Origin of the sequence: Streptomyces sp. NPDC059142 (assembly GCF_042755665.1) — a bacterium.
Lineage (GTDB): Bacteria > Actinomycetota > Actinomycetes > Streptomycetales > Streptomycetaceae > Streptomyces.
In genome coordinates this window covers 31,800-89,470 of sequence record NZ_JBHZDA010000008.1, presented here as the reverse complement: position 1 = coordinate 89,470, position 57,671 = coordinate 31,800, and the positions used below count along the sequence as shown (strand labels likewise).

3 protein-coding genes and 1 pseudogene (1 of these 4 only partly in view) are annotated in these 57,671 nt (G+C 75.2%); all 4 read right to left on the bottom strand.

The window, feature by feature from the left end; all coding sequences use genetic code 11:
- Positions 1–5,366: the 5' portion of an SDR family NAD(P)-dependent oxidoreductase gene (locus ACFXPK_RS05505; protein ID WP_385071936.1), read on the bottom strand. It extends 784 nt beyond the left edge of the window; 5,366 of the gene's 6,150 nt are visible here — the first part of the coding sequence; its start codon is at positions 5,364–5,366; its stop codon lies off the left edge, out of view.
- Between the two features lie 7 nt (positions 5,367–5,373).
- A complete protein-coding gene (locus ACFXPK_RS05500; protein WP_385071933.1) occupies positions 5,374–28,491 on the bottom strand; it encodes a type I polyketide synthase in 23,118 nt (7,705 codons plus the stop codon).
- A 10-nt stretch (positions 28,492–28,501) separates the two neighbouring features.
- Positions 28,502–43,852, bottom strand: coding sequence for a type I polyketide synthase (locus tag ACFXPK_RS05495; RefSeq protein WP_385071931.1), 15,351 nt, complete (start codon positions 43,850–43,852; stop codon positions 28,502–28,504).
- Positions 43,812–57,191, bottom strand: a pseudogene (locus tag ACFXPK_RS05490) (type I polyketide synthase); the annotation flags it as partial. The pseudogene ACFXPK_RS05490 and the gene ACFXPK_RS05495, both read right to left, overlap by 41 nt.
- Between the last annotated feature and the right edge of the window lie 480 nt (positions 57,192–57,671).

Sequence of the window (57,671 nt, the reverse complement as noted above, 5' to 3'; positions counted from 1 at the left end):
GACGGGCGGAGCGCGGCGACGGTGGCGAGCATCCGCTGCGCCTCGCGGAGCTTGCCCTGGGCGAGACCGTCGAGGAACAGACGCTCCATGGAGTCGTTCTCGGTGGGGCCGCCGGCGGCGCCGGTCTGCGGGGCCGCGCCGCCCTGGGCACCGAGTTCGGTGCGCAGCCAGGCGGTGAGGCCGTTCGGGGAGCCGCTGTCGTAGACGATGCTGGCGGGGAGCTGGAGGCCGGTGACGTCGCTGAGCTTGCGCCGCAGCTCGATGCCGATCAGCGAGTCGAAGCCGAGTTCGAGGAAGTCGCGGTCGGGGTCGATGTCGGACGGGTCGGTGTGGCCGAGGAGTTCGGCGGAGCTGTCGATGACCAGGTTCCGCAGCGCCGTCTCCTGTTCGGCCGCGCCGAGGGAGCCGAAGCTCTCACGGAACGAGGCCGCGTCGAGGACCCGGGCGGGGGCCGCGGCGGTGGCGGAGGCGGTGCGGCGCGGGGTGGCGACCAGGCCGCGCATGAGGGGCGGCACCTCGTCGGCGTGGACTGCCGCGGGGGGTGTGCCCAGCGTGGTGGCGACCATGAAGGGTTCACGGCGCGCGAGGGCCGCGTCGAGGAGGTCGAGGGCGCGGTCGCTGGGCAGCGTGTCGATGCCGCGGGAGCGGATCCGCTGCCGGCCGGCCTCGGTGAGGAGGTCACCGGCCATGCCGTCGTCGAGGTCCCAGGCGCCCCAAGCGACGGACAGGCCGGAGAGTCCCTGGGCGACGCGGTGCTGGGCGAGGGTGTCGAGGAACAGGTTGGCGGCGACGTAGTTGGCCTGTCCCGCGCGGGCGGTGACGCCCGAGATCGAGGAGTACAGGACGAAGGCGTCGAGGCCGAGGCCGCAGGTGAGGTCGTGCAGATGCCAGGCGGCGTCCGCCTTGGGCCGCAGGACGTCGGCGAGGCGGTCGGGGGTGAGCGAGGTGATGACGGCGTCGTCGAGGACGCCCGCGGCGTGTACGACGCCGGTGAGGGGGTGCTCGGCGGGAACGGTGTCCAGAAGGGCGGCCAGGGCCTCGCGGTCGGCGACGTCGCAGGCGGCGACGGTGACGTGGGCGCCGGATTCCTCCAGCTCGGCGCGGAGGGCCTCGGCGCCGGGCGCGTCGGGTCCGCGGCGGCCGACCAGCAGGAGCCGGGTGACGCGGTGCCGGGCGACGAGGTGACGGGCGGTGAGGGCGCCGAGGGTGCCGGTGCCGCCGGTGATCAGTACGGTGCCGCCGCGGGCGCCGCCGAACAGGTCGGGCTCCTCGGGTCCGTCCTGCGCGACGGGCTGCGGCAGTTGGGCGAGACGGCCGGCGAGGACGCGTCCGGCGCGTACGGCGGTCTGCGGTTCACCGGTGGCGAGGACGTCGTCCAGGGGCAGCGGGGCGCCGGGTTCGAGGTCGACGAGGTGGAGGGTGCCGGGGTGTTCGCCCTGGGCGGTACGGACCATGCCCCAGACGGCGGCGCCGGCGAGGTTGCCCGCCGGGTCGCCGGGCACGGCGCCGACGACGCCCCGGGCGACGAAGACGAGACGGGCCCCGGCGGGCCGGGGTACGGCCAGCCACTCCTGGAGGAGGGCGAGGGTGGCGCGGGTGGCCTCGTGGGTGGCGGCGGCCTGGTCGTCGCCGCCGTCGGTGACGGGCACGAGGACCGTGGTGCCGTCCTCGGTGACCTCGTCGAGCGAGGTGAGCGTGGTGCCGGTGGAGAAGGGGTCGCTGCCGAGGGCGACGCGCGGGCCGCCGGCGGGCGCGGGGCCCGGCTCGGCGGGGACCCAGTCGAGGCGCAGGAGGCAGGCGCGGTCGGCGGCGCCGGGCCCGAGGAGCCGGGCGGCGGACGAGGGCCGCAGGGCCAGGGACTCGACGGAGAGGACCGGGCGTCCCGCGGTGTCGACGGCGGCGATGGACACGGTGTCCTCGCCGTCCTTGCCGATACGGGCCCGCAGCCGGGTCGCGCCGGAGGCGTGCAGGGTGACACCGGCCCAGGAGAACGGCAGCAGGCCCTGATCGGCGTCCTTGAGGTCGACGTACTCCACGGCGTGGAGGGCGGCGGTCAGCAGCGCGGGGTGCATCCCGAAGAGCGCGGCGTCATCGGCGCGCGCGGGCAGCTCCAGCTCGGCGAAGACGTCGTCGCCCCGGGTCCAGGCGGCGCGCAGGCCCTGGAAGACAGGCCCGTACTCGGTGCGTTCGTAGAAGCCGGCGAGGTCGACGGGGGTGGCGTCGGCGGGCGGCCAGGCCGCCTCGTCGAAGGGGAGATGGTGTCCGCCCGGCACCAGGACTCCGGTGGCGTGCGGGGTCCAGGGCTCGTCGGCGGCGGCGTCGGCGGGCCGGGAGTGGATGTCGAGCGGGCGGCCCCCCGAGGCGTCGGGGGCGCCCACGGCGACCTGGACGGCGACGGCGCCCGCCGGGTCGAGGGCGAGGGGGGTGGTGAGGACGAGTTCCTGCACCCGGCCGCAGCCGACCTGGTCGCCCGCGCGGACGGCCAGCTCCAGGAAGCCGGTGGCGGGGAAGAGCACCATGCCGCCCATGGTGTGGTCCGCGAGCCAGGGGTGGGTGCGCAGACCGACCCGCCCGGTGAGCAGGACTCCGTCGGACCCGGCGAGCGAGACGGCGGCGCCCAGCAGCGGGTGTTCGGTGGGGGTGAGCCCGGCGCCGGGGATGTCGGCGGCGTGGGCGAGCGGGCGGGGCCAGTAACGGCGGTGCTGCCAGGCGTAGGTGGGCACGTCCGTACGGCGGGCGCCGGTGCCGGAGAACCAGGCCGGCCAGTCGACCCGTACACCGGAGACATGCAGTGCGGCGAGCGCGGTGAGCAGGGCGTCCTGCTCGGGACGCTGGGCGCGCAGCGCCGGTACGGCGACACTGTCGTCGCTGTCGAGGGCGCCCCGGGTGAGGGCGGTGAGGACTCCGCCGGGCCCGATCTCCAGGAAGGCGTCGGCGCCCGCCCCGGCGAGGGCGCGGATCCCGTCGGCGAAGCGGACGGTGCCCCGGACATGGCGTACCCAGTACTCGGGGTCGGTGAGCAGACCCGGCTCCGCCAGGGCGCCGGTGACGTTGGAGACGACCGGGATACGGGGCTCCGCGTACGTCAGTCCCTCGGCGACGGCGCGGAAGGCGTCGAGCATCGGCTCCATCAGCGCCGAGTGGAACGCGTGACTGACCGCGAGCCGCTGCGTCTTACGGCCCTCGGCGGCGAACTCGGCCGCCAGGGCGAGGACTTCCTCCTCACCACCGGCGAGGACGACCGACCGGGGACCGTTGACGGCGGCCAGCGCCACCCCGTCGGTGAGCCGGCCGACCATCTCGTCCTCGGTGGCCTGGACGGCCACCATCGCGCCACCGGAAGGCAGTTCCTGCATCAGCCGGGCACGAGCCGACACCAGCGCACAGGCGTCCTCCAGGGAGAACACCCCCGCGACATGCGCGGCAGCGATCTCGCCGATGGAGTGACCGGCCACGAACTCCGGGGTCACACCCCACGACTCGACCAGCCGGTAAAGAGCGACCTCCACGGCGAACAGCGCGGGCTGCGTGTAACCGGTGGTGTCGAGCAGAGGGCTCTCCTCCGCGAACAGCACCTCCCGCAGATCCGCGACCTCCAGACGCTCCAAGACCTCGTCCAGCGCCGCCGCGAACACCGGGAAACGACCGTACAGTTCACGACCCATGCCAGCACGCTGCGAACCCTGACCCGAGAACAGCACCGCCAGCGACCGCTCCACGGCACGCCCCCGCGCCACCTCCACCGGCTCACCCCCGGCACCCGCCAGCAACACCGCACGGTGCTCGAAGGAGGAGCGGCCGGTGGCCAGGGAGTAGCCCAGGTCCAGAGGGTCGGAGCCGGTGGTGGAGGTGATCCGGGCGAGCTGCGCGTCCAGGGCGTCCCGGGTCTTGGCGGACACCGTCCAGGGGACGACGGTGGGGGTGGCGGTGGGCTTCTCCGCCTCGTCCGCCGCGGCCTCCTCCTCCGGTGCCTGCTCGATGACGACATGGGCGTTGGTGCCGCTGATGCCGAAGGAGGAGACACCGGCGCGGCGCGGGCGGCCCGTCTCGGGCCAGGCGGTGCGCTCGGTGAGCAGGCGGACGTTGCCCGCGGTCCAGTCGACGTGGGTCGACGCCTCGTCGATGTGGAGGGACTTGGGCAGGACGCCGCGCCGGATGGCGAGGATGGTCTTGATGACGCCGGCGACACCGGCGGCGGCCTGGGAGTGCCCGATGTTCGACTTCACGGAGCCCAGCAGCAGCGGCCGGTCCTCGGGCCGGTCCTGACCGTACGTGGCGAGCAGCGCCTGCGCCTCGATCGGGTCACCGAGCGGGGTACCGGTGCCGTGCGCCTCGACGGCGTCCACATCGGCCGCGGAGAGTCCGGCACCGGCGAGGGCCTGCCGGATCACACGCTGCTGGGAGGGTCCGTTGGGCGCGGTCAGACCGTTGGACGCGCCGTCCTGGTTGATGGCGGAGCCCCGCAGCACGGCGAGGACCTGGTGGCCGTTGCGGCGCGCGTCGGACAGCCGCTCCAGGACGAGGACGCCCGCGCCCTCGGACCAGCCGGTGCCGTCGGCGGAGTCCGCGAACGCCTTGCAGCGTCCGCTGGTGGAGATGCCGCCCTGGCGGGTGAAGCCGGAGAAGCCCATGGGGGTGGACATCACGGTGACACCGCCCGCGAGGGCGAGGCCGCACTCGCCGCCCCGCAGGGCCTGGGCGGCGAGGTGGATGGCGACGAGCGAGGCCGAGCAGGCGGTGTCGACGGTGACGGCCGGGCCCGCGAGGTCGAAGGCGTACGAGAGGCGTCCGGAGACGACGCTCGCGGTGAGGCCGGTGGTGGCGTGGCCCTCGGCGTCCTCGCGGGAGTTCATGACGACGCCGACGTAGTCGACGCCCGCGGTGCCGACGAAGACGCCCGTCCGGCTGCCGCGCAGCGACACCGGGTCGATGCCGGCCCGCTCCACGGCCTCCCAGGAGGTCTCCAGCAGGATCCGCTGCTGCGGGTCCATGGCGACGGCCTCGCGGGGCGAGATCCCGAAGAAGCCCGCGTCGAAGGCGGCGGCGTCGACGAAGCCGCCCTCGCCGGCGGCGCTGCTGCCGGCGCCCTCGCCGTTCAGGGCGTCGAGGTCCCAGCCCCGGTCGGCGGGGAAGGGCGCGATGCCGTCACGGCCCTCGTCGAGGAGGCGCCAGTAGTCCTCCGGGGAGTCGACCCCGCCGGGCAGCCGGCAGGCCATGCCGACGACGGCGATGGGCTCACGCCGGTGGGCCTCGGCCTCCTCCAGCCGCTTGCGGGTCTTGTGCAGATCGGCCGTGACCCACTTGAGGTAGTCGACGAGCTTCTTGTCATCGGGCATGACGGGGGGAACCTTCCTGTGGTGGATCAAGCTCGTCTCAGCGGTCGCCCAGGCGGCCGAGCTCGTTGTCGATGAACGCGAACACGTCGTCGGCGCTGGCCGATTCGAAGTCGTCGTCGACGGTGGAGGGGGCGGGCTCCTGGGCTGCGCCGCGCACCTTGTCGAGCATCTGGCCGAGGCGGAGGGCGAGGCCCGCGCGGGTGATCTCGTCCGGGTCGTCGGCCGCGAGCAGCGCTTCGAGCCGGTCGAGTTCGGCGAGGAGCGAGGGTCCTTGCGGGGCGTCGTCGCCGGTGAGTTCGGAGACGATGTGTTCGGCGAGTGCCGTGGGGGTCGGGTAGTCGAAGACCAGGGTGGCCGGCAGGCGCAGTCCGGTCGCGGTGGACAGGTGGTTGCGCAGTTCCAGCGCGGTCAGGGAGTCGAGTCCGAGGTCGCGGAACTCCTGGGAGATGTCGACGGACTTCGCGGAGGCGTGGCCGAGGACCCGGGCGGCCTGTTCGCGGACCAGGTCGGTGACGTACCGGACGCGGTCGGCCGCGCCGAGTTCGGCGAGTGTGGCGCCGAGCGCGGCGGAGGCACCCGCCGCGTCGGTGGCGGCGGCGGTGCGCCGGCCGCTGCGGACCATGGAGCGGAACAGCGGCGGCAGGTCCTCGGGGGCGGCGCCGCGCATGGCGCCGGGGGCGAGGCCGACCAGGACGAGGAAGGTCTCGTCCGAGCCGCGTGCGACGTCGAACAGCTCCAGGCCCTGCTCGACGGGGAGCGGGGGCAGGCCGCCGGACTGCATGCGCCGCATGTCGGTGTCGGACAGGGTGCTGGTCATGCCGCCGTCGTGGGCCCACGGGCCCCAGGCCAACGAGGTCGCGTTCAGGCCGAGTTCGCGGCGGTGGCGGGTGAGGGCGTCCAGGAAGGAGTTGGCCGCGGCGTAGTTGCCCTGGCCGGGGCTGCCCATGACGCCCGCGATGGACGAGAACGGCAGGAACGCGGCCAGGTCGAGGTCGCGGGTCAGCTCGTGCAGGTGCCAGGCGGCGTCCACCTTGGGCCGCAGGACGTCGGCGAGACGCTCGGGGGTGAGCGAGGCGATGACACCGTCGTCGAGAACACCGGCCGTGTGGACGATCGCGGTGAGCGGGTGCTCGGCGGGTACCGCGCCGATGAGGGCGGCGGCGGCGTCGCGGTCGCTGGTGTCGCAGGCGGCGACGGTGACCTCGGTGCCCATCTCACGCAGTTCGGCGGCGAGTTCGGCGGCGCCGGGGGCGTCGGCGCCGCGCCTGCTGGTGAGCAGGAGGTGGCGCATGCCCGCGGCGGCGAAGCGGCGGGCGAGATGTCCGCCGAGGGCGCCGGTACCGCCGGTGATGAGGACGGTGCCCTCGGGGTTCCAGCGCGGCGGCATGGTGAGCACGATCTTGCCGATGTGCTTGGCCTGGCTCATGAAGCGGAACGCCTCGCGGGCCCGCCGTACGTCCCAGGTACGCACCGGGAGCGGCCGGAGGGCGCCTTCGGCGAACAGGTCGAGGAGTTCGCCGAGGAGCGCCTTGTTGCGCTCGGGTCCGGCCTCGCCGAGGTCGAACGCCCGGTAGCGGACGTCGCCGGTGGACCGGGGGTCGCGGATGTCGGTCTTGCCCATCTCCAGGAAGCGCCCGCCGGGAGCGGTGATCCGCAGCGACGCGTCCACGAAGTCACCCGCGAGGGCGTTCAGGACGACGTCCATGCCACGGCCGCCGGTGACCGTACGGAACTTCTCCTCGAAGCCCAGGTCACGCGAGGAGGCGAGGTGGTCGTCGTCCAGGCCCATGTCGCGCAGGGCGTCCCACTTGCCCTCGCTCGCCGTGGCGAACACCTCGGCGCCGAGGTGCCGGGCGAGCTGGATCGCGGCCATGCCGACACCACCCGCTCCGGCGTGGATCAGCACCCGCTCCCCCGCCGCCAACGCGGCCAGGTCGCGGAAGGCGTACAGGGCGGTGAGGAACACCAGGGGTACGGAGGCCGCTTCCTGCTGGGTCCAGCCCTCGGGGGCGCGGGTGACGTAGTGCTGGTCGGCGACGACGACGGGGCCGAAGCCGCCGGGCACGGTGCCCAGGACGCGGTCGCCGGGGGCGAGACCGGTGACGGCCTCGCCGACGGCGGTGACCACACCGGCGGCCTCGGTGCCCATCGGCCCGGACTCGCCGGGGTACATGCCGAGGGCGTTGAGGACGTCACGGAAGTTGAGGCCCGTGGCGTCCACGTCGATCCGTACCTCGTGGGCGTCCAGCGGCTTCAGCACCTCGGGGCAGGGGGCGAGGACGAGGTTGTCCAGGCTGCCCTTCCCCGTGGTGTCGAGGCGCCACGGGACACCGGCCGGCGCGAGCAGACCGGGTGCGGAGGTGAGCCGTTCGAGACGGCCGACGAGCGGGGTGGACTCGCGGACGGCGAACTGGGCGTCGCCGGTGCCGAGCAGCCCCGGCAGTACCGGCAGCAGCCCGGTCAGGGCGTCCGGGGTGTCCAGGTCGAGCAGGACGAACCGGTCGGGGTTCTCGGACTGCGCGGAGCGCACCAGGCCCCAGGCGGCGCCGGCCGCCAGGTCATGGACGGTCTCGGTGTCTGCGGCGGCGATCGCGCCACCGGTGACGAACACCATCCGGGAGTGGTCGAGTCCGTCGGCCGCCAGCCACCGCTGGACCAGGTCCAGGGTGCGGACGGTCAGCGCGTGCACCGCGCCGGGCACGTCGCTGCCGGGCCCGTACAGGTCGCCGGTGGTCGCCCCGGTGAGCGGGACGAGGACGAAGTCGGGTGCGGGCGGGGTGTCCCCGCCGGATCCCGTCAGGTCGTCGAGGGACGCCAGGGTGGTGCCGGTGCCGAGGAGGTCGCCGCCGAGGGTCACGGCGGTCAGGCCCTCGGTGGGCTTGACCTCGGGGGCGGGCGTCCAGTCGAGGCGGAACACCGGCTCCTGGCCGCCGGTGGTGACCGGGGCGCTCGGCACGCTGGGGGCGCGCAGCACCAGCGACTCGGCGGAGAGCACCGGGGCTCCCTCGGCGTCGGACGCGGTGATCCGCACGGACTCGTCGCCGAGCCGCAGGATCCGCACCCTGAGGGTGGTGGCGCCGCGGGCGTGCAGGGAGACACCGTTCCAGGCGAACGGCAGCAGCGGGTTCTCCGCGCTGCCGACGCCCAGGTAGCCGTTGGCGTGCTGGACGGCGTCCAGGAGCGCCGGGTGCATCCCGAAGTACTGGGCGTCTCCGGCGACGTCCTCGGGGAGCGCGACCTCCGCGAAGGCCTCCTCGCCGCGGACCCACACCTGGCGCAGGCCGTGGAAGGACGGCCCGTACTCGGTGCGGCTGTAGTCGCCGTCGAACCGTACGGACACGGCGTCGGCGGGGGGCCAGACCGCAGCCTCGAAGGAGTCGGTGCGTTCCTCGACGGCGAGGATGCCGTCGGCATGGCGCGACCAGGGGCTTTCGACGGCGTCGGAGGGCCGGGAGTAGAAGGTGATGGAGCGGGAGCCGTCCTCGGCGGGGGCGCCGATGGCGACCTGGACCGAGGTGGGCACCTTCGCGTCGAGGACCATCGGGGCGGCGAGGACCAGTTCCTCCACCCGGCCGCAGCCGACCTGGTCGGCGGCGCGGACGGCCATCTCCAGATAGCCGGTGCCGGGCATGATGACGGTACCGCCGACCTTGTGGTCCCCCAGCCAGGGGTGGACCTGGAGGGAGATCTGGCTGGTGAACAGGGCGGCCTCGGAGTCCGCGAGCGGCACGGCCGCGCCGAGGAGCGGGTGTTCGGCGGAGATCAGGCCGGCCGTGCTGATGTCGCCGGTGAGGGCGGCGGGGCGCGGCCAGTACCGCTCGCGCTGGAAGGCGTACGTCGGCAGGTCGAGGCGGCCTGCGCCGGTGCCGGAGAACCAGGCGGTCCAGTCGACCCGTACGCCGGAGACGTGCAGTCCGGCGAGCGCGCTGAGCAGCGCGGTCTCCTCGTCCCGGTCCTTGCGCAGGGCCGGGACGGTGACGGCCTCGTCGCGTCCGTCGGCGTCGAGGACGCGCTGGGCGAGCGCGGTGAGGACTCCGCCGGGCCCGATCTCCAGGAAGGCGTTGGCGCCGGCGCCGGTGAGGGCGCGGACCCCGTCGGCGAAGCGGACGGTGCCGCGTACGTGCCGTACCCAGTATTCGGGATCGGTGAGGAGACCCGGCTCGGCGAGAGCCCCGGTGACGTTGGAGACGACCGGGATACGGGGCTCCGCGTACGTCAGTCCTTCGGCGACCCGGCGGAACCCGGCGAGCATCGGCTCCATCAGCGCCGAGTGGAACGCGTGACTCACGGCGAGCCGCTGCGTCTTGCGGCCCTCGGCGGTGAACTCGGCCGCCAGGGCGAGGACTTCCTCCTCACCACCGGCGAGGACGACGGATTCGGGTGCGTTGACGGCGGCCAGCGCCACCCCGTCGGTGAGCCGGCCGACCGTCTCGGCCTCGGTGGCCTGGACGGCCACCATCGCGCCGCCCGAGGGCAGTTCCTGCATCAGCCGGGCGCGGGCGGCGACCAGCGTGCAGGCGTCCTCCAGGGAGAACACCCCGGCCACATGGGCCGCGGCGATCTCGCCGATGGAGTGACCGGCGACCTGATCGGGCCGGATGCCCCACGACTCGACCAGCCGGTACAGCGCCACCTCGACCGCGAACAGCGCGGGCTGGGTGTAGCCGGTGGTGTCGAGAAGGGGACTCTCGTCGGCGAACAGCACCTCCCGCAGCGACGCCACGTCGAGACGGGCGAGCACCGCGTCCAGCGCCTCCGCGAACACCGGGAAGCGACCGTACAGTTCACGGCCCATCGCGGCCCGCTGCGAACCCTGCCCGGAGAACAGGACGGCGAGGGAGCGGTGGGCGGCCCGGCCTCGGGCGACCTCCGTGGGCACGCCGCCGGGTCCGGCGAGGAGCACCGCGCGGTGGTCGAACAGGGCGCGGCCGGTGGCGAGGGAGAAGCCCACGTCGAGGGGGTCGGCCGGGGTGAGCGCGGTGAGGGCGGGGAGCTGTCCGTCGAGGGCCTGTTCGGACTTGGCGGACACCGGCCACGGTACGACGGTGGGGGTGACCGTCGGTGCGACGGCCGCCTCCGGTGCGTCCAGGGACTCGGGCGCCTGCTCGATGATGGTGTGGGCGTTGGTGCCGCTGATGCCGAAGGACGAGATGCCCGCGCGCCAGGGGCGCCCGGTCTCGGGCCAGGCGGACTCCTCGGTGAGGAGCTTGATCGCCCCGGCCTCCCAGTCGACGTGGGTCGACGGGCGGTCCACGTGGAGGGTGCGCGGCAGGACGCCGTTGCGCATCGCCATGACGGTCTTGATGATGCCGGCGACACCGGCGGCGGCCTGCGTGTGCCCGATGTTCGACTTGATGGAGCCGAGCAGCAGCGGCCGGTCCTCGGGCCGGTCCTGACCGTACGTGGCGAGGAGGGCCTGCGCCTCGATCGGGTCGCCGAGCGGGGTGCCGGTGCCATGGCCCTCGACGGCGTCGATGTCGGAGGTGGTGAGTCCGGCGCTCGCCAGGGCCTGGCGGATGACGCGCTGCTGGGAGGGGCCGTTGGGCGCGGTCAGACCGTTGGACGCGCCGTCCTGGTTGATGGCGGAACCGCGCACCACGGCGAGGACCTGGTGGCCGTTGCGGCGGGCGTCGGAGAGCCGTTCGACGACGATCAGGCCGACGCCCTCGGACCAGCCGGTGCCGTCCGCGGCATCGGCGTACGCCTTGCAGCGGCCGTCGGTGGACAGCCCGTTCTGGAGGGTGAAGCCGGAGAAGCTGGACGGCGTGCTCATCATGGTGATGCCGCCCGCGACCGCGAGATCGCACTCGCCGGCGCGCAGGGCCTGCATCGCCCAGTGGAGGGCGACCAGCGAGGAGGAGCAGGCCGTGTCGACGGTGACCGCCGGGCCTTCCAGGCCGAAGGTGTAGGCGAGGCGGCCGGAGACGACGCTCGCGGCGAGACCGGTGCCCGCGTGGCCTTCCAGATCCTCGCGGGAGTTCATGACGAGGGTGGAGTAGTCCTGGCCGTTGGTGCCGACGAAGACACCGGTCCGGCTGCCGCGCAGTCCGTCGGCGTCGATGCCGGACCGCTCGAACGCCTCCCAGGTGGTCTCCAGGAGGAGTCGCTGCTGCGGGTCCATCGCGAGGGCTTCGCGCGGGGAGATCCCGAAGAAGGCGGCGTCGAAGTCGGCGGCGTTGGAGAGGAATCCGCCGCGCAGGGTGGCGCTGCGGCCCCGGCCGTCGGCGCCTCCCGTCGTGAGGGTGGCGAGGTCCCAGCCCCGGTCCTCGGGGAACGCCTCGACCCCGTCGCGGCCCTCGCTGAGCATCGCCCACAGGTCCTGCGGGGAGCGGACCCCGCCGGGCAGCCGGCAGGCCATGCCGACGATCACGACCGGGTCCTCGGCCAGGGCGGCCACGGCGGCCGGGTCGGGGCCGCGCGTGTCCGGCTCGCCGAGCAGCGCGGTGACGAGGTGCTGGGCGAGCGCCTGGGCGCTCGGGTAGTCGTACACGGTGGTGGCGGGCATCCGCAGACCGGTGGCGACGGCGAGCCGGTTGGGCAGCTCGATCGCGGTGAGCGAGTCGAAGCCGAGGTCGCGGAAGTTCCGGTCGGGGGCGACGGCCTCGGGTCCGGGATGGCCGAGGACGGCCGCCGCATGGGTGCGCACCAGGTCCGTGAGGAGTCCGGACCGCTCGTCGGCGGGCAGTCCGCGCAGCCGCTCGGCGAGCCCGGACGCGGCGGTCCGGGTCCGGTCGCGGGTGTTCTCGGCGTCCGCGAGCGCCTGGCGGGCGTCCGGCAGGTCGCGCAGCAGGGCGTTGCCGCGCATCCCGATCAGGGCGTCCAGGACCTGCGGCTGGCGCGGGTCGAAGAGCACCGGCGCGGCTTCGGGCCGGGTGACGGCCTGCCGGAGCGCGGCGAGCGCCAGATCGGGGTGGACGGCCGGATGTCCGGCTCCGGTGGGCTGCGGGCGCGGCGCTTCGGCGTCGTCACCGATCCAGGCACCCCAGGCGATCGAGGTGGCGGGCAGGCCCTCGGCGCGGCGGTTCCTGGCGAGCGCGTCGAGGACGGCGGTGGCCGCAGCGAGGTTGGCGCGGCCGGCCGTGCCGACGGTTCCGGCGATCGAGGAGCAGAGGACGAACGCGTCCAGGCCGAGGCCGCGGGTCAGCTCGTCCAGGTGGACGGCGGGCACGGTCCTGGCGTGGTGCAGGGCGGCGAACCGGTCGGGGGTGAGGTCGTCCAGGACACCGTCGTCGACGACACCGGCCGCGTGCACCACCGCGGTGAGCGGGGTGTCGTCCGGGATGCCGGCGAGGACGGCGGCGAGGGCGTCACGGTCGGCCGCGTCGCAGGCGACGAGCGTGACGGGCACGCCGTGTTCCGCGAGTTCGGCGCGGAGCGCTTCGGCACCGGGGGCGTCGGCGCCGCGGCGGCCGAGCAGCACCAGGCGCTCGGCGCCCGCGCCGGCCAGCCAGCGCGCCACATGGGCGCCCCGGCCGCCGGTTCCGCCGGTGACGAGTACGGTGCCGCGCGGCTGCCAGCCGGCGTCGGGCGCGGTCTCCGCCGCAGGGACAAGGCGACGGCCGAAGACCGCGGAGGCACGGACGGCCACCTGGTCCTCGCCGTCGTGTCCGGCGAGGACGGCGGCGAACCGGCGGGCGGCCCGATCGTCCAGTTCGGCGGGGAGGTCGACGAGGCCACCCCACACGGTGGGGTGTTCCAGTGCGGCGACCCGGCCGAGACCCCACACCGCGGCCTGGGCGGGAGCGGTGACCGCCTCGGAGCCGGCCACCGCGACGGCGCCACGGGTCAGGCACCACAGCGGGGCGCCGACCTCGGCGTCCAGCAGCGCCTGCACCAGTACGGCGGTGGGCACGCCGAGGGCGTGGCCGTCCGCCGGGGAGTCGGCGAGGCCCAGCAGGGACACCACACCCGTGAGGGCGGCGCCGTCGGCGGACAGGCTCCGCAGTCGGGCGGCGAGCGTGTCGCGTTCCACGCCGTCCACGGTGAGGCGGACGACATCGGTGGAGACGGCGTCGAGGACGGCGGACGTCCACGGGTCCTCGGCGTACGCGGCGGGCACCACGGCCAGCCAGGTACCCGTCGGGACCGGGGCGGCGGCGGGCAGCGACAGCGGCTTCCACGACTCGTGGTGGCGGTTGGAGTCGACCATGGCCTGGTCGCGGCGCCTGCGCCGCCAGGTGGCCAGGGCGGGCAGTACCGCGCCCAGGGCGTCGCTGTCCACGGCCAGGTCGGTGGCGAGGCTGGTCAGGTCCTCGCCCTCGACGGCCGTCCAGAAGGCCCCGTCCAGCGGGTCGGCGCCGCCGCCCGGCGCGTGGTGCCGGGTCGCGGGCCAGTAGCGGGCGCGCTGGAAGGCGTACGTGGGCAGCTCGACGCGGCGGGCGCCGGTCCCGTCGAAGCAGCGCGACCAGTCGACGCGTACGCCGGTGACATGCAGTGCGGCGAGCGCGGTGAGCAGCGCGGTCTCCTCGCCCCGGTCCTTGCGCAGGGCGGGCACGGCGACATCGGTGTCGGTGTCGAGGGTCTGGCGGGCCAGCGCGGTGAGGACTCCACCGGGCCCGATCTCCAGGAACGCGTTGGCACCCGCCTCGGAGAGGGCGTGGACGCCGTCGGCGAACCGGACGGTGGAGCGTACGTGCTCCACCCAGTAGGCGGCGGTGCTGAGCTGACCGGGCGCAGCGAGGGCGCCGGTGACGTTGGAGACGACCGGGATACGGGGCTCCGCGTACGTCAGCCCTTCGGCGACCTGACGGAAGGCGTCGAGCATCGGCTCCATCAGCGCCGAGTGGAACGCGTGACTGACCGACAACTGCTGGGTCTTGCGGCCTTCGGCCACGAACTCGGCGGCCAGGGCGAGGACTTCGCCCTCCGGACCAGCGACGACGACCGACTCGGGACCGTTGACGGCGGCCACGGACAGCCCGTCCGTCAGACGCCCGGCCACCTCGGCCTCGGTCGCCTGTACGGCCACCATCGCGCCACCGGAAGGCAGTTCCTGCATCAGCCGAGCACGAGCCGACACCAGCGCACAGGCATCCTCCAGGGAGAACACCCCCGCCACATGCGCGGCGGCGATCTCGCCGATGGAGTGACCGGCCACGAACTCCGGGGTCACACCCCACGACTCGACCAGCCGGTAAAGAGCGACCTCGACCGCGAACAGCGCGGGCTGCGTGTAACCGGTGCTGTCGAGCAGAGGACTCTCCTCCGCGAACAGCACCTCCCGCAGATCCGCGACCTCCAGACGCTCCAAGACCTCGTCCAACGCCACCGCGAACACCGGGAAACGACCGTACAGTTCACGGCCCATCCCAGCACGCTGCGAACCCTGACCCGAGAACAGCACCGCCAGCGAACGCTCAACGGCACGCCCCCGCGCCACCTCCACCGGCTCACCCCCGGCACCCGCCAGCAACACCGCACGGTGCTCGAAGGAGGAGCGGCCGGTGGCCAGGGAGTGACCGACGTCGAGCGCCGTGGCACCGGTGACGGAAGTGATCCGGGCGAGCTGCGCGTCGAGCGCTTCGGGGGACTTCGCCGAGACCGGCCAGGGGACGGAGGCGGGGGCCGGCGCCGGTGTGGTGGCCGGTGCGGGCTCCTCGGTCTCCGGGGCCTGCTCGATGATGGTGTGCGCGTTGGTGCCGCTGATGCCGAAGGACGACACGGCGGCGCGGCGTGGACGGCCCGTCTCGGGCCAGTCGGTGGTCTCGGTCAGCAGCCGTACGTCGCCCTCGGTCCAGTCCACGTGGGTGGAGGGCCGGTCGATGTGGAGGGACTTGGGCAGGACGCCATTCCTGATCGACATGACGGTCTTGATGACACCGGCGACACCGGCGGCGGCCTGGGCGTGGCCGATGTTCGACTTGATGGAGCCGAGCAGCAGCGGCCGGTCCTCGGGCCGGTCCTGACCGTACGTGGCCAGCAGCGCCTGCGCCTCGATCGGGTCGCCCAGGGTGGTGCCGGTGCCGTGCGCCTCGACGGCGTCGACGTCCGCCGTGGAGAGTCCGGCGCTCGCCAGGGCCTGGCGGATGACGCGCTGCTGGGAGGGGCCGTTGGGCGCGGTGAGTCCGTTGGACGCGCCGTCCTGGTTGACGGCGGAACCGCGCAGCACCGCGAGGACGGGGTGTCCGTTGCGGCGCGCGTCGGACAGCCGCTCGACGACGAGCATGCCGACGCCCTCGGACCAGCCGGTGCCGTCCGCGGCGTCCGCGAACGCCTTGCAGCGGCCGTCGCCGGCCAGTCCGCCCTGTCGCGTGAAGCCTGCGTAGCCCATGGCCGTGGACATCACGGTGACACCGCCCGCGAGCGCCAGATCGGCCTCGCCGGAGCGCAGCGCGTGGGCCGCCCAGTGCAGGGCGACCAGGGAGGACGAGCAGGCGGTGTCGATGGTGACCGCCGGGCCCTCCAGGCCGAAGGTGTAGGACAGGCGCCCGGAGATGACGCTGGTGGCGAGGCCGGTGGGGGCGTGGCCCTCGGCGTCCTCGCGGGAGTTCATGACCAGGTTGGTGTAGTCCTGGCCGCTGGTGCCGACGAAGACACCGGTCCGGCTGCCGCGCATGGTGGCGGGGTCGATGCCGGCGCGCTCGAACGCCTCCCAGGAGGTCTCCAGGAGGAGGCGCTGCTGCGGGTCCATCGCGAGGGCTTCACGCGGGGAGATCCCGAAGAACCCGGCGTCGAAGTCGGCCACGTCGTACAGGAAGCCGCCCTCGGAGGTGGCGCTGCGGCCGTGGCCGCCCTCGCCGCCCCGCTGGAGGGTGTCGAGGTCCCAGCCGCGGTCGGTCGGGAAGGCGGAGATGCCCTCGCCGCCGTCGACGACCAACTGCCACAGCTCCTCGGGGGAGCTGACGCCGCCGGGCATCCGGCAGGCCATGCCGACGATGACGACCGGGTCCTCGGCGAGCGACGGGGCGACGGCGGCGGGGGCCGCGGTGCCCGTGGCGCGCTCCTCGTCGAGGAGGGCGGAGACGAGGTGTTCGGCGAGGACGGTGGGGGTCGGGTAGTCGAAGACGAGGGTCGCCGGGAGCCGCAGGCCGGTGGCGGCGGTCAGGCGGTTGCGGAGTTCGACGGCGGTGAGCGAGTCGAGGCCGAGGTCGTGGAAGTCACGGTCGGCGTCGATGGCCTTGGCCGAGGAGTGGCCGAGGACCGCGGCCGCCTCGCCGCGGACGAGGTTGACCGCGAAGCGCAGTCGCTCCTCCTCGCGCAGGTCGAGGAGTTGCCGGGTGATGGCCGCCGCGGTGCTCGCACCGCCGACGGCGGTCGCGGCGGCGCGGCGGGTGCCGCGCACCAGGTTGCGCAGGAGCGGCGGGACCTCGCCCGGCATCCTGCTGTCCCCGGAAGCGCCGATCGGCACGAGGTACGACTCGGCGGAGACCAGGGCCGCGTCCCACAGGGCGAGGCCCTGGTCGACGGTGAGCGGCGGCGCGGCCGAGGCCGTCATACGTCGCATTCCGGCGTCGGAGAGGGAGCCGGTCATGCCGGCGGTCTGCTCCCAGGCACCCCAGGCCAGCGAGAGGCCGGGCAGGCCCTCCGCCGCACGTCGCTGCGCCAGAGCGTCCAGGAACACGTTGGCAGCCGCGTAGTTCGCCTGACCCGCACTGCCCATCACACCGGACACCGACGAGAACATCACGAACGCCGCGAGACCGAGTTCACGGGTGAGTTCGTGCAGATGCCAGGCCGCGTCCACCTTCGGACGCAGCACCGTTTCGAGGCGTTCGGGGGTGAGCGAGGTGATCACACCGTCGTCGAGTACGCCGGCGGTGTGGATCACGGCCGTCAGCGGGTGCTCCTCCGGCACGGACGCCAGCAGCGCCTCCACCGCGGAGCGGTCCGTCACATCACACGCGGTGACATCGACATGAGCGCCCAGTCCGACGAGTTCTTCACGGAAGGCGTCCACGCCCTCGGCGGCGGGACCGCTCCTCGACACCAGCAGCAGCCGGCGCACACCCCGCGTATCCACCAGGTGCCGGGCCAGCTCACGCCCCAGACCGCCCGTACCACCGGTCACCAGCACCGTACCCTCGGCCGCCCAACGCACCGGCAGCCGCAGCACGATCTTGCCCACATGCTGAGCCCGACTCATGAACCGGAACGCCTCACGCGCCCGCCGCACATCCCACACCCGCACCGGCAGAGGGGAAAGCGCCCCGGATCCGAACAACTCCAGCAGTTCGGCCAGGAGTTCGGCGGTCCGGTCGGGTCCGGCCTCGCCCAGGTCGAAGGCGCGGTAGCGCACCTCTCCGACCGTCTGCGGGTCACGGATGTCGGTCTTGCCCATCTCCAGGAAACGCCCACCGGGAGCCGTGATCCGCAGGGAAGCGTCCACGAACTCACCCGCGAGGGCGTTCAACACCACATCCATGGCGGGGAACTTGTCCGCGAAGTCCAGGTCACGGGAGGACGCGATGTGGTCGTCGTCCAGACCCAGCGAGCGCAGCGTCTCCCACTTGCCCTCGCTGGCCGTGGCGAACACCTCGGCGCCCAGGTGCTGCGCGAGCTGGATCGCGGCCATGCCGACACCACCCGCACCGGCGTGGATCAGCACCCGCTCCCCCGCCGAGAGACCGGCGAGTTCGGTGAGGCCGTACAGGGCGGTGAGGAACACCAGCGGTACGGAGGCCGCCTCCTCGTCCGTCCATGTCCCGGGGACGCGGGTGAGGAAGCGTTCGTCGATCAGGGTGTCGGTGGCGAGGCCGCCGGGCACCATGCCCATCACCCGCTCGCCGACGGCGAGTCCGGTGACATCCGGGCCGACCGCCGTCACGACACCGGCGGCCTCGGCACCGAGGAGACCCGCCTCGCCGGGGTACATGCCCAGCGCGTTGAGCACATCACGGAAGTTCAGACCCGCGGCCCGCACCTCGATACGGACCTCACGCCCCTCGGGCTCCTCCAGCACCTCGGGACTGGGCCGCAGGGTCAGCGCGTCCAGGTTGCCCCGGGCGGTGCTGTCCAGACGCCACGGGCCCTCGGCGGGCGGCAGCAGGGTCGGGCCGGCCACCGCGCGGTCGAGGCGGCCCACGAGGAGCCCGCCGTCCCGTACGACGAACTGGGCGTCGCCGCCCGCCAGCAGGGTGGGAAGCTGCGGCACGACGTCCTCGGTCCTGGCGTCCTCGTCCAGGTCGAGCAGGGCGAACCGGGTCGGGTTCTCGGACTGGGCGGCACGGATCAGGCCCCAGAGCGCGGCGGCGGTCAGGTCCTCGATCCGGTCGTCGGAGCCGGCCTGTACGGCGCGGCGGGTGACGAACACCAGACGGGAGTCGGCGAACCGCTCCTGCCTCAGCCACTCCTGCACCAGTGCGAGGGCGTCGGCGAGGAGGGCGTGGGTGGCGGTGGGCACATCGGTGCCGGTGGTGTCGCCGAGGACCGGCACGAGGACCAGTTCCTCCTCGCCGGTGAGCCCGGCGAGCGCGGCGACCCCGGCGAGCGCGGCTGCGGGGCCGTTCCCGTCGGTGGCGGCGACGGTGGCGTGCCGGACGGCCGGGACGTCCCCGGTCTCCGGGGCCGCGGCCCAGTCGAGGCGGAGCAGCGAGTCCAGCTCGGTGCGCCGCGCGGCGGGCGCCTCGATCCCTGCGGGCACCCGCAGGACCAGGGACTCGGCGGACAGGACGGGGGCGCCCTCGACATCGACGGCGGCGATCGACACGGAGTCGTCGCCGGTACGGGCCACCCGGAAGCGGACCACGGAGGCGCCGCCCGCGTGCAGCGACACCCCGGCCCACAGGAACGGCAGCAGCTTGTGCTCGTCGTCGAGACCGGCGAAGCCGACCGACTGGACGGCCGCGTCGAGCAGGGCCGGGTGCATGCCGTAGTAGCCGGCGTCGTCGGCACGGGACGGCAGGGCCGCCTCCACGAATGCCTCGTCGCCGCGCTTCCAGACGGCGCGGATGGTCCGGAAGACGGGACCGTACTCGGTACGGTCGTAGAAGCCCTCCAGGTCGGCGGCGACCGCGCCCTTGGGCGGCCAGACCGACGTGTCGAAGTCGGCGGTGACGGCACCGGCGGTGAGGATGCCGGCGGCGTGCTCGGTCCAGGGGGCCTCGGCAACGTCGGCGGGCCGCGAGTAGAGGCTCACCGTACGGGAGCCGCTCTCGTCGGGGGCGCCGGCCCACACCTGGACGACGACGGCCGTGTCACCGGGCAGGAGCAGCGGGGTGGCGAGGGTGAACTCCTCGACGCGGTCGCAGCCGACCTCGTCACCGGCGCGTACGGCCAGTTCGAGGAAGCCGGTGGCCGGGAAGAGGACCAGACCGCCGCCCACGGTGTGGTCGGCGAGCCACGGGTGGGTGGTGAGGGAGAGCCGCCCGGTGAACAGGACGCCCTCCGACGCGGCGACCGCGGTGGCGGCGCCGAGCAGCGGGTGCTCGGCGGGCCGGAGTCCGGCGCCGGTGACGTCTCCGGTGTGGGTGGCCGGGCGCGGCCAGTACCGCTCGTGGTGGAAGGCGTACGTGGGCAGCTCGACGCGGCGGGCGCCGGTCCCGTCGAAGCAGCGCGCCCAGTCGATGTCGACGCCGACCGTGTGGAGCTGGGCCAGCGCGGTGAGCAGCGCGGTCTCCTCGCCCCGGTCCTTGCGCAGGACGGGCACGGCGACGCCCGCGTCCAGGCTCTGCTGGGCCAGCGCGGTGAGGACTCCGCCGGGCCCGATCTCCAGGAAGGCGTTGGCACCGGCTCCCGCCAGGGCACGGACGCCGTCGGCGAACCGGACGGTGGAGCGTACGTGCTCCACCCAGTAGGCGGCGGTGCTGAGCTGACCGGGCTCCGCCAGAGCACCGGTCACATTCGAGACGACCGGGATACGGGGCTCCCCGTACGACAGCCCCTCGGCAACGACGCGGAAGGCGTCGAGCATCGGCTCCATCAGCGCCGAGTGGAACGCGTGACTGACCGACAACTGCTGGGTCTTGCGGCCATCCGCAACGAACTCTGCGGCCAGGGCGAGGACTTCTTCCTCCGGACCAGCGACAACGACCGACTCGGGACCGTTGACGGCGGCCACGGACAGCCCGTCCGTCAGACGCCCGACCACCTCGGCCTCGGTCGCCTGTACGGCCACCATCGCACCGCCCGAGGGCAGTTCCTGCATCAGCCGGGCACGAGCCGAGACCAGCGCGCAGGCGTCCTCCAGGGAAAACACCCCCGCGACATGCGCGGCGGCGATCTCGCCGATGGAGTGACCGGCCACGAACTCCGGCACGACCCCGAACGACTCGACCAGCCGGTACAGCGCCACTTCCACGGCGAACAGCGCGGGCTGCGTGTAACCGGTGGTGTCGAGCAGAGGACTCTCCTCCGCGAACAGCACCTCCCGCAGATCCGTGACCTCCAGAAGGGACAGCACCTCGTCCAGCGCCGCCGCGAACACCGGGAAACGACCGTACAGTTCACGGCCCATCCCAGCACGCTGCGAACCCTGACCCGAGAACAGCACCGCCAGCGAACGCTCAACCGCTCTGCCCCGCGCCACCTCCACCGGCTCACCCTCGACGCCCGCCAGCAACACCGCACGGTGCTCGAAGGACGTGCGGCCGGTGGCCAGGGAGTGGCCCAGGTCCAGGGGGTCGGTGTCGAGCGCGATGACACGGTCCAACTGGCCGGGCAGCGCCTCTTCCGTACGGGCGGAGACCGGCCAGGGGACGACGGCCGGGGTGGTCTCCGGCCGGGCCGGGGCCTCGGGCCGGGCGGCGCCCGGCTCCGGCTGCTCCAGGATCACATGGGCGTTGGTGCCGCTGAGACCGAAGGAGGAGACACCGGCCCGCCGGGGGCGTCCGGTCTCCGGCCAGGCGGTGTGGTCGGCGAGCAGCCGGACCGCCCCGGCCTCCCAGTCGACATGCGTGGACGGCTGGTCGATGTGGAGGGACTTGGGCAGGGTGCCGTGGCGCATGGCCATGACCATCTTGATGACGCCCGCGACACCGGCGGCGGCCTGCGTGTGCCCGATGTTCGACTTGATCGAGCCGAGCAGCAGCGGCTGCTCCGGGGCCCGGTCCCGGCCGTACGTGGCGAGGAGCGCCTGCGCCTCGATGGGGTCACCGAGGGTGGTGCCGGTGCCGTGCGCCTCGACGGCGTCCACCTCGGCGGTGCCGAGTCCGGCGCTCGCCAGGGCCTGACGGATGACGCGCTGCTGCGAAGGACCGTTGGGGGCGGTCAGGCCGTTGGACGCACCGTCCTGGTTGATGGCCGAGCCCCGCACGACGGCGAGGACCTCGTGGCCGTTGCGGCGCGCGTCGGACAGCCGCTCCAGGACGAGCATGCCGACGCCCTCGGACCAGCCGGTGCCGTCCGCGGCGTCCGCGAACGCCTTGCACAGTCCGTCGCCCGCGAGACCGCCCTGCCGGGTGAAGCCGGAGAAGTTCATCGGGGTCGACAGGACGGTGACGCCGCCCGCGAGGGCGAGAGAGCTCTCCCCGCTCCGCAGGGACTGCGCGGCGAGGTGCAGGGCGACGAGCGAGGAGGAGCAGGCGGTGTCGACGGTGAGGGCGGGGCCCTCCAGGCCGAGGCTGTAGGAGACGCGGCCGGAGATGACACTGGTGGCCAGACCGGTGCTCGCGTGTCCCTCGACGTCCTCGCGGGAGGTCATGACGAGGTTGGCGTAGTCCTGGCCCGTGGTGCCGACGAAGATTCCGGTGGCGCTGCCGCGCAGGCCCGCCGGGTCGATGCCGGCGCGCTCGAACGCCTCCCAGGAGGTCTCCAGGAGGAGACGCTGCTGCGGGTCCATGGCCAGCGCCTCGCGCGGGGAGATCCCGAAGAACCCGGCGTCGAAGCCGCCGACGTCGTGCAGGAAGCCGCCTCGGCGGGTGGCGCTGACACCGCGGTTGTCGTGGCCGCCGCCGAAGAGGGCGTCCAGGTCCCAGCCGCGGTCGGTCGGGAAGCCGGTGATGCGGTCCTCGCCGTCGGCGAGCATCTGCCACAGCGCGTCGGGGGTGTCGACGCCGCCGGGCATCCGGCAGGCCATGCCGACGATGACGACCGGGTCGTCGGCGACATCGGCCGCGACGACCGGGGCGCCGGTCTCGCCGTGCTCGTCGAGGAGTTCGGCCACCAGGTGCTCGGCGAGGCCGTGCGGGGTGGGGTAGTCGAAGACGAGGGTGGCGGTGAGCCGCAGGCCGGTGACGGTGGTCAGGCGGTTGCGCAGCTCGACGGCGGTGAGCGAGTCGAAGCCGAGTTCACGGAACTCGCGGCCGGGTTCGACGGACTTGGCCGAGGAGTGGCCGAGAACGGCGGCGGCCTCGGCGCGGACCAGTTCGACGGCGTACCGGACCCGTTCCTCCACCGGGAGTTCGAGGAGCCGGCGGGCGAGGTCGGCCGCCGCGCTCGTACCGCCGACGGCGGTCGCGGCGGTGCGCCGGGTGCCGCGTACGAGGTTGCGCAGCAGCGGCGGGACGACGCCGAGGACACGGGCGTCGCCGGGGGTGGAGCCGATGGCGACGACGAGGGGTTCGTCGGAGCCGGTGGCCGTGTCGAAGAGGGCCAGGCCCCGTTCGACGGGCAGCGGCGCGGCGCCGGAGGCGGCGATGCGCTGCATGTCTGCGTCGGAGAGGGAGCCGGTCATGCCGGCGGTCTGCTCCCAGGCGCCCCAGGCCAGCGAGAGGCCGGGCAGGCCCTCCGCCGCGCGTCGCTGCGCCAGAGCGTCCAGGAACACGTTGGCCGCCGCGTAGTTCGCCTGCCCCGCACTGCCCATCACACCGGACACCGACGAGAACATCACGAACGCCGCGAGACCGAGTCCACGGGTGAGTTCGTGCAGATGCCAGGCCGCGTCCACCTTCGGACGCAGCACGTCGGACAGGCGCTCCGCCGACAGGGAGGTGACGACACCGTCGTCGAGTACGCCGGCGGTGTGGATCACGGCCGTCAGCGGGTGCTCCTCCGGCACGGACGCCAGCAGCGCCTCCACCGCGGAGCGGTCCGTCACATCACACGCCGTGACATCGACATGAGCGCCCAGTCCGACGAGTTCTTCACGGAAGACGTCCACGCCCTCGGCGGCGGGACCGCTCCGCGACACCAGCAGCAGCCGGCGCACACCCCGCGTATTCACCAGGTGCCGGGCCAGCTCACGCCCCAGACCACCCGTACCACCGGTCACCAGCACCGTACCCTCGGCCGCCCAACGCACCGGCAGCCGCAGCACGATCTTGCCCACATGCTGAGCCCGACTCATGAACCGGAACGCCTCACGCGCCCGCCGCACATCCCACACCCGCACCGGAAGGGGCTGGAGGGCGCCCTCGGCGAAGAGGGCGAGGAGTTCACCGAGCATCGTGTGGATGCGTTCGGGGACCGCTTCGCCGAGGTCGAAGGCGCGGTAGCGCACGTCCCCGACCGTCTGCGGGTCACGGATGTCGGTCTTGCCCATCTCCAGGAAACGCCCACCAGGGGCCGTGATCCGCAGGGAAGCGTCCACGAACTCACCCGCGAGGGCGTTCAACACCACATCCATGGCAGGGAACTTGTCCGCGAAGCCCAGGTCACGGGAGGACGCGATGTGGTCGTCGTCCAGACCCAGCGAGCGCAGCGTCTCCCACTTGCCCTCGCTCGCCGTGGCGAACACCTCGGCGCCCAGGTGCTGCGCGAGCTGGATCGCGGCCATGCCGACACCACCCGCACCGGCGTGGATCAGCACCCGCTCCCCCGCCGCCACCGCGCCCAGGTCACGGAAGGCGTACAGGGCGGTGAGGAAGACCAGCGGCATCGAGGCCGCTTCCTCGTCGGTCCAGGTGCCGGGGACGCGGGTCAGGTAGCGCTCGTCGATGAGGACGGTGTCGGCGAGGCCGCCGGGCACCATGCCCATCACCCGCTCGCCGACGGCGAGTCCGGTGACGTCGGGGCCGACGGCCGTCACGAGACCTGTGGCCTCGGAGCCGAGCAGACCGGCCTCGCCGGGGTACATACCGAGCGCGTTGAGCACATCACGGAAGTTCAGACCCGCGGCCCGCACCTCGATACGGACCTCACGCCCCTCGGGCTCCTCCAGCGCCTCGGGGGCGGGCACGAGGGCCAGGCCGTCGATGCTGCCGGGGACCGTGCTGTCCAGGCGCCACGGGAGTCCGGGCACGGGCAGCAGGCCCGCGCCGGTGGTCAGCCGGGCCAGCCGGGCGACCAGGACGGTGTCGTCGCGTACGGCGAACTCGGTGTCGCCGCCCGCCAGCAGGGCGGGGAGCAGCGGCAGTGCGTCGTCGGCGCGGGAGTCCTCGGCCAGGTCGAGGAGGGCGAACCGGCCGGGGTTCTCGGCCTCGGCGCTGCGGACGAGGCCGTGCGCGGCGGCGGCCGCCAGGTCCCGTACGGCGCGGTCGGTTCCGGCGGCGACGGCGCCGCGGGTGACGAACACCAGGCGTCCGGCGTCGGAGGTGTCCAGCTCCAGCCACTCCCGTACCAGGGACAGGGTGTGGGCGGTGAGGGTGTGGACGGCGTCGGGGGTGTCGCCCTCGGGGGTGTCCAGCGGGACGAGGACCAGGTCGGGTGCGAGGGCCGCGGCCTCGGCGAGACCGGTGACCGGGGTGGGCCAGGAGGCGTCGCCGCCCACGGTGACCGGGCGCACGGTGGCGGTGCCGCTGTCGGGGGCGGGGACCCACTCCAGGCGGAGCAGTCCGTCCTGCTCGCTGCTGTGCAGGGCGGGGGCCTGGAGGGCGGACGGGACGCGCAGGATCAGGGACTCGGCGGAGAGCACCGGGGCGCCCTCGACGTCGACGGCGGCGATGGACACCGTGTCCTCGCCGGTACGGGCGACCCGGACGCGCACCACGGAGGCGCCGCCGGCGTGGAGCGACACCCCGGACCAGGAGAACGGGACGAGCTTCTTGCCGTCGCCGAGCCCGGCGAAGCCGACGGACTGGACGGCGGCGTCGAGCAGCGCCGGGTGCATGCCGTAGTACTCGGCGTCGTCCACCTGGGACGGCAGCGCGACCTCGACGAAGGCTTCGTCGCCGCGGGACCACACGGCGCGCAGGCCCTGGAAGACCGGGCCGTACTCCGTACGCTCGTAGAAGCCCTCCAGGTCGGCGGCGACGGCTCCGCGGGGCGGCCAGACGGCCGCGTCGAAGGCTCCGGTGCGTTCGCCGGTGGTGAGGAGGCCGGTGGCGTGTTCGGTCCAGCGCTGCTCGGGGTCGTCGACGGCCTGCGAGTAGACGGTGACGGGGCGGGCGCCGCTCTTGTCGGGGGCGCCGACCCAGACCTGGACGAGCGCGGCGGAGGTCCGGCTGAGGATGAGGGGCTTGGCGAGGGTCAGTTCCTCGACGCGGTCGCAGCCGACCTGGTCGCCCGCGCGGACGGCGAGTTCGAGGAAGCCGGTGGCGGGGAAGGCCGCCATGCCGCCGACGGTGTGGTCCATCAGCCAGGGGTGGGTCTGGGCGGAGAGGCGTCCGGTGAACAGGACGCCGTCGGTTCCGGCCAGGGAGACGGCGGCGCCGAGCAGCGGGTGCTCGGCGGAGACGAGCCCGGCGGCGCTGACGTCGCCGGCGGCGGCCATCAGGACGGGCCAGTAGCGCTCGTGCTGCCAGCTGTAGGTGGGCAGGTCGGTGCGGCGTGCGCCGGTTCCGTCGAAGAGGGCGGTCCAGTCGACGGGGACACCGGCGACGTGCAGCCGGGCGAGGCCGGTGAGCAGGGCGCGCTCCTCGGCGCGGTCCTTGCGCAGTACGGAGGCGACGACGGCGTCGGCGGCGTCGAGGGTCTGCTGGGCGAGGGCGGTGAGGACACCGTCGGGGCCCAGTTCGACGAAGGCGTTCGCGCCGGCGTCGGCGAGGGCGCGTACCCCGTCGGCGAAGCGGACGGTGGAGCGGACGTGGTCGACCCAGTACTCGGGGCCGGTGAGGAGCCGTTCGTCGGCGACGGCGCCGGTGACGTTGGAGACGACCGGGAGCAGCGGCTCGTGGTATGTGAGGCTCTCGGCGACGCGGCGGAACTCCGCGAGCATCGGCTCCATCAGCGGCGAGTGGAAGGCGTGGCTGACCGACAGGCGTTGGGTCTTGCGGCCCTCGGCGGCGAACTCGGCCGCCAGGGCGAGGACTTCGTGCTCGTCACCGGCGAGGACGACGGACTCGGGCCCGTTGACGGCGGCCAGCGCGACCCCGTCGGTGAGCCGGGCGACCGTCTCCGCCTCGGTGGCCTGGACGGCCACCATGGCGCCGCCGGTGGGGAGTTCCTGCATCAGCCGGGCACGGGCCGCGACCAGGGTGCAGGCGTCCTCCAGCGAGAGCACGCCGGCCACATGGGCGGCGACGATCTCGCCGATGGAGTGTCCGGCGACGAAATCCGGTGTGACTCCCCACGACTCGACGAGCCGGTACAGGGCGACCTCGACGGCGAACAGGGCGGGCTGGGTGTAGCCGGTGCTGTCGAGGAGGGCCGCCTCGGCGGTGCGGCGGCCGGCGAAGACGATCTCGCGCAGCGGGCGGTCCAGGTGCGGATCGAGGAGGGCGAACACCTCGTCCAGCGCCCGCGCGAACACCGGGAAGCGGGCGTACAGTTCGCGGCCCATTCCGGGGCGCTGGGAGCCCTGGCCGGAGAACAGCACGGCGAGGGAGCGTTCGGTGGCGTGGCCGCGGGCCGCCTCGGCGGGGACGCCGTCGAGGCCGGTCAGCAGGACCGCGCGGTGCTCGAAGACGGAGCGGCCGGCGGCCAGGGAGTGGCCGATGTCGAGAGGGGTGGCGCCGGTGAGGGCGGTGAGCCGGGCGAGCTGGTCGCCGAGGGCCGCCTCGGTGCGGGCGGAGACCGGCCAGGGGATGACGGCGGGCACGGTCGCGGGCTCCGCGGGGGTCTCGGTTCCGGCCGCGGGTTCGGCCTGTTCGAGCAGGACGTGGGCGTTGGTGCCGCTGATGCCGAAGGAGGAGACACCGGCCCGGCGCGGGCGGCCCGTCTCGGGCCAGTCCGTGGCGTCGGTGAGCAGGCGTACGGCGCCGGAGGTCCAGTCGACGTGGCGGGAGGGGGTGTCGGCGTGCAGGGTCTTCGGGAGGACCCCGTGGCGCATGGCCATGACCATCTTGATGATGCCCGCGACGCCGGCGGCGGCCTGGGAGTGGCCGATGTTCGACTTGATCGAGCCGAGCAGCAGCGGCTGGTCACCGGTCCGGTCCCGGCCGTACGTGGCGAGGAGGGCCTGTGCCTCGATGGGGTCGCCGAGCGGGGTGCCGGTGCCGTGCGCCTCGACGGCGTCGACGTCGGCGGGGGTGAGGCCGGCCGCCGTCAGGGCCTGGTGGATGACGCGCTGCTGGGAGGGGCCGTTGGGCGCGGTGAAGCCGTTGGAGGCGCCGTCCTGGTTGACGGCGGAGCCGCGGATCACGGCGAGGACGGGGTGACCGTTGCGGCGGGCGTCGGACAGCCGCTCCAGCAGGAGCACGCCGACGCCTTCGGACCAGCCGGTGCCGTCGGCCTCGTCGGCGAACGCCTTGCAGCGGCCGTCGCCGGCCAGTCCGCCCTGGCGGGAGAACTCCATCAGCGAGCCGGGCGCGGACATGACGTTGGCGCCGCCGGCGAGGGCGAGGGTGCACTCCCCCGCGCGCAGGGCGTGGGTGGCGGCGTGCAGCGCGACGAGCGAGGAGGAGCAGGCCGTGTCGACGGTGACCGCCGGGCCCTCCAGGCCCAGGGTGTACGAGAGGCGGCCGGAGATGGCGCTGGCGGCGATGCCGGTGCCGATGTCGCCGGTGGCGTCGGCGAGCGACCGGATCATCAGATACGCGTAGTCCTGGCCGTTGGTGCCGACGAAGACCCCGGTACGGCTGCCGCGCAGTGTGCGCGGGTCGATGCCGGCGCGCTCGACGACCTCCCAGGACGTCTCCAGGAGCAGCCGCTGCTGCGGGTCCATGGAGACGGCCTCGCGTGGCGACACCCCGAAGAACGCGGCGTCGAAGTCGGCGGCCCCGTCGAGGAATCCGCCCTGCTGGCTGACGGCGTGACCGCGGGCGTCGACCCCGGCGTCGCTCAGCGCGTCCAGGTCCCAGCCGCGGTCGGTGGGGAAGCCGGAGACGGCGTCGGTGCCGGTGGCGACGAGGTTCCACAGGTCGTCCGGGGAGCTGACGCCCCCGGGGTAACGGCAGCTCATCGCGACGACCGCGATGGGCTCCGAGGCCGCGGCGGCGAGTTCACGGTTCTGCCGCCGCAGGCGCTCGGTCTCCTTGAGCGAGGCCCGGAGAGCTTCGACAACTTTTTCGCTGGGCGTGGTCATGTTGGCTCCGTCAGTCCTGCTCTTCGTCAGGGTTGCCGTTGAGTGCCGCCTGCACCAGAGCGTCGATCTCCATGGCGTCGATCGACGCGTCGTACGCGCCGTCGGCGCCGTCGGCGGCCGTGGTGTCCTGGTCGGTGCCGGTCACGGCGGGGCTCTGCCCGGCGAGTTCCAGCAGCTGGTCCAGGAGTCCGCTCTCGCGCAGCCGGTCCAGGGGGACGCCGCTGAGGGCGGCGCGCACGGCCCGTTCCTCGGCGTTGTCGGCACCGGGGGTGCCGGCGTCGCCGGGGAGGAGCTGTCCGAGGATGTGGTCGGCGAGGGCGGCGGGGGTGGGGTGGTCGAACACGAGGGTCGCGGACAGGGTGAGTCCGGTGGCGGCGTTGAGCTGGTTGCGCAGCTCAACGGCGCCGAGTGAGTCGAATCCGAGGTCGCGGAAGGCCTTGTCGGGGCCGACCTGGTCGGTTCCGGTGTGGCCGAGGACCTCGGCGGCGCGTTCCCGCACCAGGGTGAGGACGCTCGGGGCGCGGCGGCCCTCGGGGAGCCGGGCGAGCCGGTCCCTGAGTGCGGTGCCCGGTCGCCCGGTGTCGCCCTCGGTGGTGGCCGGGCGGGCGGTGAGGGCCGCGTACGCGGGCATCTCGGCCAGCAGGCTGCTGGGCCGGACGGTGGTGAAGGCGCGGACGAACCGGTCGGGTTCGACGTCAGCGACGACGGCGACCGGGTCGGTGCCGGTGACGACCTGGCGCAGGGCCAGGACGGCGAGGTCCGGGTCGAGCGGCCGGATGCCGGTGCGGCGGGCGAGCGCGGCGGCGCGGACACCGTCGGCCATGCCCTCCCCGCCCCAGGCTCCGTACGCGACGGAGGTGGCCGGGAGTCCTTCGGCGCGGCGCCGTTCGGCGAGGGCGTCGAGGACGGCGTTGGCCGCCGCGTAGGTGGCCTGGCCGGGGTTGCCGACCGCGGCGGACGCGGACGAGAAGAGGGCGAAGACCTCCAGGTCGTGGCCGCGGGTCAGTTCGTCGAGGAGCAGCGCCGAGGTGACCTTGGCGCGGAACACGGCGGCGAACCGCTCGGGGGTGAGGCCGTCCACGACACCGTCGTCGAGAACGCCCGCGGTGTGGATCACGCCGGTGAGGGGCGCGTGGTCTGGGGTCGCGGCGAGGACGGCGGCCAGCGCGTCCCGGTCCGCGGTGTCGCAGGCGGTGATGACGGGTTCGGCGCCCAGTGCGCGCAGGTCGGCGGCGAGTTGGGCGGCGCCGGGCGCGTCGGGTCCGGTGCGGCTGAGGAGCACCAGGCGGCGGGCGCCGGCCCCGGCGAGCCTGCGGGCGGTGCGGGCGCCGAGGGCGCCGGTGCCGCCGGTGATCAGGACGGTGCCGGTGGGCTGCCAGTCGCGCGGTGTGCCGGGCTGTACGGCGGCGAGGCGGCGGCCGAAGACCGCGCCGGGCCGGACGGCGAGCTGGTCCTCGCCCTCGGGGTCGGCGAGGACGGCGGCCAGGCGCTCCGCGGTCCGCTCGTCGAGGGCGAGGGGCAGGTCGATGGTGCCGCCCCAGCGCTGCGGGTACTCCAGTGCGGCGACCCGGCCGAGTCCGTGGACGGCGGCCTGGAGCGGTGCGGCCACGGTCTCGGCGGGCGAGACGGCGGCGGCGCCGCGGGTGAGGCACCAGAGCGGGGCGTCGACACGGGCGTCCCCGAGGGCCTGGATCAGGGTGGCCGTCAGGGCCGCCCCGGTGGGCACGCCGTCGGTGAGCCCGGCGTCCACGGCCCCCGTACGTCCGGTGTCCGTGTCGCCCGTGCGTCCGGCGACGGCGAGCAGGGAGACGACGCCGGTCGGCGGGGTGTCCGTGGTGAGGTGGGCGCGGAGCGCGGCGGTGAGTGCGGCGCGGTCCTGTCCGGTGGTCTCCACGATGCGGGCACCGGCGCCGAGGGCGCGCAGTACGGCGGTGGTCCACGGGTGGCCGGCGTGGCCGGCGGGCACCACGGCGAGCCAGTCGCCGGTGGGGGCCTTGGCGGTGGCCCGGTTCAGGGGCCGCCAGGCGATGCGCTGGCGCCAGCCGTCGACGGTGGCCTGGTCGCCCTGCTTGCGCCGCCAGTCGCGCAGCGCGGGCAGGACCCGCAGCAGCGCGTCGCCGTCCACGCCCAGCTCCCCGGCGAGGGAGTCGAACTTCTCGTCCTGGACGGCGGCCCAGAAGGCGGCGTCCCCGGCGTCCGGCACCTGCTCGGTGGGGGCGGCGGGCGCCTCGTCGGGCCAGAAACGCTGTTGGCGGAAGGCGTAGGTGGGCAGGTCGACACGGCGGGCGCCGGTGCCGTCCAGGAGCGCCGGCCAGTCGACGGGCTGGCCGGCCGCGTGCAGCCGGGCCACCGCCGTGATCAGGGAGCGCTCCTCGTCGCGTCCGGTGCGCAGCGCCGGGACGACCGCGGGGGCGGGCCGGTTCTCGTCGGCGAGGGTGTCGAGGGTGTCCTGCGCGAGCCCGCACAGCACACCGTCGGGGCCCAGTTCGAGGTAGCGGGTGGCGCCGCGGGCGGCGAGGGTACGGACACCGTCGCCGAAGCGGACGGCGCCGCGTACGTGCTCGACCCAGTACCGGGGGTCGCACACCTGGTCGTCGGTGGCCGGTTCCCCGGTGAGGTTCGACACCAGGGGCAGCTTCGGCGAGGTGTACGACACGCTCCGGGTGACCCGTTCGAAGTCCTGAAGCATGGCGTCCATGTGGAGTGAGTGAAACGCATGGCTCACCCGCAAACGCCTAGTCTTCCTGCCGAGTGCGGCGAACTCGTCGGCGAGCGCGGTCACCGCGTCCTCGTCGCCGGAGACCACGACGGCCTCCGGGCCGTTGACGGCGGCGAGCGAGACGCCCTCGGTGAGGCGCGCGGTGACCTCGTCCTCGGCGGCGCGGACGGCGAGCATGGCGCCGCCGGCCGGGAGTGCCTGCATGAGGCGGGCGCGGGCGGCGACGATCCGGCAGGCGTCCTCCAGGGTGAACACCCCGGCGACATGCGCGGCGGCGATCTCGCCGACCGAGTGTCCGGCCAGCAGGTCGGGCCGTACGCCCCACGACTCGACGAGCCGGTGCAGGGCCACGCCGAGTGCGAAGAGGGCGGGCTGGGTCCAGCCGGTGGAGTCGAGGAGGTCGGCCTCGGGTGTGCCCTCGGCCGCGAACATCACCTCGCGCAGCGGGCGGTCGAGTACCCGGTCGAAGTGGTCGAGGATCTCGTCGAGGGCCGCCGCGAAGACCGGGAAGCGGGCGTACAGGGCCCGTCCCGCGCCGGCTCGCTGGGAGCCCTGGCCGGGGAAGAGGAACGCGGTCCGGCCACCGGAGGCGGCCCGCCCGCGCAGTACGGCCGCGTCGCCGCGGCCCTCCGCGAGCGCGGTGAGCGCGTCGAGGAGTTCGTCGTGTCCGGCGACGGCGAGCACCGCGCGGTGTTCGAAGGCGGAGCGGGTGGTGCCCAGGGAGAGCGCCAGGTCGGCGGTGGTCGCCGGGGTCCCGGGAGCGGCGGTGAGCCGGTCGCGGAGCCGGGCGGCCTGGTCGGCCAGGGCGTCCGCGCTCGCCGCGGAGAGCGGTACGGGCAGCGGCCGTACGACAGCGGCGGGTGCGGCCGGTTCCGGCGTATCGGGGGCCTGTTCGAGGATGACGTGGGCGTTGGTGCCGCTGGCGCCGAAGGAGGAGACCGCCGCGCGGCGGGGCCGTCCGGTCTCGGGCCAGTCGGCGGTCCCGGTGAGCAGCCGTACCGCGTCCGGGTCCCAGGCGACATGGCGGGAGGGCCGGTCGGCGTGGAGCGTACGGGGCAGGGTGCCGTGGCGCATGGCGAGGACCATCTTGATGATCCCGGCGACGCCGGACGCGGCCTGTGTGTGGCCGATGTTGGACTTGACGGAGCCGAGCAGCAGCGGGCGCCGCGGGTCGCGGTCGCGTCCGTACGTCGCCAGCAGGGCCTGTGCCTCGATGGGGTCGCCGAGGGTGGTGCCGGTGCCGTGCGCCTCCACCGCGTCGACCTCGCCGGCGGTGAGGCCGGCGGCGGCCAGCGCCTTGCGGATGACGCGCTGCTGGGAGGGGCCGTTGGGGGCGGTCAGGCCGTTGGAGGCGCCGTCCTGGTTGATGGCGGAGCCGCGCAGCACGGCGAGGACGTCGTGGCCGCGGCGGCGTGCCTCGGAGAGGCGTTCCACGACGAGCATGCCCACGCCCTCGGCCCAGGCGGTGCCGTCGGCGTCGTCGGAGAAGGGCTTGCAGCGGCCGTCCGGGGAGAGGGCGCCCATCTCGCCGAACTCGACGAAGCCGACCGGGGTGGACATCACGGTGACGCCGCCCGCGAGGGCCAGGGAGCACTCGCCGGAGCGGATCGCCTGGGCGGCGAGGTGCAGGGCGGTCAGGGAGGAGGAGCAGGCGGTGTCGACGCTGACGGACGGGCCTTCGAGTCCGAGGGTGTAGGAGAGGCGGCCGGAGAGGAGGCTCGCGGACTGGGCGGTCTCGACGTGTCCGGACTGGCCGATGGCGGGGCGGTAGTCGCCGCTGCCGCCGCCGACGAAGACGCCGGTGTCGCCGCCGCGCAGGGCGGCGGGGTCGATACCGGCCCGCTCCAGGGCCTCCCAGGCCGCCTGGAGCACGATCCGCTGCTGCGGGTCGATGACCAGGGCCTCGCGGGGTGAGATCCCGAAGAAGGCGGGGTCGAAGTCGGCGACGTCGTAGAGGAATCCGCCCTCACGGGTGACGCTGCGGCCCCGGCCGTCCCGGTCGCCGTGCAGGAGCCGTTCGAGGTCCCAGCCGCGGTCCGTGGGGAAGCCGCCGATGGCGTCGGTCCCGGCGCCGAGCAGGTCCCACAGGTCCTCGGGCGAGCGGACGTCGCCCGGGTAGCGGCAGCTCATGCCGACGATGACGATCGGGTCGTCCCCGTCGGCGTCCGCGCGGACCGGGGCGGCGACGGACGCGGTGTCCTCGCCGAGGAGTTCGGACAGCAGGTGTTCGGCGAGGGCTACCGGTGTCGGGTAGTCGAACACGAGGGTCGCGGGCAGGGTGAGGCCGGTGCCGGTGGCGAGCCGGCCGCGCAGGTCGACGGCGGTGAGCGAGTCGAAGCCGAGGTCCCTGAAGGCGTGCTCGGCCGGTACGGCGCCCGCGTCGGCGTGGCCGAGGACCGAGGCGGCCTCGGTGAGCACCAGGCCGAGAAGGGTACGGACGCGGTCGGCGCGGTCCGAGCGCCGCAGCCGGTCGCGGAGTTCGGCGGCGGTCCCGGCGTCGGCGCCGTCCCCGTCGGTGGTGCGCAGGGCCTCGCGTGCCTCGGGCAGGGCGGTGAACAGCGGACCGGGCCGGGTCAGGGTGAACGCCGGGGCGAACCGGTCCCAGGCGACGTCCGCGACGGTCACGGACGCGGTGGCCGCCGGGTCCGCGGCGGCCTCCCCGGTCACCGCGGCGAGTACGGCGAGCGCGCGGTCCGGTGCCATGGCGGGCAGGCCGTTGGCGCGCAGATGGGCGGCGAGCCCGTCGGGACCCGCGCCCTGCCAGGCGCCCCAGGCGACGGAGACGGCGTTGGTGCCACGGGTGCGGTGTTCCTGGACGAGGGCGTCCAGGCAGGCACCGGCGGCGGCGCCCGCGCCCTGTCCGCTGACGCCCCAGACGGCGGAGATCGAGCCGAAGACGACGAACGCGTCCAGCGGCAGATCACCGACGGCGGTGGTCAACGCCGCGTAGGCGGAGCGTACTTCGGACGGTACGGGCACCGTCCGCGCGCCGGTGTCGCCGGTGTGGACGACGGCGGTGAGCGGACGGTCGGCCGGCAGCGCGGCCACGGCGTCCTGGAGCGGACCGGCGTCGGCCGGGTCGTCGTGCCGGACGAGGGTGAGGGCGGCGCCGGCCGCTTCCAGATCGGCGCGGAGCGCGCTCACCGTGTCCGGTCCGGCCGCCGGGTCCGGCGCGGCGCCGGGCCCGGCGAGAACGACCTCGGCCGCGCCCTGTCCGGCGGCCCAGCGGGCGACGTGTCCGGCGAAGCCCTCGGGGGCTCCGGTGATCAGAACGGTCCCGGTGGGGCGCCAGACGGCCCGCGGCTGCTGGGGCCGGCCGGTGGCCCGGGTCAGCCGGCGGCCGTGGACACCGGAGGCGCGCAGCGCGACCTGGTCCTCGGCGGGGCCGCCCGCCTGGGTGAGGACGGCCCGCAGACGGTCCGCGGTGCGGGCGTCGGCGACCTGGTCCACGTCGACGAGTCCGCCCCAACGCGCGGGCTCCTCCAGGGCGATGACCCGGCCGAGCCCCCAGACGGCCGCCTGCTCGGGGTCGGCGGCGGTGTCGGCGCTGCCCACGGAGACGGCGCCCCGGGTGACGCACCACAACGGCGCCTCGATCCCGGCGGCCGCCAAGAGCCGCAGCAGGACGTCGGGGCCGGCGGCACCGAGCGAGAGGACCCCGGTGTACGTGGCGGAACCGGCAGCCGTGTCGAGCAGGGCGGCGAGGGCGTCCTCGTCGCCGTCGGGGACGGCGAGGCGCCTGGCGTGCTCGCCGAGCGCCCCGGCCAGGGCCTCGGCCCACGGGTCGCCGTCGGGCGTGGCCGGGGTGAGGACCAGCCAGGTCCCTTCGACGCCCGGGGTGGCGGGAAGGGCGAGGGGCTGCCAGGTGACGCCGTAGCGCCAGCCGTCGAGCAGCGCGCGCTCGGACCGGTCGCGGCGCCAGGTCGACAGGGCGGGCAGCACGCCCGACAGGAGCGAGTCGTCGAGGTCGAGGGTGGCGGAGAGGGATTCCAGGTCCTCGCGTTCCACGGCGGCCCAGAACGCGGCGTCCACCGGGTCCTGTCCGGCGCCGGCGCCGTGCCCGGTCGCGGGCTCGGGCCAGTACAGCTCGCGCTGGAAGGCGTAGGTGGGCAGCTCGGTGCGGCGGGCGCCGGTGCCGGAGAACCAGGCGGCCCAGTCGACCACGACACCGGCCGTGTGCAGCCGGGCCAGTGCGGCGAGCAGGGCGTGCTCCTCGCCGCGGTCCTTGCGCTGGGCGGCGACGCTCACGACATCGGCGGCGTCGTCGAGGACCCGGGCGGCCATACCGGTCAGCACCCCGTCGGGCCCGATCTCCAGGAAGGCGTCGGCCCCGGCCCCGGCGAGGGCGCGGACCCCGTCGGCGAACCGGACGGTGCCCCGGACGTGCCGTACCCAGTACTCGGGATCGGTCAGCAGACCCGGCTCGGCGAGAGCGCCCGTGACATTCGAGACCACGGGGATACGGGGCTCCGCGTACGTCAGTCCCTCCGCGACCCGGCGGAACCCGGCGAGCATCGGCTCCATCAGCGGCGAGTGGAACGCGTGACTCACCGACAGGCGCTGCGTCTTACGCCCCTCGGCGGCGAACTCGGCTGCCAGGGCGAGGACTTCCTCCTCACCTCCGGCGAGGACGACCGACTCGGGACCGTTGACGGCGGCCAGCGCCACCCCGTCCGTGAGCCGGTCGGCCGTCTCCTCCTCGGTGGCCTGGACGGCCACCATCGCGCCGCCCGAGGGCAGTTCCTGCATCAGCCGGGCGCGTGCCTCGACCAGCGCGCAGGCGTCCTCCAGGGAGAACACCCCCGCCACATGCGCGGCGGCGATCTCGCCGATGGAGTGACCGGCCACGAACTCCGGGGTCACACCCCACGACTCGACCAGCCGGTACAGCGCCACTTCGAACGCGAACAGCGCGGGCTGCGCGTAACCGGTGGTGTCCAGCAGGGCGGTGTCGTCCGCGAACAGCGCCTCCCGCAGATCCGCCACGTCCAGACGGGCGAGCACCGCGTCCAGCGCTTCCGCGAACACCGGGAAGCGGCCGTACAGTTCACGGCCCATCCCGGCGCGCTGCGAGCCCTGGCCGGAGAAGAGGACGGCGGGACGGCGCTCGGCGGCGCGGTCGCGGACGGTCTCCACCGGGGTGCCGTCGGGCGTCATCAGCAGGACCGCGCGGTGCGCGAAGGCGCTGCGGCCGACGGCCAGGCTGTAGGCGGTGTCGAGGACGGGGGTGGCGGGGTGGGCCTCGGCGAAGGAGTGGAGTCGGGCGGTCTGCGCGGTGAGCGCCCGCTCGGAGCGCGCGGCGAGCGGCCACGGCACGACGGCCGGGGCGGGCCCGGTCGGGGCGGGGGTCTCCGGCTCCGCGACGGGCGCGGGCTGTTCGAGGATGACGTGGGCGTTGGTGCCGCTCACGCCGAACGCGGAGACCCCGGCGCGGCGGGGGTGGCCCGTCTCGGGCCAGGCCCGGTGCTCGCGCAGCAACTCCACGGTGCCGCCGGACCAGTCGACGTGCGAGGACGGGGCGTCCACGTGCAGGGTGCGCGGGAGTTCACCGCGGCCCAGGGCGAGGATCGTCTTGATGACTCCGGCGGCGCCCGCGGCGGCCTGGGTGTGGCCCAGGTTGGACTTGACCGTGCCGAGCAGCAGCGGCTGCCGGGGGTCGCGGCCTTCGCCGTACGCGGCGATCAGGGCGTGGGCCTCGATCGGGTCGCCGAGGGCGGTGCCGGTGCCGTGCGCCTCGACGGCGTCCACGTCGGCGGGGGTGAGGCGGGCGTCGGCGAGCGCCTGGCGGATGACGCGCTGCTGGGCGCGGCCGTTGGGGGCGGTCAGGCCGTTGGACGCGCCGTCCTGGTTGACGGCGGAGCCGCCCAGTACGGCGAGGACCGGGTGGTCGTGGCGGCGGGCGTCGGACAGCCGCTCCAGGACGAGGACGCCGGCGCCCTCGGACCAGGCGGTGCCGTCGGCGGAGTCGGCGAACGCCTTGCAGCGGCCGTCGCCCGCCAGTCCGCCCTGCGCGGTGAACTCCACGAAGGCGTCGGGGCTGGCCATCACGGAGACACCGCCCGCGAGGACCAGGGAGCACTCGCCGGAGCGCAGGGCGCCCGCGGCCATGTGCAGGGCGACCAGCGCGGAGGAGCAGGCCGTGTCGACGGTGATCGCCGGGCCCTCCAGGCCCAGGGTGTAGGAGAGGCGGCCGGACATGACGCTGGCGGTGGTGCCGGTGGCGGCGTGGCCCTGCACGTCGGTGGTGCCGCGGCGGAGCATGGTGGCGTAGTCCTGGCCGTTGGTGCCGACGAAGACACCGGTGGCGGAGCCGCGCAGCCGCTGCGGGTCGATGCCGGCCCGCTCCAGGGCCTCCCAGGAGGTCTCCAGCAGGAGCCGCTGCTGCGGGTCCATGGCCAGGGCCTCGCGCGGGGAGATCCCGAAGAAGGAGGCGTCGAAGAGTCCGGCGCCTTCGAGGAAGCCGCCCTCCAGGGTGGCGGAGCCGCCGCGGGCGAGGGCGTCGAGGTCCCAGCCGCGGTCGGCGGGGAAGCCGGAGACGGCGTCGCGGCCCTCGTCCAGCAGGCGCCACAGGTCCTCGGGCGACTCGACGCCGCCGGGGAAGCGGCAGCCCATGCCGACCACGACGACCGGGTCGTCGTCGGTGGCGCGCCCGCCGGCGTCGGCGGCGCCGTGGCCCGCGGTGGGCTCGGGCAGGTCGCCGAGGATCTCGGTGAGGAGGTGGGCGGCGAGGTCGCGGGCGGTCGGGAAGTCGTAGACGAGGGTCGCGGGCAGCCGCAGCCCGGTGGTGGCGCCGAGGGTGTTGCGGAGTTCGACGGTGGTCAGCGAGTCGAAGCCGAGGTCGGTGAAGGCCCGGTCGGGTTCGACGGCGCCGGGGTCGGGGTGGCCGAGGACGGCGGCGACCTGGGCGCGCAGGAAGTCCAGCACGTACCGCTCGCGGGCGGGTCCGGTGAGGGCGGCGACCTGGTGGCGCAGGACCGGTCCGGTGCCGCCGGGGGTGGCGGTGGCCTCGGTGGTGGCGCGGAGTTCGGGCAGGTCGCCGACGAGGGCGCGGTGCGGGGTGAAGACGGTGGCGTAGCGCTGCCAGTCGATGTCGGCGACGACCAGTGCGGTGTCGCCGTGGCCGACGGCGGTGTCGAGGGCGGCGAGCGCGTCCTCGGGGCTCATCGGGGTGAAGCCGCCGCGCCGGACCCGGTCCTCGATCCCGGTGCCGTCGCCGGCCATTCCGGTGCCCGCCCAGGGGCCCCAGGCCACGGAGGTGGCGGGCAGGTCCTGGGCGTGGCGGTGTTCGGCGAGGGCGTCGAGGTAGGCGTTGGCGGCGGCGTAGTTGCCCTGCCCGGCGGCGCCGAGGGCGCCCGCGGTCGAGGAGAACAGGACGAAGCCGGTGAGGCCGAGGTCGCGGGTCAGCTCGTGCAGGTGGGCGGCGGAGCGGGCCTTGGCGTCCAGGACGGTGGCGAACCGCTCGGGGGTGAGGGTGTCGAGGAGTCCGTCGTCGAGGACGCCGGCCGCGTGCACCACGGTGGTGAGCGGATGTGCTTCGGGTACGGAGGCGAGGAGCGCGGCGAGGGCGTCCCGGTCGGCGGTGTCGCAGGCGGCGACGGTGACCTCGGCGCCCGACTCGCGCAGTTCCGCGGCGAGTTCGGCGGCGCCGGGGGCGTCGGGGCCGCGCCGTCCCGCGAGCAGCAGGTGCGGGGTGCCGCGGTCGGCGAGGCGGCGGGCGACGTGGGCGCCGAGGGCGCCGGTGCCGCCGGTGATCAGGACGGTGCCTTGGGGGGCGAACGGGCGGGGCGCCTCGTGGGCCGGGGCCGGGTGGTGGGCGAGACGCCGGGCGTAGGTGGCCGAGGCGCGGACGGCGAGCTGGTTCTCGTCGCCGGGGGTGGCGAGGAGGTGCGCGAGGCGCCGTACGGTCCGGTCGTCGATCAGTTCGGGCAGGTCGACCAGGGCGAGGCGGCGCTCGGGGTGTTCGAGGGCGGCGGCGCGGCCGAGGCCCCAGAGGGCGGCCTGTCCGGGGTGGGCGAGCCGGTCGGCGCGGCCGGTGGAGACGGCCTGCCGGGTGACGATCCAGACCGGGGCGGTGATCCCGGCGTCGTCGAGGGCGGTCAGGGCGGTGGCGGTGGGGGTCAGCGCCGCGGTGCCCGCCGGGTCGTCGGCACTGTCGTCGCCGGTGAGGGCGAGCAGGGCGAGGACGCCGGTGAACGCACCGTCGGGGCGCGGGAGTTCGCGCAGGGTGTCGGCGAGCGCGGTGCGGTCGGCGGTGGCGACGGTGACCTCGGTGGTGGTGAGGCCGAGGGTGTCCAGGAGCGCGGTGGCGCCGGGGTCGGGGGCGCCGGCCGGGCGCAGGACCAGCCAGGTGCCGTCGGGGCGGCCGGTGGGCGCGCCGTCCAGCGGCTTCCACACGGCGCGGTGGCGGCGGCCGTCCGCGGTGGCCCGCTCGGTGCGGCGGCGGCGCCACGAGGAGAGGGCCGGGACGAGGGCGGCGAGGGTGTCGTCGTCCAGTCCGAGGTCGGCGCCGAGGGCGGGGAGGTCGGCGCGTTCGACGGCCGCCCAGAACGCGGCGTCGGCGCCGCTGTCGGCGGGTCCCGCGGCGGTGCCGGGGGTGGGGGTGGTGTCGGGCCAGTAGCGGCTGCGCTGGAAGGCGTAGGTGGGCAGGTCGATCCGGCGGGCGGTGGTGCCGTGCAGGGTGCCGGTCCAGTCGACGGGGATGCCGTGGACGTACAGACGGGCGAGGGCCGCGGTGAGGGCGGGCGCCTCGTCGCGGTCGCGGCGCAGCGCGGGGACGGCGGCCACGGGGGCCGTGTCCTGGTCGTCGAGGACCGTGCGGGCGGCGGCGGACAGGGTGCCGTCGGGGCCGAGTTCGAGGTAGGAGGTGACGCCCTGGCGGGCGAGGGCGCGTACCGCGTCGGCGAACCGGACGGTGGCGCGGACCTGGTTCACCCAGTACTCGGGGGTACGGAGTTCTCCCGCGGCGGCGAGGTCGCCGGTGACCGTGGAGACGACGGTCAGCAGGGGCGCGTGGTAGGTGAGGCCGCGGGCGACGCGGGCGAAGTCGTCGAGCATGGCGTCCATGCGCGGCGAGTGGAAGGCGTGGCTGACCCGCAGGGCGCGGGTGCGTCGGCCGGTCCCGGCGAGGCGTGCGGCGACGGCGGTGACGGGTTCCTCGTCACCGGCGATCACCACGGCGCGGGGGCCGTTGACCGCGGCGAGGGAGACCTGGTCCTCCAGCCCTTCGAGCAGGGGCAGCACCTCGTCCTCGGTGGCCTCGACGGCGACCATGGCGCCGCCGGCCGGGAGCGCCGCCATGAGCCGGCCGCGGGCGGCGACCAGGGTGCAGGCGTCCTCCAGGGAGAACACACCGGCGACATGGGCGGCGGCGATCTCGCCGATGGAGTGGCCGGCCACGCTGTCCGGGCGGACGCCCCAGGACTCGACGAGCCGGAACAGGGCGACTTCGAGGGCGAACAGGGCGGGCTGGGTGTACGCGGTGTCGTGCAGGAGGGCGGCCTCGGGGGTGCCGTCCCCGGCGAACAGCACCTCGCGCAGCGGACGGTCGAGTTCCTGGTCGAAGCGGGTGAGGACGGCGTCCAGGGCCTCGGCGAACACCGGGTGGCGCTCGTACAGTCCGCGTCCCATGGCGGCGCGCTGGCTGCCCTGGCCGGTGAAGAGGAAGGCGAGCCGGCCGCGTGCGGGGGCTCCGGTGAGGAGGGCGCCGTCGGGGGTCGTGTCGCGCAGCGCGGTCAGGGCGCGCAGCAGCGTGTCGCGGTCGGTGGTGAGGGCGACGGCCCGGTGCTCCAGGGCGGCGCGGGAGGTGGCCAGGGAGCGTGCGAGGTCCGTCAGCGGCAGTGCGGGGTGGTCGGTGAGGTGGCCGAGGAGGCGGTCCGCCTGGTCGCGCAGGGCGGCGGCGGTGCGGGCGGACAGCACCACGGGGACGCCGTCCGGCAGGACGCCGGGCTCGTCGGGCGCCGTCGGCCCGGGCTCCTCGGGGGCGGCCTGTTCGACGATGGTGTGGACGTTGGTGCCGGAGAGGCCGAAGGAGGAGATGCCGGCCCGGTAGGGGCGGCCGGTCTCGGGCCAGGGCACGGTCTCGGTGGCGAGGTCGATGGCGCCGGAGGTCCAGTCGACGTGGCTGGACGGGGTGTCGACGTGCAGGGTGCGCGGGACGGTGCCGTGGCGCATCGCCATGACCATCTTCATGACCCCGGCGATCCCGGAGGCCATCTGGGTGTGGCCGATGTTCGACTTCACCGAGCCGAGCAGCAGCGGCCGCTCCTCGGGGCGGTCCTGACCGTACGTGGCGAGCAGGGCCTGTGCCTCGATGGGGTCGCCGAGGGCGGTGCCGGTGCCGTGGCCCTCGACGACGTCCACCTCGCCCGCGGTGAGTCCGGCGTTGGCGAGTGCCTGGCGGATGACCCGGGCCTGGGAGGGGCCGTTGGGCGCGGTGAGGCCGTTGGAGGCGCCGTCCTGGTTGACGGCGGAGCCGCGGATCACGGCGAGGACGGGGTGGCCGTTGCGGCGCGCGTCGGAGAGCCGTTCGACGAGGACCAGGCCGACGCCCTCGGCGAGGCTCATGCCGTCGGCGCCCTCGGCGTACGCCTTGCAGCGCCCGTCGGGGGCCATGGCGCGCTGCCTGCTGAAGCCGGTGAACGCCTGCGGGGTGGCCATCACGCTGACGCCGCCGGCCAGGGCGAGGGTGGACTCGCCGTTGCGCAGCGACTGGCAGGCCAGGTGCAGCGCGACCAGGGAGGAGGAGCAGGCGGTGTCCAGGGTGACGGCCGGGCCCTCCAGGCCGAAGGTGTAGGCGAGGCGTCCGGACATGACGCTGGAGATGGTGCCGGTGATGAGGTGGCCCTCGGCGCCCTCGGCGCTCGCGCCGCCCGCGCTGTAGTCCTGGTAGCTGGCGCCGATGAAGGTGCCGGTGAGGCTGGAGCGCAGGGTCGCCGGGTCGATCCCGGCGCGTTCCATGGCCTCCCAGCCGGTCTCCAGGAGCAGCCGCTGCTGCGGGTCCATGGACAGCGCCTCGCGGGGCGAGATGCCGAAGAAGCCGGCGTCGAAGTCGGCGACGTCGTGCAGGAATCCGCCCTGCGTGGAGTAGGTGGTGCCGGGCCGGTCGGGGTCCGGGTCGTACAGGGCGTCGGCGTCCCAGCCCCGGTCGGCGGGGAAGCCGGTGATGGCGTCGGCGCCGGCCTCGACCAGCTCCCACAGGGCCTCGGGCGAGGTGACGCCGCCCGGGTAGCGGCAGCTCATCGCGATGACGGCGATCGGGTCGTCGTCGAGGGCGGCCGTGGTACGGACCGGTCCTTCGGCCTCGGCCGAGGGGCCGCCGATCAGGCCGCGGAGGAAGCCGACCAGGGTGAGCGGGTCCGGGTAGTCGAACACCATGGTGCTCGGCAGGGTGAGGCCGGTGACGGCGGCCAGCCGGTTGCGCAGGTCGACGGCGGTGAGCGAGTCGAAGCCGACGTCGCGGAAGGCGCGCCGCTCGGACAGCGTCTCCGGGGAGGCGTGGCCGAGGACGGTGGCGGCCTCGGAGCGCACCAGGTCGAGCAGGAGCCGGCCCTGCTCACCGGCGGGCAGGGCGCGCAGCCGGGCGGTGAACTCGCCGCCCTCGGCGGCGCGGGCCGCGCTCTCCTCGGTGAGGGCACGGACCTCGGGCACGTCCTCGAAGAGGTCGGTGGGCCGCGAGGAGGTGAAGACCGGGTGGTAGCGGTCCCAGTCGACGTCGGCGACGGCGAGCGCGCCCTCGTCCGCGTCGAGGGCCTGCCGCAGCCCGGAGAGGGCCAGCTTCGGGTCCATGAAGACGAGGCCGCTGCGGCGGATCTGCGTGGGGTCGACGCGGCCGAGCTTCATGTCGTCGGCCCAGATGCCCCAGGAAACGGCGGTGCCGTGGGCGCCGCGGGCGCGCCGGTGCTCGGCGAGCGCGTTGAGGTGGGCGTTGGCGGCGACGTACGCGGCGTGCCGGCCGCTGCCCCACATCCCGGCGGTGGAGGAGTAGAGGACGAACGCGTCGAGCTGTGCGTCGTCGAGGAGTTCGTCGAGGTGGGTGGCGCCGGCGGTCTTGGCGTGGACGACCTTGGCGAACGCGTCGAGGCTGGTCTCGTCGATGCTCTGGAGTTCGATGACGGCGGCGGTGTGGAAGACGCTGCGGACGGTACGGCCCTCGGCGGTGAGCCGGTCGAGGAGGGCAGCGACGGCGTCGCGGTCGGCGACGTCGCAGGCGGCGACGGTCACCTCGCAGCCCCGTTCGGCGAGTTCGGCGACGAGGGCGTCGGCACCGGGGGCGTCGGCGCCGCGGCGGCTGGTGAGGACCAGGTCGCGGGCGCCCTGGTCGGCGAGCCAGCGGGCCAGGTGCGGGCCGAGGGTGCCGGTGCCGCCGGTGACCAGGACGGTGCCGCGCGGGGTCCAGCCGCCGGCCGCGGTGGGCGCCGGGGCGGGGGCGATACGGCGGGCGAGGACGCCGCCGGCGCGGATCGCGAGCTGGTGCGCGGCGCCGGCGGCGCCCGGGGCGGGGCGCGCGCCCGAGAGTGCCGCCCCCGCGCGGCGGGGGTGGGGGGGGGGGGGGGGGGCCTCGCGGGCGGGCGCGCCCCCGGGGGCGCGCGCGGCCCCCCGCCCCCTCGCCGGTGGTCCCGGCGTGGACGGCGGCGAGCCGTTCACCGGCGCGCCGGTCGAGGGTCTCGGGCAGGTCGACGGTGCCGCCCCAGCGGTCGGGGTGTTCCAGGGCCGCGGTCCAGCCGAGGCCCTGGACCATGGCCTGGGCGGGCCGGGTGAGGCGGTCGGCGCGGCCGGTGGTGACGGCGCCCCGGGTGAGCGCCCAGACGGGCGTGTCGGTCCCGGCGTCGCCGAGCGCCTGGACCAGCGTGACGCTCAGGGCGAGACCGCCGGTCAGGACGGGGTGGACGGTGCCGGTCTCCTCCGCGTCGGCCAGCAGCGACACGATGCCGGTGAGGCCGGGGAGGGCGCGCAGCCGCTCCGCGAGGGCGTCCCGGTCGGTGTCGGCCGCGCTCAGCACGAGCGGCAGGGGCTCGGCGCCGTGGGCGGTCAGGGCCTCGGCGACGGCGTCGGCGTACGCCGGTTCCGTGGTGTCGGCGGTGACGAGCAGCCAGGTGCCTTCGAGGGTGGCGGCGGGCAGCGCGCCGAGCGGCTTCCAGGTGGCGCGGTAGCGCCAGGAGCCGACGGTGGAGCGGTCGCGGCGCTGCCGGCGCCAGGTGGACAGGGCGGGCAGCAGCGGGGCGAGCGCGTCGCGGTCGAGGCGGAGCCGGGAGGCGAGGGAGTCCACGTCCTCCTGCTCGACCTCGGCCCAGAACTCGGCGTCCGCCGGGTCGCCGTCACCGGAGCCCGGCGTACGGCCCGCGACGGCCCACAGGTGCTCGCGCTGGAAGGCGTAGGTGGGCAGGGGTGTCCTGCGGGCGCCGCTTCCGGCGTAGACGGTGCTCCAGTCGGCGCGGCCGCCGCGTACCCACTGTTCGGCGAGGGAGGCCAGGAAGCGGCCGGTGCCGCCGTTCTCGCGGCGCAGGGTGCCGACGGCGGCGACGGGGCGGCCCAGTTCCTCGGCGGTGGCCTGGACGGCCATGGTCAGCACCGGGTGCGGGCTGATCTCGACGAAGACGGTGTGCTCGGCGGCGAGGAGGGTGCGTACGGTCTCGTCGAAGCGGACGGTCTGCCGCAGGTTGCGGTACCAGTAGGCGGCGTCCATGCCGGTGGTGTCGAGGAGTTCGCCGGTGACGGTGGAGTGGAACGGGACGCGGGCGGCGCGCGGCGCCACCGGGGCGAGCACGTCGAGGAGTTCGGACTCCAGGCGTTCGACCTGGGCGGAGTGCGAGGCGTAGTCCACGGCGACCCGGCGGGCCCGCAGGTCGCGGGCGGTGAACTCGGCCTGGAGGGCGTCCAGGGCCTCGGGCGTGCCGGCGAGGACCACGGAGCGGGGCCCGTTGACGGCGGCGACACAGACCGCGTCCCCGTGCGGGGCCAGGAACTCCGCCGCCTCGGCGGCGGACACCTGTACGGACATCATGCCGCCGGCGCCCGCGAGGACCCGGCCGATGGCCTGGGAGCGCAGGGCGACGACACGGGCGCCGTCGGCGAGGGAGAGCGCGCCGGAGACGACGGCGGCGGCGATCTCGCCCTGGGAGTGGCCGATCACCGCGTCGGGGGTGACGCCGTGGGCGCGCCACAGCTCCGCGAGGGAGACCATCACGGCCCAGGTGGCGGGCTGGACGACATCGACACGGTCCAGGGTCGGGGCGCCGTCCGCCTGGCGGACGACGTCGACGAGGGACCAGTCGGTGTGGGTGGCGAGGGCGGCGGCGCACTCGTGGAAGCGTTCGGCGAAAACCGGTGAGGCGTCGAGGAGTTCGGCGCCCATGCCGGCCCACTGGGAGCCCTGGCCGGGGAAGACGAAGACGGTGCGGCCGTCGGTGTCGGCGGTGCCGTGCACGACCTGCGCGGTGGGCTCACCGGCGCCGAACGCGTCGAGCGCGTCGGTGAGTTCGGCGGTGTCCGTGCCGAGGGCGACCGCCCGGTGCTCCATGACGGAGCGCGCGGTGATCAGGGTGTGGCCGACATGGACCGGGTGCGGCGCCGGGCCTGCCGTGAGGTGGGCGGCGAGGTGGGCGGCCTGGTCGCGCAGGGCGGCCGGGGCGGCGGCGGAGAGGATCCACGGCAGGGTGGTGCCCGTGGGCAGGCCGGGTCCGGCGGCCGGGGCGGGCTCCTCGACGGCGGGCGCCTGCTCCAGGATGGCGTGCGCGTTGGTGCCGCTGATGCCGAAGGAGGACACGGCGCAGCGCAGCGGCCGGTCGGTGCGGGACCAGTCGGTGTTCTCGGTGATCAGGCGGACGGTGCCGCTGGACCAGTCGATGTGGCGGGAGGGCTCGTCGGCGTGGAGGGTGCGCGGGAGTTCGCCGTGGCGCATGGCCATGACCATCTTGATGATGCCCGCGACTCCGGCGGCGGACTGGGTGTGTCCGATGTTGGACTTCACCGAGCCGAGCAGCAGCGGGTCCTCGGGGGTGCGGCTCTGACCGTACGTGGCGAGGAGGGCCTGTGCCTCGATGGGGTCGCCGAGGGCGGTGCCGGTGCCGTGTGCCTCGACGACGTCGACGTCGGCGGTGGTGAGGCCCGCGGCGCCCAGGGCCTGGCGGATGACGCGGATCTGGGAGGGGCCGTTGGGGGCGGTGAGGCCGTTGGAGGCGCCGTCCTGGTTGATGGCGGAGCCGCGGACGACCGCGAGGACGTCGTGGCCGTTGCGGCGGGCGTCGGAGAGCCGCTCCAGGACGAGGATGCCGATGCCCTCGGCGAGGGTCATGCCGTCGGCCTCGTCGGAGAACGCCTTGCAGCGGCCGTCCCGGGCGAGCGCCCGCTGGCGGCTGAACGCGATGAACGGCATCGGGTTGGTCATGACGGTGGCGCCGCCGGCCAGGGCGAGGGTGGACTCGCCGTTGCGCAGCGACTGGCAGGCCAGGTGCAGCGCGACCAGGGAGGAGGAGCAGGCGGTGTCGACGGTGACGGCCGGGCCTTCCAGCCCGAAGGAGTAGGCGAGGCGGCCGGAGAGGACGCTGGGGCTCGAACCGGTGACGACATGGCCCGCGGAGCCGTCGTCCATGCCGACGCCGTAGTCCTGGTAGGTGGAGCCGATGAAGGTGCCGGTGGGGGTGGAGTGCACCGACGCCGGGTCGATACCGGCGTGTTCGAACGCCTCCCAGGTGGTCTCCAGGAGCAGCCGCTGCTGCGGGTCCATGGAGACGGCCTCGCGCGGCGAGATGCCGAAGAAACCGGCGTCGAACTCGCCCGCGTCGTGCAGGAATCCGCCCTGCGTGGAGTAGGTGGTGCCGGGCCGGTCGGGGTCCGGGTCGTACAGGGCGTCGGCGTCCCAGCCCCGGTTGACGGGGAACTCGGAGATGGTGTCGGTGCTGTCGGCGACGAGCCGCCAGAACGCGTCGGCGGAGCGGGCGCCGCCGGGGAAGCGGCAGCTCATGCCGATGATGGCGATGGGCTCGTCGGTGGCGGCAACGCCGGCCGGGGCGACGGCGGAGGTGTCGGCGGTGCCGACGAGTTCGCCGCGCAGATGGCGGGCGAGGGCGACCGGGTTCGGGTAGTCGAAGACCAGGGTGGTGGGCAGGGCGAGGCCGGTGAGGGCGACTAGCCGCTTGCGCAGGTCCACCGCGGTGAGGGAGTCGAACCCGGCGTCGCGGAAGGCGCGTTTGGCGGGGACGCCCTCGGCGGAGGTGTGGCCGAGGACTACGGCGGCCTCGGTGCGCACCAGGTCGGTCAGGAGGCGTTCCTGCTCGTCACCGGTGAGGCCGTCGAGCCGGCCGGCCAGCTCGGAGGCGGTCCCCGAGGTGTCGGGGGCGCCCAGCGCGGCGACGGTGTCGAGGGCGTCGAAGAGGCGGCTGGCACGGGAGGCGGTGAAGACGGGGTGGTACTGCTCCCAGTCCACGTCCGCGACGGTGACGGCGCTCTCGCCGCGTACGACGGCGCGGCGCAGTTCGGCCATGGCGGTGTCGGGGTCGAGCAGCCGCAGACCGGTGCGTTCGAAGCCGGCGGAGACGTCCTGGTGTGCGCTGGCCATGCCGATCTCGGCCCAGGGGCCCCAGGCCACGGAGGTGGCGGCCAGGCCGCGCGAGCGGCGGTTCTCGGCGAGGGCGTCGAGGTAGGCGTTGGCGGCGGCGTAGGCGCTCTGGCCCGCGCTCCCCCACGTACCGGCCACCGACGAGACCAGGACGAAGAAGTCGAGGTCGTGGCCGTCCAGCAGGGCGTCGAGGTGGGCGGCGCCGAGGGTCTTGGCGGCCATCGCGGCGGCGACCTCGTCGAGCGGGGTCGCGGTGAGCGGCGCGGCCTGGCCGACGCCCGCGGCGTGGACGACGCCGGTGAGCGGGGCGTCGTCGGGCACGGCGGCGAGGAGCGCGGCGAGCGCGTCGCGGTCGGCGCTGTCGCAGGCGGCGAGGGTGACGCGGGCGCCCAGCTCCTCCAGTTCCGTACGGAGTTCACCGGCGCCGGGGGCGTCGGGGCCGCGGCGCCCGGTGAGGATGAGGTGGGCGGCTCCGGCGCGGGCCAGCCAGCGGGCGGCCCGGGCGCCGAGACCGCCGGTGCCGCCGGTGATCAGCACGGTGCCGGAAGCGGTGAACGCGTCGTCGCGGGGCAGTTCGTCGCCGGGGTGGCGGACGACCCGTCGGGCGTAGGTGCCGCCCGCGCGTACGGCGAGCTGGTCCTCGCCCGTACGGGTGGCGAGGACGCTGACGAGGCGCTGGACGGCGGGGGCGTCCAGGACCTCGGGGAGGTCGACCAGGCCGCTCCACCGCTCGGGGTGTTCCAGGGCGGTGACCCGGCCGAGGCCCCAGGCGGCGGTGCGGGCGGGGTGGGTGAGGGGGTCGCCGGGGCCGGTGGAGACGGCGCCGCGGGTGACGGTCCACAGGGGGGCGGTGGAGCCGGTGTCGGCGAGGGCCTGGGCGAGGACGACACCGAGGGCGAAGCCCTCGGGCAGGCCCGCGTCGGGGCGGGCCGGGTCGGCGAGCGGCAGCAGGGAGAGCACGCCGCTGACGCCGTCGGTGGCGTCGGCGGCGGCGCGCAGGGTGGCGGCGAGGTGGTCGCGGTCGCGGTGGGTCCCGTCCAGGTCGAGGCGGGCGACGACGGCTCCGTGGCCGCGCAGCGCGTCGAGGACCTCGGCGCTCGCGCCGTCGTCGTCGGTGGTGACGGCCAGCCAGGTGCCGTCGAGGACGGGGGCGCTCTCGGGGGTCGCCGGGTGCCAGGCGATCCGGTAGCGGGCGGCGTCGAGGACGGCCCGCTCGTGGCGGGCCCGCCGCCACGAGGACAGCGAGGGCAGCAGCGCGTAGAGGGAGGCGTGCTCCTCGTCGCGCAGGCCGAGCAGTCCGGCGAGGGAGGCGGCGTCGCCGCTTTCGACGGCGGTCCACAGCGCGGTGTCGGCGGGGTCGGCCGGTGCGCCGGCGGCGCGGTGGACGGTGGGCGCGGTGGTGTCCGGCCAGTACGTCTCGTGCTGGAAGGCGTAGGTGGGCAGTTCGACGGCGGTGGCGCCGCCGCCCCCGTGGACGGCGGTCCAGTCGACGCGGACGCCGCGGACGTGCAGCCGGGCCAGCGCCGTGAGGACGGACTCGTCCTCGGGGCGGTCGGTGCGCAGCAGGGGGACGGCGTCGGTGGCGGTGTCGTCGCCGAGGACGTCCTGGGCGGCGGCGCACAGGGAGCCGCCGGGGCCGAGTTCGAGGTAGGTGGCGGCGCCGGCCGCGTGGGCGGCGGACACCGCGTCGGCGAACCGTACGGTGGAACGCACGTGCCGCACCCAGTAGTCGGCGGTGCGCAGGTCGTCGCCCTCGGCGGGGCGGCCGGTGAGGTCGCAGACCACGGGCACGGTGGGCTCGTGGTAGGTCAGGCCCTCGGCGACCTCGCGGAAGGCGTCCAGCATGGCGTCCATGCGGGGCGAGTGGAAGGCGTGGCTGACCCGCAGCCGGCGCGTGGTGCGGCCGAGGGCGGCGAAGTGCGCGGCGATGTCCGCGGCGGCGTCCTCGTCGCCGGAGACCACGACGGCGGCGGGGCCGTTGACGGCGGCGAGGCCGACCCGGTCCTCCTGTCCCGCGAGGAGCGGGGCCACCTCGTCCTCGCCCGCCTGGAGCGACCACATGGCGCCGCCCTCGGGGAGGGCCTGCATGAGGCGGGCGCGGGCGGCGACCAGGGCGCAGGCGTCGTCGAGGGAGAGGACGCCCGCGGCGTGGGCGGCGGCGACGGAGCCGACGGAGTGGCCGAGGAGCACGCCGGGGCGTATCCCCCAGGAGCGGACCAGCCGGTAGGCGGCGGTCTCCAGCGCGAACAGCGCGGGCTGGGTCCAGCCGGTCTCGTACAGGGCGGCGGCGCCGGGCGTGCCGTCCTCGGCGAACAGGACGTCCTTGAGGGAGCCGTGCGGGGTGCCGGCGGGGGCGTCGACGAGCAGCGGGTCGAGGCGGGCGATCACCTCGTCCAGCGCCTCGGCGAAGACCGGGTGGCGCTCGTAGAGGCCGCGTCCGGTGCCGGGGCGCTGGCTGCCCTGGCCGGTGAAGAGCAGGGCGGTGCGTCCGGCGCCGCCGGTCTCGCCGAGGACGAGGGCCGGGTCGGGCCGGTCGGCGGCGAGCGCGGCGAGGGCGCGGCGGGCGTCGTCCGCGGTGCCGACGACCACGGCGCGCTGCTCGAAGGCGGGCCGGGTGGTGGCCAGCGAGAGGGTGAGGTCGGCCGCGGTCTCGTCGGGGTGGGTGCCGAGGTGGGCGAGGAGGCGGGCGGCCTGGGCGCGCAGCGCGGGGCGGGTGCGGCCGGACAGGGTCCAGGGCAGGACGGCGGTCGGGTCGGGGGCGCCGGCGCGGCGGGCGGGGGCGGGCTCGCCCTGTTCCAGGACGATGTGCGCGTTGGTGCCGCTGATGCCGAAGGAGGAGACGCCCGCCCGGCGCGGGCGGCCCGTCTCGGGCCACGGGGTCTGCTCGTGCAGGAGGGAGATGTCACCGGTCTCCCAGTCCACGTGCCGGGAGGGACTGCCGGCGTGGAGGGTGCGCGGGAGTTCGCCGTGGCGCATGGCCATGACCATCTTGATGACGCCGGCGACACCGGCGGCGGCCTGGGTGTGGCCGATGTTGGACTTCACGGAGCCCAGCAGCAGCGGCTGTTCGCCGGTCCGGTCCTGTCCGTACGTGGCGAGGAGGGCCTGGGCCTCGATGGGGTCGCCGAGCGGGGTGCCGGTGCCGTGCGCCTCGACGGCGTCCACGTCGGCGGTGGTCAGGCCGGCGGAGCCCAGGGCCTGGCGGATCACGCGCTGCTGGGAGGGGCCGTTGGGGGCGGTGAGGCCGTTGGAGGCGCCGTCCTGGTTGACGGCGGAGCCGCGCACGACCGCGAGGACGCGGTGTCCGTTGCGGCGGGCGTCGGACAGCCGCTCCAGGACGATCATGCCGACGCCCTCGGACCAGCCGACGCCGTCGGCGTCGTCGGAGAACGCCTTGCAGCGGCCGTCGGGCGACAGTCCGCGCTGCCGGGAGAACTCGATCAGCGAGGTCGGGGTGGACATGACGGTGACGCCGCCGGCCAGCGCGAGGGAGCACTCGCCGGCACGCAGGGCCTGCATCGCCCAGTGCATGGCGACGAGCGAGGAGGAGCAGGCGGTGTCGACGGTGACCGCGGGCCCTTCGAGGCCGAGGGCGTAGGAGACCCGGCCGGAGGCGATGCTCGGGGCGGTGCCGCTGCCCTGGTGGCCCTCGAAGCGCTGGTCGGCGAGGGTCGCCGAGTAGTCGCTGTACATGACACCGGCGAAGACACCGGTCTGGCTGCCGCGCAGCGCCACCGGGTCGATCCCGGCGTGCTCGACGGCCGTCCAGGACGCTTCGAGCAGAAGGCGCTGCTGGGAGTCGGTGGCGAGCGCCTCGCGGGGGCTCATCCCGAAGAACCCGGCGTCGAACTCGCCCGCGTCGTGGAGGAATCCGCCGTAGCGGGTGTACGAGGTGCCGGGGTGGTCGGGGTCGGGGTGGTAGAGGCCGTCGAGGTCCCAGCCGCGGTTGACGGGGAGTCCGCCGATCGCGTCGGTGCCCTCGGTGACCAGCCGCCACAGGTCGTCGGGCGAGCCGACGCCGCCGGGGTAGCGGCAGCTCATGCCGACGATGACGATCGGGTCGTCGGAGGTGGCGCGGGCGCGCGGCGCGACGGGCGCGGCGGTCCCCGGGGTGGCGGGGCCCTCGCTCAGCTCCGCCAGCAGGTGCGCGGCGAGAGCCGTGACGGTCGGGTAGTCGAAGATGACGGTCGCGGAGGTGCGCAGCCCGGTGGCGGCGGCCAGCCGGTTGCGCAGCTCGACGGCGGTGAGGGAGTCGAACCCGAGCTCCTGGAAGGGCCGTTCGGGGTCGATGTCGCTCGCGGAGGCGTGGCCGAGGACGGTGGCGGTCTGGGTGCGCACCAGGTCGACGACGGCCTCGGTACGGGCCTCCTCGTCGAGCAGGGAGAGCCGCTGGGCGAGACCGAGGGCGGCTTCGGAACCGGTGTGCACGGTACGGCGGCCGCGGGTACGGACCAGGCCGCGCAGCAGCGGCGGCACCTCGCCCTGGCCGCGCAGCGTCGCGAGGTCGAGGCGGACGGGCAGCACGTCGGCGCGGGGCAGGCCGAGGGCCGTGTCGAAGAGGGCGAGGCCCTGCTCGACGGTGAGCGGCGGCGTACCGGAGCGGGACATGCGCTCCAGGTCCTGGCCGGACAGGTCGCCGGTCATGCCGCCGGTGGGCACCCAGGGGCCCCAGCCGAGGGAGAGTCCGGGCAGTCCGGCGTCCCGGCGGAGGCGGGCGACGGCGTCCAGGAAGGCGTTGCCCGCCGCGTAGTTGGCCTGGCCGGGGGCGCCGGTGGTGCCGGCGAGGGAGGAGAAGACGACGAACGCGGCGAGGTCGAGGCCGCGGGTGGCCCGGTGCAGGTGCCAGACGGCGTCGGCCTTGGGGCGCAGGACGGCGGCCAGGCGCTCCTCGGTGAGGGATTCCACGAGTCCGTCGTCGAGAACACCCGCGGTGTGCACGACGGCCGTGACGGGGTGGTCGGCGGGCACGGCGGCGAACAGCGCCTCCACCGCGTCCTGTTCGGCGACGTCACAGGCGGCGAGGGTGACCTCGGCGCCCGACTCGCGCAGTTCCGCGGCGAGTTCGGCGGCGCCGGGGGCGTCGGGGCCGCGCCGGCCGGCGAGCAGCAGATGCCGTACGCCGTGTCCGGTGACGAGGTGGCGGGCGAGGACCGCGCCGAGTCCGCCGGTGCCGCCGGTGATCACGACGGTGCCTTCGGGGTTCCACGCGGTGGCCGTACGGTCGCCGCCGGGGCGGACCCGGGCGAGCCGGGCGGTGTACACCGCGCCGTCGCGGACGGCGGTCTGCGGCTCCTCGGCGGTGAGCGCGGCGACGAGAGCGGCCGGGTCGGCGAGGGGCGCGGCGGAATCAGGGACGGTCGCGGCCGGGTCGGCGGGCGCGAGGTCCAGCAGGCCGAAGCGGTGCGGGTGTTCGGCCTGGGCGGAACGGACCAGGCCCCAGACCGCGGCGGCGGCCGGGTCGGTGACGGCGCTGTCGGCGGCGGCGACCGCGCCCCGGGTGACGAACACCAGCCGGTCGCCGCTCCCCCGGTCGTCGGCCAGCCACTGCTGGATCTGGCCGAGGACGCGGGCGGTGACGGCGTGCACGGCGGCGGGCACGGTCTCCTGGCCGTCCCCGGTGACCGGGGCCAGCACCAGGCCGGACGCCTCGGGTCCGCCGACGGCGGCGCCCGCCGCCGTGAGGGCGGCGCCGAGACCGTACGGGTCGGTGCCGAGCAGGCCGACGGTGTCGGGGAGGCCACCGTCCGCGGAGCCCGTGAGCCGTGTCCAGTCCAGGGCGAACAGGGCGTCGCGCTCCAGCGCGGAGGCGGCGGCGCCGCGGGCGTCGGGCGCGGCGCGCAGCACCAGGGAGCCGACGGAGGCGACCGGCGCACCGGTGGTGTCGGCGACGGTCAGGGTGACGGCGTCGTCACCGGCCGGGACGATACGGACCCGGGCCTCGGCGGCGCCGCTCGCGTGCAGGGTGACGTCCTGCCAGGCGAAGGGCAGACCGCCCCGCGCGTCCTCGCCGAGGGGGGCGAGGGCGGTGGCGTGCAGGGCGGCGTCGAGCAGCGCGGGGTGCAGGCCGAACTGGGCCGCGTCGCCCGCGGGTCCGGCGTCGAGGGCGATCTCGGCGAAGGTCTCCTCGCCGCGCCGCCAGACGGCGCGCAGGCCGCGGAAGGCGGGGCCGTAGGAGAATCCGGCCTCGGCGAGGCCGTCGTAGAAGCCGTCGAGGTCCACGGGGTCGGCGTCGGCGGGCGGCCAGACGGCGGCGAACGTGTCGGCGTCCTCGGCGCGGTGGGCTCCGGCGGCGAGGGTGCCGGCGGCGTGCTGGGTCCAGGGCCGGTCGTCGTCGCCGTCGGGGCGGGAGTAGAGGCTGAGGGCGCGGCGGCCGGTCTCGTCGGGGCTGCCGATCCACACCTGGACCTGGACGCCGCCGTCCTCGGGCAGGGCGAGCGGCGCGGCGAGGGTGAGGTCCTCGACGCGGTCGCAGCCGACCTCGTCGCCGGCGCGTACGGCCAGTTCGAGGAAGGCGGTGCCGGCCAGCAGGACGGTGCCGCGTACGGCGTGGTCGGCGAGCCAGGGGTGGGTGCGTACGGAGAGCCGGCCGGTGAGGAGCAGCCCGTCGGAGTTGGCGAGGGTGACGGCGGCGGCCAGCAGCGGGTGGTGGGCGGCGCCGAGTCCGGCGGAGCGCATGTCGCCGGGGAGTCCGGTGAAGCCCTTGGGCCAGAAGCGCCGGTGCTGGAACGCGTAGGTGGGCAGGTCGGCGCGGCGGGCGCCGGTGCCCTCGAACCAGCGCTCCCAGCGCACGGGGACGCCGCGCAGGTGGAGCCCGGTGGCGGTCGCGGTGAGGGCGGCGGCCTCGGGGCGGTCCTTGCGGAGCGCGGGCAGGACCGCGGCGCTCCCGTGTCCCGCCGCGTCGAGGACGGTGCGGGTGAGGGCGGCGAGGGTGGCGTCGGGGCCGAGTTCGAGGAAGAGACCGGTGCCGTGTCCGGCGAGCCAGGAGACGGTGTCGGCGAAGCGCACCGTGTGCCGGACGTGGTCGGTCCAGTAGCGGGCGGAGGTGAGCTGCTCGACGGTGGCGGGCGCGCCGGTCAGGCCGGAGACGACGGGGAGGGTGGGCGCCTGCGGGGAGAGCCCGGCGACGACGGCCCGGAACTCCTCCAGCATCGGCTCCATCAGCGGGGAGTGGAAGGCGTGGGAGACCGTCAGGCGGCGGGTGCGGCGGCCCAGGGCGGCAATCCGCGCGGCGATGGACTCGACGGCGTCCTCGGCGCCCGCGACGACCACGGCGGACGGGCCGTTGACGGCGGCGACGGACACCTGCCCGGTGTGTTCGGCGAGGAGCGGCGCCACCTCGTCCTCGGTGGCCTCCAGGGAGACCATCGCGCCGCCCTCGGGCAGCGCCTGCATGAGGGTGGCGCGCGCGAGCACCAGGGCGCAGGCGTCCGCGAGGGAGAACACGCCGGCCACGTGGGCGGCGGCGATCTCGCCCACGGAGTGGCCGGCCACGTGGTCCGGGGTGACGCCCCAGGACTCGACGAGCCGGTAGAGGGCGACTTCGAGGGCGAACAGGGCGGGCTGCGCGTAGCCGGTGCGGTCGAGGAGGGCGGCCTCGGCGCTGCCCTCCTCGGCGAACAGGAGGGTGCGCAGCGGCAGGTCGAGTCCGGCGTCGAGGTGGCCGAGGGTCTCGTCGAGGGCGCGCGCGAAGACCGGGAAGCGGGCGTACAGGTCGCGGCCCATACCGGCGCGCTGGGAGCCCTGGCCGGCGAAGAGCACGGCGAGCTTGGTGCGTCCGCGCAGTTGGTGGGTGGTGAGGCCGGGGGCGTCCGTGCCGTCGGCGAGCGCGGTGAGGGCGGCGAGGGCGGTGTCCCGGTCGGCGGTGGTGAGCGCGGCCCGGTGCTCCAGGGCGGAGCGGGTGGTGGCCAGGGCGTGCGCGGCGTCCAGGGCGGGCAGCGCGGGGCGCGCGGTCAGGTGGTCGAGGAGCCGGGCGGCCTGGGCGCGCAGCGCCTCGGGGGTACGGCCGGACAGCAGCCAGGGCAGCGCCCCGGCCTCGACGGGGGCCGCGGCCTCGGCGGGATCGGCGGGCGCCTCCTGCGGGGCCTCTTCGATGATGGTGTGCGCGTTGGTGCCGGACAGGCCGAAGGACGAGATGCCGGCGCGGCGCGGGGCGCCCTCGCGGCGCGGCCAGGGGGCGGCCTCGGTGAGGAGGCGGACGGCGCCCTCGGTCCAGTCGACGTGGGTGGAGGGCCGGTCCACGTGCAGGGTGCGGGGCAGCAGGTCGTGGCGCATCGCCATGACCATCTTGATGATGCCCGCGACGCCCGCGGCGGCCTGGGTGTGGCTGATGTTGGACTTCACCGAGCCGAGCAGCAGCGGCCGTTCGGGGTCGCGGCTCTGCCCGTAGGTGGCGAGGAGCGCCTGCGCCTCGACGGGGTCGCCGAGGACGGTGCCGGTGCCGTGGGCCTCGACGGCGTCCACATCGGCGCCGGTGAGGCGGGCGTTGACGAGGGCGGACTCGATGACGCGCTGCTGGGAGGGGCCGTTGGGCGCGGTGAGGCCGTTGGAGGCGCCGTCCTGGTTGACGGCGGAGCCGCGCACGACGGCGAGGACGTGGTGGCCGTTGCGGCGGGCCTCGGAGAGCCGCTCCAGGACGAGGACGCCGACGCCCTCGGACCAGCCGGTGCCGTTGGCGGCGTCGGCGAAGGACTTGCAGCGCCCGTCGCCCGCGAGGCCGCCCTGCCGGGCGAACTCGACGAAGGTGGTGGGGCTCGCCATCACGGTGACGCCCGCGGCGAGCGCCAGCGAGCACTCCCCCGCGCGCAGCGACTGGGCGGCCAGGTGGAGCGCGACGAGGGAGGAGGAGCAGGCGGTGTCGACGGTGACGGCGGGGCCGACGGCGCCGAAGAAGTACGAGAGCCGCCCGGACAGGATGCTGGTCGCGTTGCCGGTGAGCTGGAATCCCTGGACGTCGTCCTCGGGGCCGACCCGGTAGTCCTGGGGCATGGCGCCGACGAACATGCCGGTACGGGAGCCGCGGACCCCGGCCGGGTCGATACCGGCCCGCTCGAAGGCTTCCCAGCCGGTCTCCAGGAGCAGCCGCTGCTGCGGGTCCATGGACAGCGCCTCGCGGGGCGAGATGCCGAAGAAGTCCGGGTCGAAGGCGGGCGCGTCGTGGAGGAAGCCGCCTTCGAAGTCGGCGGGCCCGTCGCCGATGGCCGCTTCCCAGCCGCGGTCGTCCGGCATCGCGGTGATGCCGTCCTCCCCGGCGACGAGCATCCGCCACAGCTCCTCGGGGCTGCTGACACCGCCCGGGTAGCGGCAGCTCATGCCGACGATCGCGATGGGCTCGGTGGCCGCCGCCTCCAGTTCGCTCACCCGCTGCCGGGAACGCTTCAGATCGGCGCTCGCCCGCTTGAGGTAGTCCCGGAGCTTCTGTTCCTTGTCCATATCAACGCAACCCATCTGGGAGAAGACCGGCGGACGGCTGGTGGTCCGGCGTGGACACCTGGGGTCGGGAGTGGCCTCGGCCGGCCTGGGGAACCGGGGTGTCCGGGAGAGAGCGAGCGGCTGGGGGCGGGGCCTGTACGGTCCGCCGGGTGCGGTGTCTCACGCGTGTACGGGGGCGGGCGGGGCGCCGTGCCGGGCGCGGGAGGCCCGGGGGCGTCCCTCGGCACGGGCTCGGGCGGGGAACGCCCGGGCCGCTCCGTCGGGGCACCCGCCATGGGCGCGTGCCGTGCACACGGTTCCGCAGATCATGGGCTCAGTCTGCGACGGTCCGTCTTTGGAAATCCCTAGTGTGTGAGGGCGGTTCGTCAGGCCCTGACGCGACGAGGCCCGCGCGCCGCGGGGGGGGGGGCGGCACCGAAAACGGGGGGTTGCGGGGACCGGGGGCTACCCGGAGCGCGGGGGCACAAACAGTCGGTTTTA

What these genes read in the sequence shown, in the direction of transcription:
- ACFXPK_RS05500 (WP_385071933.1), bottom strand. Translation starts at nt 28,491, where the DNA reads ATGACCACGCCCAGCGAAAAAGTTGTCGAAGCTCTCCGGGCCTCGCTC.